This window comes from Kitasatospora sp. NPDC041988 (genome assembly GCF_055588525.1).
Window position 1 is genome coordinate 1 of record NZ_JBVJCO010000026.1, and the last position, 51031, is coordinate 51031.

At 74.1% G+C, this 51031-nt stretch carries 45 protein-coding genes; 17 read left to right on the forward strand and 28 right to left on the reverse strand.

Annotated features, from left to right (window positions below):
• Nucleotides 1–130: 130 nt before the first annotated feature.
• The 3 genes from ACZ6NC_RS24540 to ACZ6NC_RS24550 form a co-directional block, all read right to left on the reverse strand.
• Nucleotides 131–862: an ABC transporter permease gene (locus ACZ6NC_RS24540; RefSeq protein WP_465735903.1), complete on the reverse strand. Its 732-nt coding sequence runs from the start codon at nt 860–862 to the stop codon at nt 131–133.
• Nucleotides 859–1791, reverse strand: a complete 933-nt coding sequence (locus ACZ6NC_RS24545) for an ATP-binding cassette domain-containing protein (protein ID WP_465735904.1) — start codon at nt 1789–1791, stop codon at nt 859–861. Before ACZ6NC_RS24545 ends, ACZ6NC_RS24540 begins: the two co-directional genes overlap by 4 nt.
• An 82-nt stretch (nt 1792–1873) precedes the next feature.
• Nucleotides 1874–2809 carry an aldo/keto reductase gene (locus ACZ6NC_RS24550; protein ID WP_465735905.1) on the reverse strand — a complete coding sequence of 312 codons (936 nt, stop codon included), beginning with the start codon at nt 2807–2809 and terminating at the stop codon, nt 1874–1876.
• Between the two features lie 242 nt (nt 2810–3051).
• On the opposite strand from ACZ6NC_RS24550, the gene ACZ6NC_RS24555 reads away from it, so the two are divergent.
• The 11 genes from ACZ6NC_RS24555 to ACZ6NC_RS24605 all read left to right on the forward strand — a co-directional run bounded on the left by ACZ6NC_RS24555 (nt 3052) and on the right by ACZ6NC_RS24605 (nt 13817).
• Nucleotides 3052–4005: an aromatase/cyclase gene (locus ACZ6NC_RS24555; RefSeq protein ID WP_465735906.1), complete on the forward strand. Its 954-nt coding sequence runs from the start codon at nt 3052–3054 to the stop codon at nt 4003–4005.
• Entirely contained in the window at nt 3998–5578 is a 1581-nt protein-coding gene (locus ACZ6NC_RS24560) for a class I adenylate-forming enzyme family protein (protein WP_465735907.1), read from the forward strand. The genes ACZ6NC_RS24555 and ACZ6NC_RS24560 overlap by 8 nt, the downstream gene beginning before the upstream one ends.
• A 31-nt stretch (nt 5579–5609) precedes the next feature.
• Nucleotides 5610–5903 (forward strand): antibiotic biosynthesis monooxygenase family protein, encoded by a 294-nt coding sequence (locus ACZ6NC_RS24565; RefSeq protein WP_465735908.1) that lies wholly within the window; start codon nt 5610–5612, stop codon nt 5901–5903.
• Between the two features lie 28 nt (nt 5904–5931).
• Complete coding sequence (locus ACZ6NC_RS24570; protein ID WP_465735909.1) at nt 5932–7611, forward strand: FAD-dependent oxidoreductase; 1680 nt, start codon at nt 5932–5934, stop codon at nt 7609–7611.
• On the forward strand, nt 7608–8876 hold the full coding sequence (locus ACZ6NC_RS24575) for a beta-ketoacyl-[acyl-carrier-protein] synthase family protein (RefSeq protein WP_465735910.1): 1269 nt from the start codon (nt 7608–7610) through the stop codon (nt 8874–8876). The genes ACZ6NC_RS24570 and ACZ6NC_RS24575 overlap by 4 nt, the downstream gene beginning before the upstream one ends.
• Entirely contained in the window at nt 8873–10093 is a 1221-nt protein-coding gene (locus tag ACZ6NC_RS24580) for a ketosynthase chain-length factor (protein WP_465735911.1), read from the forward strand. Before ACZ6NC_RS24575 ends, ACZ6NC_RS24580 begins: the two co-directional genes overlap by 4 nt.
• Before the next feature lie 54 nt (nt 10094–10147).
• Nucleotides 10148–10405, forward strand: coding sequence for an acyl carrier protein (locus ACZ6NC_RS24585; protein WP_465735912.1), 258 nt, complete (start codon nt 10148–10150; stop codon nt 10403–10405).
• 104 nt (nt 10406–10509) lie between these two features.
• Nucleotides 10510–11271: an SDR family oxidoreductase gene (locus tag ACZ6NC_RS24590; RefSeq protein WP_465735913.1), complete on the forward strand. Its 762-nt coding sequence runs from the start codon at nt 10510–10512 to the stop codon at nt 11269–11271.
• A 41-nt stretch (nt 11272–11312) separates the two neighbouring features.
• A complete protein-coding gene (locus ACZ6NC_RS24595; RefSeq protein WP_465735914.1) occupies nt 11313–12539 on the forward strand; it encodes an FAD-dependent monooxygenase in 1227 nt (408 codons plus the stop codon).
• 41 nt (nt 12540–12580) lie between these two features.
• Nucleotides 12581–13363 (forward strand): cyclase family protein, encoded by a 783-nt coding sequence (locus ACZ6NC_RS24600; RefSeq protein WP_465735915.1) that lies wholly within the window; start codon nt 12581–12583, stop codon nt 13361–13363.
• Between the two features lie 4 nt (nt 13364–13367).
• Nucleotides 13368–13817: a nuclear transport factor 2 family protein gene (locus tag ACZ6NC_RS24605; RefSeq protein WP_465735916.1), complete on the forward strand. Its 450-nt coding sequence runs from the start codon at nt 13368–13370 to the stop codon at nt 13815–13817.
• 61 nt (nt 13818–13878) lie between these two features.
• Here the strand turns inward: ACZ6NC_RS24605 and ACZ6NC_RS24610 are convergent, their stop codons facing one another.
• From ACZ6NC_RS24610 to ACZ6NC_RS24625, 4 genes are read right to left on the reverse strand one after another with little or no spacing between them, the layout of a single operon-like run.
• Complete coding sequence (locus ACZ6NC_RS24610; RefSeq protein ID WP_465735917.1) at nt 13879–15120, reverse strand: nucleotide disphospho-sugar-binding domain-containing protein; 1242 nt, start codon at nt 15118–15120, stop codon at nt 13879–13881.
• Nucleotides 15121–15142: 22 nt separating this feature from the next.
• Nucleotides 15143–16408 (reverse strand): nucleotide disphospho-sugar-binding domain-containing protein, encoded by a 1266-nt coding sequence (locus ACZ6NC_RS24615; protein ID WP_465735918.1) that lies wholly within the window; start codon nt 16406–16408, stop codon nt 15143–15145.
• Entirely contained in the window at nt 16405–17643 is a 1239-nt protein-coding gene (locus ACZ6NC_RS24620) for a nucleotide disphospho-sugar-binding domain-containing protein (protein WP_465735919.1), read from the reverse strand. The genes ACZ6NC_RS24615 and ACZ6NC_RS24620 overlap by 4 nt, the downstream gene beginning before the upstream one ends.
• A gap of 60 nt (nt 17644–17703) precedes the next feature.
• On the reverse strand, nt 17704–18945 hold the full coding sequence (locus tag ACZ6NC_RS24625; RefSeq protein WP_465735920.1) for a nucleotide disphospho-sugar-binding domain-containing protein: 1242 nt from the start codon (nt 18943–18945) through the stop codon (nt 17704–17706).
• Between the two features lie 202 nt (nt 18946–19147).
• Between ACZ6NC_RS24625 and ACZ6NC_RS24630 the strand changes: the two genes are divergently transcribed.
• Nucleotides 19148–19906: an NAD-dependent epimerase/dehydratase family protein gene (locus ACZ6NC_RS24630; protein ID WP_465735921.1), complete on the forward strand. Its 759-nt coding sequence runs from the start codon at nt 19148–19150 to the stop codon at nt 19904–19906.
• A 66-nt stretch (nt 19907–19972) separates the two neighbouring features.
• Here the strand turns inward: ACZ6NC_RS24630 and ACZ6NC_RS24635 are convergent, their stop codons facing one another.
• The 4 genes from ACZ6NC_RS24635 to ACZ6NC_RS24650 form a co-directional block, all read right to left on the reverse strand.
• Nucleotides 19973–21127 carry a nucleotide disphospho-sugar-binding domain-containing protein gene (locus ACZ6NC_RS24635; RefSeq protein ID WP_465735922.1) on the reverse strand — a complete coding sequence of 385 codons (1155 nt, stop codon included), beginning with the start codon at nt 21125–21127 and terminating at the stop codon, nt 19973–19975.
• A 30-nt stretch (nt 21128–21157) separates the two neighbouring features.
• Nucleotides 21158–22171, reverse strand: coding sequence for a Gfo/Idh/MocA family protein (locus ACZ6NC_RS24640; RefSeq protein ID WP_465735923.1), 1014 nt, complete (start codon nt 22169–22171; stop codon nt 21158–21160).
• On the reverse strand, nt 22168–23586 hold the full coding sequence (locus ACZ6NC_RS24645) for an NDP-hexose 2,3-dehydratase family protein (RefSeq protein ID WP_465735924.1): 1419 nt from the start codon (nt 23584–23586) through the stop codon (nt 22168–22170). The genes ACZ6NC_RS24640 and ACZ6NC_RS24645 overlap by 4 nt, the downstream gene beginning before the upstream one ends.
• Nucleotides 23587–23713: 127 nt before the next feature.
• Entirely contained in the window at nt 23714–24865 is a 1152-nt protein-coding gene (locus ACZ6NC_RS24650) for a nucleotide disphospho-sugar-binding domain-containing protein (protein ID WP_465735925.1), read from the reverse strand.
• Nucleotides 24866–25102: 237 nt separating this feature from the next.
• On the opposite strand from ACZ6NC_RS24650, the gene ACZ6NC_RS24655 reads away from it, so the two are divergent.
• From ACZ6NC_RS24655 to ACZ6NC_RS24665, 3 genes are read left to right on the forward strand one after another with little or no spacing between them, the layout of a single operon-like run.
• Nucleotides 25103–25852, forward strand: a complete 750-nt coding sequence (locus ACZ6NC_RS24655) for a glucose 1-dehydrogenase (RefSeq protein ID WP_465735926.1) — start codon at nt 25103–25105, stop codon at nt 25850–25852.
• Nucleotides 25853–25884: 32 nt separating this feature from the next.
• Nucleotides 25885–27117, forward strand: a complete 1233-nt coding sequence (locus ACZ6NC_RS24660) for a cytochrome P450 (protein ID WP_465735927.1) — start codon at nt 25885–25887, stop codon at nt 27115–27117.
• Nucleotides 27114–27350, forward strand: a complete 237-nt coding sequence (locus tag ACZ6NC_RS24665; RefSeq protein WP_465735928.1) for a ferredoxin — start codon at nt 27114–27116, stop codon at nt 27348–27350. The genes ACZ6NC_RS24660 and ACZ6NC_RS24665 overlap by 4 nt, the downstream gene beginning before the upstream one ends.
• A gap of 66 nt (nt 27351–27416) precedes the next feature.
• Here the strand turns inward: ACZ6NC_RS24665 and ACZ6NC_RS24670 are convergent, their stop codons facing one another.
• The 10 genes from ACZ6NC_RS24670 to ACZ6NC_RS24715 form a co-directional block, all read right to left on the reverse strand.
• On the reverse strand, nt 27417–28145 hold the full coding sequence (locus ACZ6NC_RS24670) for an ABC transporter permease (protein ID WP_465735929.1): 729 nt from the start codon (nt 28143–28145) through the stop codon (nt 27417–27419).
• Nucleotides 28146–28147: 2 nt separating this feature from the next.
• Nucleotides 28148–29065 (reverse strand): ABC transporter ATP-binding protein, encoded by a 918-nt coding sequence (locus ACZ6NC_RS24675; protein WP_465735930.1) that lies wholly within the window; start codon nt 29063–29065, stop codon nt 28148–28150.
• Between the two features lie 43 nt (nt 29066–29108).
• On the reverse strand, nt 29109–29837 hold the full coding sequence (locus tag ACZ6NC_RS24680) for a class I SAM-dependent methyltransferase (protein WP_465735931.1): 729 nt from the start codon (nt 29835–29837) through the stop codon (nt 29109–29111).
• Nucleotides 29838–29853: 16 nt separating this feature from the next.
• A complete protein-coding gene (locus ACZ6NC_RS24685; RefSeq protein WP_465735932.1) occupies nt 29854–31101 on the reverse strand; it encodes a hypothetical protein in 1248 nt (415 codons plus the stop codon).
• A 97-nt stretch (nt 31102–31198) separates the two neighbouring features.
• Nucleotides 31199–34861, reverse strand: a complete 3663-nt coding sequence (locus ACZ6NC_RS24690) for a non-ribosomal peptide synthetase (protein ID WP_465735933.1) — start codon at nt 34859–34861, stop codon at nt 31199–31201.
• A 138-nt stretch (nt 34862–34999) separates the two neighbouring features.
• Nucleotides 35000–36574 carry a PH domain-containing protein gene (locus ACZ6NC_RS24695; protein ID WP_465735934.1) on the reverse strand — a complete coding sequence of 525 codons (1575 nt, stop codon included), beginning with the start codon at nt 36572–36574 and terminating at the stop codon, nt 35000–35002.
• Nucleotides 36571–37059: a PH domain-containing protein gene (locus ACZ6NC_RS24700; protein ID WP_465735935.1), complete on the reverse strand. Its 489-nt coding sequence runs from the start codon at nt 37057–37059 to the stop codon at nt 36571–36573. Before ACZ6NC_RS24700 ends, ACZ6NC_RS24695 begins: the two co-directional genes overlap by 4 nt.
• 53 nt (nt 37060–37112) lie before the next feature.
• On the reverse strand, nt 37113–38420 hold the full coding sequence (gene rfbH, locus ACZ6NC_RS24705) for a lipopolysaccharide biosynthesis protein RfbH (protein ID WP_465735936.1): 1308 nt from the start codon (nt 38418–38420) through the stop codon (nt 37113–37115).
• A 69-nt stretch (nt 38421–38489) separates the two neighbouring features.
• Nucleotides 38490–39461, reverse strand: a complete 972-nt coding sequence (locus ACZ6NC_RS24710) for an NAD-dependent epimerase/dehydratase family protein (protein ID WP_465735937.1) — start codon at nt 39459–39461, stop codon at nt 38490–38492.
• Nucleotides 39458–40696: a nucleotide disphospho-sugar-binding domain-containing protein gene (locus ACZ6NC_RS24715; RefSeq protein WP_465735938.1), complete on the reverse strand. Its 1239-nt coding sequence runs from the start codon at nt 40694–40696 to the stop codon at nt 39458–39460. Before ACZ6NC_RS24715 ends, ACZ6NC_RS24710 begins: the two co-directional genes overlap by 4 nt.
• Nucleotides 40697–40876: 180 nt before the next feature.
• Here ACZ6NC_RS24715 and ACZ6NC_RS24720 point away from each other — a divergent pair, with 180 nt between their 5' ends.
• The gene (locus ACZ6NC_RS24720; RefSeq protein ID WP_465735939.1) at nt 40877–41926 is read left to right on the forward strand and encodes an SAM-dependent methyltransferase; all 1050 of its coding nucleotides are present in this window, start codon (nt 40877–40879) and stop codon (nt 41924–41926) included.
• Between the two features lie 120 nt (nt 41927–42046).
• Here the strand turns inward: ACZ6NC_RS24720 and ACZ6NC_RS24725 are convergent, their stop codons facing one another.
• Complete coding sequence (locus ACZ6NC_RS24725) at nt 42047–42652, reverse strand: response regulator (RefSeq protein ID WP_465735940.1); 606 nt, start codon at nt 42650–42652, stop codon at nt 42047–42049.
• The gene (locus ACZ6NC_RS24730) at nt 42649–43863 is read right to left on the reverse strand and encodes a sensor histidine kinase (protein WP_465735941.1); all 1215 of its coding nucleotides are present in this window, start codon (nt 43861–43863) and stop codon (nt 42649–42651) included. The genes ACZ6NC_RS24725 and ACZ6NC_RS24730 overlap by 4 nt, the downstream gene beginning before the upstream one ends.
• Nucleotides 43864–44048: 185 nt before the next feature.
• Between ACZ6NC_RS24730 and ACZ6NC_RS24735 the strand changes: the two genes are divergently transcribed.
• Complete coding sequence (locus tag ACZ6NC_RS24735; RefSeq protein ID WP_465735942.1) at nt 44049–44798, forward strand: NAD-dependent epimerase/dehydratase family protein; 750 nt, start codon at nt 44049–44051, stop codon at nt 44796–44798.
• 73 nt (nt 44799–44871) lie between these two features.
• On the opposite strand, the gene ACZ6NC_RS24740 is transcribed toward ACZ6NC_RS24735, so the two are convergent.
• The 5 genes from ACZ6NC_RS24740 to ACZ6NC_RS24760 all read right to left on the reverse strand — a co-directional run bounded on the left by ACZ6NC_RS24740 (nt 44872) and on the right by ACZ6NC_RS24760 (nt 50802).
• Entirely contained in the window at nt 44872–45684 is an 813-nt protein-coding gene (locus ACZ6NC_RS24740; RefSeq protein ID WP_465735943.1) for an AfsR/SARP family transcriptional regulator, read from the reverse strand.
• A gap of 1117 nt (nt 45685–46801) precedes the next feature.
• Complete coding sequence (locus tag ACZ6NC_RS24745; RefSeq protein WP_465735944.1) at nt 46802–47929, reverse strand: nucleotide disphospho-sugar-binding domain-containing protein; 1128 nt, start codon at nt 47927–47929, stop codon at nt 46802–46804.
• Nucleotides 47930–48172: 243 nt separating this feature from the next.
• The gene (gene sigJ / locus ACZ6NC_RS24750; RefSeq protein WP_465735945.1) at nt 48173–49051 is read right to left on the reverse strand and encodes an RNA polymerase sigma factor SigJ; all 879 of its coding nucleotides are present in this window, start codon (nt 49049–49051) and stop codon (nt 48173–48175) included.
• 97 nt (nt 49052–49148) lie between these two features.
• Nucleotides 49149–49841, reverse strand: coding sequence for an NAD(P)-dependent oxidoreductase (locus ACZ6NC_RS24755; protein ID WP_465735946.1), 693 nt, complete (start codon nt 49839–49841; stop codon nt 49149–49151).
• 181 nt (nt 49842–50022) lie between these two features.
• Complete coding sequence (locus ACZ6NC_RS24760) at nt 50023–50802, reverse strand: alpha/beta fold hydrolase (RefSeq protein ID WP_465735947.1); 780 nt, start codon at nt 50800–50802, stop codon at nt 50023–50025.
• Between the last annotated feature and the right edge of the window lie 229 nt (nt 50803–51031).

Here is a 51031-nt window from a genome sequence, read left to right on the forward strand (position 1 = left end):
GCGGTGGATGAGGGCGGTGCGGTCGGGGTGGTGGCGCACGCTCCACGCGAACAGTCCGTGGATGGTGTCGGCGCGCTGGTACGGCTCGAACACGACTGGGTCTCCTTGGGCGGGTGAGGTCGGTGGACGGTCAGATCCGGGCGCGCGCACGCTGGTGGGCGAGGCCGAGCAGGACCGCGCCGAGCACCAGATAGCCGGAGAGGACGGCGAGTTGGGTGGTGCCGGGGGCGTCGCCGACCTGGGCCTGGTGGGCGATCCGGGCGAGGTGGTAGGTCGGCGTCAGCCGGGCCGGGAACTGGAGCCAGCCCGGGAAGGTGTCGACCGGCCAGAGCAGTCCGCCGAGGATGTCGAGGCCCCAGATCCCGAGGAAGACCGGCAGCACGACCGTCTTCTCGTCCAGGACCAGCCCGCACGCCGAGCCGAGCAGACAGTAGGCGGTCGAGCCCAGCCAGAGCGCCACGATCGTGCCGGCCAGGTGCGGCCCGCTGATGGTGATGCCGTCCAGCCGGCTGCCGATCAGCAGGACCCCGGTCGCCGAACCGAGGCAGAGCAGCGTGGCGGTGAGCAGCCGCATCGTGAGGTAGCCGGCCCCCCGGGAGGGTCCGGCCGCGAGCTGGCGGAACCAGCCGTTGGTGCGGTCCTTGGCGATGACCTGGGCGGTGCTGGAGAGGCCCGCGTAGATCGCGCCCATGGCGGCCATCGAGACCAGGACGTAGGTCTTGGAGGTCAGACCGCCCGGCGGATGCGGGACGAGCTCGTTCGCGACCAGGACGCAGGTGATCACCGGCGAGAACAGGATGGAGATCAGCATGGTGGGGTCGCGGAGCAGCCGCAGGAGTTCGAGGCGGAACAGCAGTGTCATCGGGAGGTCTCCTCGGAGTCGGCGGGCAGCAGCGGGGCCAGGGCCTCGGCCAGGCCCGGTTCGGCGATCTTCAGCCGGGTCGGCTTGAGGCCGGCCGTGTGCACGGCGGCCACGGTGGCGTCGGAGTCCTCGCTGAGGAGCCGGAAGCCGCCGGCCGCGGTGCCGGTGGCCGCGAGGACACCCGGAAGCTCCCGGAGCCGCGGCAGTTCGGCGTCCGGGGCCTCGAAGGCGATGAGCCGGCCGGAGACCTCGCGGGCGAGAGCGGCGGGGGTGTCGTCGACCAGCACGCCGTCCGGGCCGAGCAGCAGGACGCGGTTGGCGGTCCGCTCGGCCTCGGCCGGGTCGTCGGTGGCGAGCAGCACCGTGCGTTCCCCGCTCCGGTAGGCGCGGACGATGTCCCAGAACGCGTCCGCGCCGGACGGGTCGAGGCCGTCGGCAGGGTGGTCGAGCAGCAGCAGGCGGGGCGTGTGGGCCAGGGCGACGGCGAGCCGGACGCGGGCCCGGCCGGCGGCCGACAGCCCTTCGGTGCGCAGGCCCGACAGCTCGCCGAGGCCGCAGAGTTCGGTCAGTTCGGCCTCGTCGAGCGGGTGGGGGGCGAGCCGGCGCGCCACCGCGGTCACGCGGGCGACGGTCAGGCCGGCGGGCAGGCCGCCTCCGGCCGGCAGCCCGCCGACCGCTCCCGTGCGGACGGCCTCGGCGACGGGCCGGCCGAACGTGCGGACCGTGCCGCCGGCCGGGGGGCGGAGTCCGAGCAGCACGTCGAAGAGGGCCGAGACGTCGGAGCGGGCGCCGAAGACCGCCACCGTCTCGCCCGGTTCGACGGTGACCGCCCAGGGCGGGCCGGAGAGCCGCACCGCGGCGGACGCGTCCGGTGTGCCCTCCTCGGACGCGGCGGTCCGCCGGCGGGCGGACGACTGTGACAACGGCATGGTGCTCTCCCAGGGGTCGGGCGGGTCCGGTCCCGTCCGAGCTGGCGTGCACCGGCAGTCCGGGCCGGGCCGGACCCTGGGTTCAGGAAGTGATCTGGCGATTCGTCAACATGTCGGCGAGTTCGGCTAGTTCGGTGGAGTCGAGGGCCAGCCCGGGCGCCGAGGCGTTCTGCCGGAGGTGGGCGTGGCTGCGGCTGCCGGGGATCGGGACGAGGTGCGGCTCCTGGGCGAGCAGCCAGGCCAGGGCGAGGGTGGCGACGGGGACGCCGAGGCGGTCCGCCGTGCGGCGTGCGGGGGCGAGCCGGCCGTGGTCGCGGGCGAGGTTGTCGGTCGAGAAGCGGTCCTGGCGGCGCCGGTAGTCCGCCGGGCCGAGCTGGTCGGGGGAGGAGAGCCCGCCGGCCAGGAAGCCGCGGCCGAGCGGGCTGTGCGCGACGACGCCGATGCCCAGCTCGCGGGCGGTCGGCAGCACGTCGTCCTCGATCCCGCGTTGCCAGAGCGAGTACTCGCTCTCCAGGGCGGTGATCGGGTGGACGGACTGGGCGCGCCGCAGGAGGGCGGAGGGCACCTCGGAGAGGCCGATGTGCCGTACCTTGCCGGATTCGACCAGGGCGGCCAGGGCGCCGACGCTCTCCTCGATCGGTACCCGCGGATCGGGCCGGGCGAGGTAGTAGAGGTCGATGTGGTCGACGCCGAGCCGGCCGAGTGAGGCGTCGCAGGCCTGCCGGAGGAAGTCGGGGCTGCCGTCGAAGGCGGTCGGCCGGGAGCCGTCGGTGAAGACCGCGCCGCCGCGGGTGGCGATCACCGCCTCGTCCCGCCGGCCGGTCACCGCGCGGCCGACCAGGCGCTCGACCTCGCCGCCGCCGTAGAAGTCCGCGGTGTCCAGCAGGGTGATGCCCAGGTCGAGCGCGGCCCGGACGGTGTCGACCGCCTCCTGCGCCGACACCGGCCCGTAGCCGCCGGTCAGGCCGAGTGTGCCGAGCCCGATCGCACCGGTGGCGAGGGGCTGTCGGGTGCCCAAGGTCCGCTTCCGCAACGTCGTCCCCCTCTGTCCGTACAGTCGGCCGAGACGCTAGGAGGGCCGCCTAGAGAGTGGGTTGATCCCGGCAGGAACGCGGCTGGGGCCGCTGGTGACGGCGTGTTCGACCGCGATTCCAGTGTCTGTGTAGATCCGGTGACCAGAGTCGGTCGGGAAGACGGGACGGGGCCGGTCGGCCCGACCGGAAGCCGTGAACCACGCCGGAGACGAGACGGAGGGTCCTCGTGACCGAGAAGAGCGAGCCCCAGGTGGCCGAGTACAGCATTGTGGTGGACGCGCCGGCCCAGCGGGCCTTCGCGCTCATCGAGGACGCGGTCCGCTGGCCGCAGTACTTCACCCCCGTCGTGCACACCGAGCGGGTGGTGGAGAGCGAGGACCGTGACGAGGTGCGGATCTGGGGGCTGCGGGGCGAGAACGCCGTCCGCTCCTGGACGTCCCGCCGGGTCTTCGACCGGGCCGGTCTGAGCATCTCGTTCAGCAACGAGCCGGCGGTCGCCCCGCTGGCCTCCGGCGGCGGCGTGTGGTCGTTCACCGACCTGCCGGACGGGAAGAGCCGGGTCACCATCCGCCACGAGTTCACCCTGCTGCCGGACGCCGAGGTGCCGGCCGAGCGCGTGGCCGAGGAGTTCGGCAAGCACTCGGAGAAGCAGCTGGAGGAGCTTCGGCACTGCGCCGAGCTGGGTGACGAACTCGACCGTCTGGTCGTCGACTTCGAGGACCCGCTGTTCATCGGCGGCGCGGTGGAGGACTCCTGGGAGATCCTCTACGCGGCGGACAAGTGGCCCGAGCGGCTCGCGCACGTGCACAAGCTGGTGCTGACGGAGGACGTCCCGAACATCCAGTTCTTCGACATGGACACCACGACGCCGGACGGGCGGACCCACTTCACCCGCTCGGTCCGGGTCTGCCTGCCGCACGGGCTGATCGTCTACAAGCAGATCACCCCGCCGCCGCTGCTGACCGCGCACACCGGTCACTGGGCCTGGCGGGAGACGCCCGAGGGTCACCTGCTCAGCTCGCGGCACACGGTGACCATCAACCCGGCCCGGCTGGAGCTGCTGGGCGAGGGCACCACGGTCGAGGACACGCGCAAGTACCTGCGCCGGGTGCTCAGCACCAACAGCATGACCAACCTGCGGCTCGCCAAGGCCCACGCCGAGGAGCAGGCCGGTGTCTGAGTCCGCCACCGGCGGACGGACCGTCGGGCGGGCGTTCGGCGTCCGCCCCGAGCCGGTCGTCCTGGACCGGCTCGTCCGGCGGGCCGCGGCCTCCTGGCCGGACCGGACCGCCCTGGTCTGCGGTGAGCGGAGTCTGACGTTCCGTCAGCTCGACGCGGAGGTGGACGCGGCCGCCAGGGCCATCGCCGCGGCGCTGCCCGGGACCGGGGCGGTGGTCGGCGCGACCACCGTGCTGAGCCCGGAGTTCGCCGCGCTGTACTACGGCATCGCCCGCGCCGGCCAGGTGATCGTCAGCGTCAACCCCTACCTGCCGGCGGCCGGCCTGCGGCACGTACTGGCGACCTCCCGCACCCGGCTGCTGTTCGCCCCGTCCGCCCTGGCCGCGCGGCTGGCCGAGGTCCGGGACCAACTGCCGGATCTGGAGCGGGTGGTGCTGCTCGACGGGCCCGGCGGGGCGGCCGGTACGGAGTCGCTGGCGGAGTTCCTGGCCTCGGGCGAGGGCGCGGCCGATCCGGCGCCGCAGACCGGGGTGGAGGACCCCGCCGGTCTGCACTTCACCAGCGGCACCACCGGCGCACCCAAGGCGGTGGTGCTCTCGCACCGCAACCTCACGGTGAACGCCGCCCAGATCGCCCACGCCCACCGGATCGACCACACCTCGGTGGTGGCCAACCACCTGCCGCTGTACCACCTGATGCACCTCAACTCGGCGGTGTACGCGGGCGCCACCCAGGTGCTCTGCCCGGACGAGGACCCGGCCGAGGCGATCGCCGCCGCCAACCGGCACGGCGCCGTCCGGCTGTTCAGCCTCCCGGTGCGGCTGGCACGGCTGGCGGCCGACCCGCGGTTGCCGCAGCTGAGGCTGGACACCGTGGCGGCGATCATGTCCGGTGGCACCGCGCTGCCGGAAGCCGCCGCCGAGGTGCTCGGCGAGCACTTCGGCATCCCGGTGCTGCAGGGCTACGGCCTGGCCGAGACCTCGCCGGTGACCCACACCGGGTCGATCGCCGATCCGCGGCCCGGCTCGGTCGGGCCGGCGGTGGCCGACACCGAGTGCCGGATCGTGGAGGTGGAGAGCCGGACCGTGCTCGGGCCCCGCGAACGCGGCGAGGTGCAGGTCCGCGGCCCGCAGGTGATGTCGGGCTACCTGGACCCGGAGCTGCCGACCGGCATCGACGCCGACGGCTGGTTCTCCACCGGCGACATCGGCTGGCTCGACGAGGACGGCCGGCTGTACCTGGTGGACCGGCTCAAGGACGTCTTCAAGCACGACAACTGGCTGGTCTCGCCGGCCCAGATCGAGCAGGTGCTCGCCCGCCACCCGTCGGTCGCGGACTGCGCGGTGGCCGATCGGCCGGATGCGCTCGGCAACGGCGAGGCGCACGCGTTCGTGGTGCTGCGGCCGGGCGGCGCCCCCGAAGTCCTGGACGAGATCACCGCGTTCGTGAACGACCGGGTCGCGTACTACGAGCGGATCCGGCACATCACCGCGGTCGAATCCGTGCCGCGCTCGCCCAACGGCAAGATCCTGCGCGCCGCGCTGCGCGAGCGCGCGGCCGCCGCGACCGACTGACCCCAGCAGACACCGAGAAGAGGGTTTCATCATGATCACGCTGATCAACCAGCTCACCGTCACCGGCAGCGAGGACGAGTTCCGGGGCATCTCCGCCGAGCTGAACGCCTTCATGTCGCAGCAGCCCGGCTACCGCAGCCACACCCTGCTGCGCTCGGTGCGCGAGACCGGGGCGTACGCGGAGATCGCGCAGTGGGACGACGCCGCGTCGCACCAGGCGGCCGTGCGAACCGAGGAGTTCCAGCAGCTGATCAAGCGGCTGGCCCAGGTCATCGCCAAGCCCGCGCCGGGTCTGTACGAGACCGTCACCGCGCACCACGCCTGAGCGCGGCGGCCCCACGACAGGAGAATCGATGTTGAATCCGACGCAGGTGCTCGTCGTCGGGGCCGGACCGGTCGGCCTGACGGCCGCACATGAACTCGCCCGCCGCGGGCTCGCCGTCCGGCTGGTGGACGCGGCGGCCGGGCCGGCGGACACCAGCCGGGCGATCGCCACCCATCCCCGGACGCTGGAGACCTACCGGCAGATGGGCGTGGTCGAGGAGATGCTCGCCCTCGGCCGGCGGATCGAGGGCTTCACCATGTTCCAGGGCGGGCGGCGACTGGTGCGGCTCGACGCCGACTACAGCCGCAACCCGACCGCCTACCCGTTCACCCTGAGCATCGATCAGGTCCGCACCGAGAAGGTGCTGCGGGCGGCCGTCGAGCGGCTCGGCGTCCGCATCGAGTGGGGCGTCAAGCTGGCGGAGCTGCGCCGGGGCGACGACGGCGTCGAGGCCGTCCTGGCCCGTGCGGACGGCGGGTCGGAGACCGTCGCGGTGCCGTGGCTGGTGGGCTGCGACGGCGGGCACAGCACCGTCCGCAAGTCGCTCGGCCTGAAGCTGGTCGGCGACTCCAACGACACCTGGCTGCTCGCCGACGCGAAGGTGACGGTGGACCTGCCGGCGGACAGCATCTACTGGATGCACGCCGGGGTCGGCACCCTGATGCTCGTCCCGCTGCCGGGTGACCGGTGGCGGATGCTCGACACCGCCGAGACCGCCTACGACGGCGACGGCGGCGAGATCGCGGCCCGGTTCTCCCGCAAGCTGTCGGCCGCGCTGGGCCGGCCGGTCCGGGTGGCGGAGCCGGAGTGGGTCTCGGTCTTCACCGCGCAGCAGCGGATGGTCGAGCGCATGCGGGTGGGCCGGGTGCTGCTCGCCGGCGACGCGGCGCACGTGCACAGCCCGGCCTCCGGTCAGGGCATGAACACCGGCATCCAGGAGGCGTACAACCTGGCCTGGAAGCTGGCGATGGTGGTCCAGGGTCACAGCGAGGAGAGCCTGCTCGACAGCTACGACACCGAGCGGCTGCCGATCGGGGCCGAGCTGTTGAAGTCGACCCGCAACGCCACCCGGCTGGTGGCGCTGCGGGCCGCGATGGCCGGTGTCTTCCTGCCGGTCTTCTTCTCGGTGGTCCGTACCGTCACGCCGCTGCGGAAGAAGATCCAGCACTCGGTGCTCGGCGCGATGTCGGGCCTCGCCCTGGGCTACCCCGACTCGCCGCTGACCACCGCGGCGCCCGAGGGCGCCGGCCCCCGGCCCGGCTTCCGGATCACCTCGGTGCTGGCGGCGCCGGAGGAGGGCGAGGTCTGGGCGGCCGCGGCCGAGGAGCTGCGCGACGTCCGCTGGACCCTGCTGGTCTTCCCGGACGGCCAGGACGGCCAGGACGGCAGGGCAGGGCAGGGCGGGGACGGCGCGGCGGCCGGCCGGGACGCCGACGAGCGGTACGGCCGGTGGCTCTCGGTCCGGACCGTCGGCGGGGCGAAGGGCAGCACGGCCCCGTTGCCGGACCCGGCCGGCCGGCTGCGGCGGGCACTGGCGGCCCGGCCCGGATCCTGGCTGCTGGTCAGGCCGGACGGATATCTGGCGGCCCGGGGCGAGCACTTCGGGCCGGCGGCACTGGACCGGGCGCTCGACGGCGCGCGCCTGGCCGGCCGCGGACGACCAATGGCGCGGCACGGCACGGCCGGCGTCGGGGAGGCAGGGGCATGAGCAGGCAGGTAGTCGTCACCGGCATCGGTGTGGTGGCGCCCGGCGGGACCGGGACCAAGGCGTTCTGGGAGATGATCACGGCGGGCCGAACCGCGACCCGGGCGATCTCGCTCTTCGACGCGGCCCCGTTCCGCTCCCGGATCGCCGCCGAGTGCGACTTCGACCCGGCCGCCTCCGGCCTCGGGCCGCAGGAGATCCGCAGGCTCGACCGCGCGGCCCAGTTCGCCCTGGTGGCGGGCGCCGAGGCGGTGGCCGACAGCGGGCTGGACTTCGAGGGGACGGACCCGAGCCGGGTCGGCGTCCTGCTGGGCAGCGCCGTGGGCTGCAGCACCAGCCTGGAGCGCGAGTACGTGGTGACCAGCAACTCCGGGCAGAACTGGCTGGTGGACCACCGGTACACCGTGCCGCACCTGTACGAGCAGTTCATCCCCAGCTCGATGGCGGCTGAACTGGCCTGGTCGGTCGGCGCGGAGGGGCCGGTGAGCATGGTCTCCACCGGCTGCACCTCGGGCATCGACGCGATCGGACACGCCGCGGAGCTCATCCAGGACGGCGTGGCGGACGTGGTGGTGGCGGGCGCGACCGACGCGCCGATCACCCCGATCACGGTCGCCTGCTTCGACTCGATCCGGGCCACCTCGCCGCGCAACGACGACCCCGCGCACGCCTCCCGGCCGTTCGACAACACCCGCAACGGATTCGTCCTCGGCGAGGGCAGCGCCGTACTGGTGCTGGAGAGCGCGGAGCACGCCCGCCGGCGGGGCGCCCGCCCGTACGCCGAGATCGCCGGCTTCGCCACCCGCAGCAACGCCTACCACATGACCGGACTGCAGCCCGAGGGGCGGGAGATGGCGGCGGCCATCGACGACTCACTGACCCAGGCCAGGCTGGACCCCACCGCGATCGACTACGTCAACGCGCACGGGTCCGGCACCCGGCAGAACGACCGGCACGAGACGGCCGCGTTCAAGCGCAGCCTCGGTGACCACGCCTACCGGACCCCGGTGAGCTCGATCAAGTCGATGGTCGGGCACTCCCTGGGGGCGATCGGCTCGATCGAGATCGCGGCCTGCGCGCTGGCCATCGCGCACGGGGTGGTGCCGCCGACGGCCAACCTGCACGAGCCCGACCCGGAGTGCGACCTGGACTACGTGCCGCTGCACGCCCGGGACCGGCGGCTGGACGCCGTGCTGAGCGTGGGCAGTGGATTCGGCGGCTTCCAGAGCGCCATGGTGCTGCGCCGTCCGAAGGCGGTGGCGGCATGAGCGTGCGTACCGTGGTCACCGGCCTGGGCGTGCTGGCGCCGAACGGTGTCGGCCTGGCGGACTACTGGGCGGCGACCCTGCGCGGCCGCAGCGGCCTGGCCCGGCTGGAGCGCTTCGACCCCGCCGGGTATCCGGCTCAACTGGCCGGAGAGGTCAAGGGGTTCGAGGCCGCGGAGCAGCTGCCGGCCAAGCTGCTGCCGCAGACCGACCGGGTCACCCAGCTGTCGCTGGCCGCCGCCGAGTGGGCGCTCGCCGACTCCGGGGTGGACCTCGACCTCGTCCCCGAGTTCCGGGCCGGAGTGGTGACGGCCAGCAGCTCCGGCGGATTCGAGTTCGGCCAGAAGGAGTTGGCCGCGCTGTGGGCGAAGGGGCCCAAGCACGTCAGCGCCTACCAGTCGTTCGCGTGGTTCTACGCGGTCAACACCGGCCAGATCTCCATCCGGCACGGTCTGCGCGGCCCGAGCGGGGCGGTGGTCTCCGATCAGGCCGGCGGCCTGGACGCGGTGGCCGGGGCCCGCCGGGCGGTGCGCGAGGGCGCCGACCTCATGGTCACCGGGGCCGTGGACAGTTCGCTCTGCCCGTGGAGCTGGATCGCCCATCTGTCCGGCGGCGGGCTCAGCACCCGCCGGGAGCCGGAGCGGGCCTACCTGCCGTTCGACCGGGAGGCCGCCGGCTACGTCCCGGGCGAGGGCGGCGCGATCCTCGTGGTCGAGAACGCCGAGCGGGCCCGGGCCCGTGGTGCGGCCCGGGTCTACGGGGAGGTCGCGGGCTACGCCGCGGGCTTCGACCCCAGGCCGGGCTCGGACCGGCCCCCCGTGCTGCGCCGGGTGATCGAGGACGCGCTGGCCGACGCCGGCCGCTCGGCCCGGGACGTCGACGTGGTCTTCGCGGACGCGGCCGGGATTCCGGAGGCGGACCGGGCGGAGGCGGAGGCGATCACCGAGGTGTTCGGAGCGCACGCCGTCGCGGTGACCGCGCCGAAGACGATGACCGGGCGGCTGTACGCGGGCGGCGGCCCCCTCGACCTGGCGGCGGCCCTGCTGTCGATCCGGGACGGGGTCATCCCGCCCACCGTCCACGTCGAGCGTCCGGTCGAGGAGTACGGGCTCGACCTCGTCCTGGCCGGTCCCCGGCCGGCCGAGGTCCGCACCGCCCTGGTGCTCTCCCGGGGCCGGGGCGGCCACACCTCGGCGATCTGCCTCACCGCGGCGGCCTGACGCCGTGCCCTTCCCCCCAAAAACCCGCCGACTGAGCAGGAAGCAAGGATCATCATGAGCCAATTCACCGTCGACGACCTGCGCCGGATCATGCGCGAGGGTGTCGGGGAGCGCGAGGAGCTCCTCGCCGACGACATCCTGGACCTCGGCTTCGCCGAGCTGGACATCGACTCGCTGGGCGTCCTGGAGACCGCGACCCGGATCGAGCGCGAGTTCGATGTCAGCCTGCCGGACGGCGTGGCCGTCGAGGCCGGGACGATCCGGGCGCTGATCGACATGGTCAACCGGGCGCTGGCCGCCCGAGTCGGCTGACCGGTCGCAGGCCACGCATTTTCGAGCCGCTCTCAAGGCCGCACTGACAGCCTCCTGCCAGGCCGGGAACCCACCCGTCCGGGCAGTGACAGGAGAGGCGCACAGTGCAGAGCGAACAGGGCGCGGGCAGGCTCGACGGCCGGGTGGCGCTGGTGACCGGTGCCACCCGGGGCCTCGGCCTCGCCATCGCGCGCAGACTGGCGGAGGCCGGGGCCACCGTCCACCTCAACTACGCGCACAGCGACGAGGACGCCGGCAAGGCCGCGGCCGAGCTGGCCGGACTGCCCGGTGCCGTCCGCCCGGCGAAGGCGGACGTCACGGACCCGGCCGGCCTGGCCGGGCTGCTGGACCGGATCGGCGAGGAGCACGGCAGGCTGGACATCCTCGTCCACAACGTCTCCTCGCTGCACCCGATGGACCCGCGGTCGCCCGACCCGGCGGGGGTGCACGCGGACCTCGCGACCACGCTGGACCCGCTGCTCCACTCGGCCGGCCGGCTGGAAGGGCTGATGCCGCCCGGGACGGGGCGGATCATCGCGGTCTCCAGCATCGGGGCCCGCGCGGTCGTCCCGCGCTACCTCGGCCTCGGCGTCGCCAAGGCGGCGCTGGAGAGCCTGGTGCGGTACCTGGCGGCCGGGTTCGCCGCCCGGGACGTCGCGGTCAACGCGGTGTCCACCGCCAAAATCGCCAAGGGTGGCGAACCCACCCCGCAGGAACAGCAGTTGGCGCTCCGCTCGCCGTCCGGCCGGCTCACCTCGCCGGACGACGTGGCCGGCGTCGTGGCGCTGCTGTGCACCCCGGAGGCCGGCTGGATCCGGGGCCAGACGATCACCGTGGACGGCGGGCTCGGTCTGCTCGCGCCATGACCGCCGCGGTGACCAGGACCAGTGACGAAGGGGAGTGACCCGTGAACGAGATCGGGACGGACGTCTGCGTGGTGGGCGGGGGGCCGGCCGGCCTTGCCCTGGCGCTGCTCCTGCTGCGCTCGGGCGCACAGGTGGCCCTCGTGGAGCGCAGCAACTCCCTGGAGCGCGAGTACCGCGGTGAGATCCTCCAGCCCGGCGGGCTGGCGGTGCTGGCCGGACTGGGCGTGCTGGACGGTGTCCGGCAGCGCGGCGGCCAGGACCTCACCGGGTTCCAACTGTGCGATGGCAACAGGGTGTTGATGAACATCGACTACACCCGGCTGCCCGCCCCGCACAACCGGCTGCTCAGCCTGCCGCAACACCATCTGCTGGCCGAGCTGCTCGCCGCCTGCGAGGGCTTCCCCGGCTTCCGTCACCTGGCCGGCCACCCGGTGCGCGAACTGGTGAGGGACCGCGCCGGGGCGGTGACGGGCGTCGTGGCCGCCGGGGAGGACGAACCGCTGCGGGTGGCCGCGAAGGTGGTGGTCGCGGCCGACGGGCGCTACTCGAAGGTGCGCCGGCTGGCCGGGATCGACGCGGGCCGGCTGGACGTCTTCGACCAGGACGTGCTCTGGTTCAAGCTGGACGCCCCGGGCCGGATGACGGAGAAGGTGCGGATCTTCCGGACCGGCGGCAGCGCGGTCATCATCCACGACTCGTACCCCGACCGGCTGCAGATCGGCTGGAGCCTTCCGCACCGCTCCTACGGCGAACTGGCCCAGGAGGGGCTGGAGTCGGTGAAGGCGCGGCTCTGCGCGGCGCTGCCCGGCCAGGCCGATCTGATCACCGATCAGATCACTTCGGTCAGGCAGCTGGCCCTGCTGGACGTCTTCGCCGGCTCGGCCGAACGCTGGGCCGCCGACGGGCTGTTGCTCATCGGCGACGCGGCCCACACCCTGGGGCCGCTCGGCGCCCAGGGCATCAACCTGGCCCTGCAGGATGCCGTCCTCGCGCACCCGGTGCTGCTGCGCGCCCTGGAGACCGGCGACGCCGGCGCCGAGGCGCTCTCCGCCTTCGAACACACCCGGCGGCCGGACATCGACCGGGTGCTGAAGATGCAGCGCATGCAGGCCAAGGGCATGTTCGAACGAAATCCGGTCGCCGACCTGATCCGTCCGGCGGTGGCCGGGCTGATCGGGCGCACACCGATCGGCCCGAAGATCACCCGACGGATCGCCTTCGGAAATCCGGCCATCAGGGTCCGCCGTGACCTTTTCACGGCGGCATGACCTGCCCGCCGGCCCATCCAACCCGCTCAGGAGAGACCAGTATGAAGCTCATTGACATCTCGGTGGCCGTGGACGCGAAGGCGTGGGAGCCGGACCCGGTCGTGCACGAGATCATGACCCCGGCCCAGGGCGCCCAGCACATGTCGGATGAGATGAAGGAGTTCGGCCTGGAGATCTCGCCGTCCGACCTGCCCGGCGGCGAACTGCTGTCGATCGACACGCTCACCATGACCTCGCACACCGGTACCCACGTGGACGCCCCCTCGCACTACGGCTCCACCGTGGCGTACGGGGACGGCGTCCCGCGCACCATCGACCAGCTCCCGCTGGACTGGTTCCACCGCCCGGCCTTCGTGCTGGACCTCACCCGGGTCGAGGAGCAGGTCGCCGACGCGGACTACGTGAAGGCCGAACTGGACCGGATCGGCTACACCCCGCAGCCGATGGACATCGCCCTGCTGCGCACCCGCGCCTCGGACTGGGTCGGCACCCCGATGTACTTCTCCGAGTTCGTCGGCCTGGACCGCTCGGCCACCGAGCTACTGCTCGACTACGGCGTCAAGGTCATCGGCACGGACGCGTTCAGCGTGGACGCCCCGTTCGGCGACATGATCACCCGGTACCACCAGACCCAGGACCAGGGCGTGCTGTGGCCCGCCCACTTCCTCGGCCGCGAGCGCGAGTACTGCCACATCGAGCGGCTCGCCAACCTGGACACGCTGCCGAAGGCGTTCGGGTTCACCGTCATCTGCTTCCCCTTCAAGGTCGCGGGCGCCGGCGCCGGCTGGACCCGCGCCGTGGCCGTTTTCGAGGACGAGGACTGATCCCGTGAGCCAGCTCATCAGCACACCGGCCGACCGGTCCGCTCTCGCCGAACTGAGGGCCGAGGTCGAGCAGTTCTACGCACGCCACTTCCATCTGCTGGACTCCGGCAGGGCCGCGGAGTGGGCCGAGGACTTCACCGAGGACGGCGCGTTCTTCCCGCCCAACCGGGCCGAGCCGCTGCGCGGTCGCGCGACGCTCGTCGCCGGGGTGGAGAAGGCCCACGGCGAACTGCAGGAGAAGGGCGAGCAGCGCCGCCACTGGCACGGCATGGTCTCGGTGGAGCCGCGTGAGGACGGGACGGTCTTCGTCCGGTGCTACGCACAGATCATCGTCACCCCGCGCGGGGGACAGTCCCGGCTCCACCTCAGCTGTGTCTGCGAGGACGTGTTCGTCGTCGTGGACGGCGCGCTGCTCGTCAGCGAGCGCCGCGTCACCAGGGACGACCTGGCCTGACGGTACGCCGAAAGGCCCCGGACCACCACGGTGGTCCGGGGCCTTCGCCGTGCGGCGGGGCTCAGCCCGCGAGCGCCAGCAGGTCGTGCACCAGCCGGGCGGGGCTCGGCAGGGCGGCCACCTCCGCGCTCAGCGCGGCCGCGGCCTCCCGGTGGCTGGGCTCGCCCAGCAGGGCCTCGACGGCGCCGCGGACGGCCTCCCCGGCGGCCGTCGGGCCGTCGAGGACGAGGGTGGCGCCGCTCTGCGCCATCCGGCGGGCGTTGACGGACTGTTCCACCGTGAAGGGCAGCGCGAGCTGCGGCACTCCGGCGGCCGCCGCGGTCATGGCGCCGCCGGCGCCGCCGTGATGGACCACCACGTCGCAGGTCGGCAGCAGCACGTTCAGCGGCGCGTAGCCGAGGACCCGCACATTGCCGGGCAGGGCGGCCCGGGCGGCCGCGTCGAGCGAGGCGGGGTCGCAGGCGAGCAGGACGTCGGCGTCCAGTCCCCCGAGCGCGGCGGCGATCCGCGGGGCGATGAAGGAGCGCGGGCCGAGGAGCCCGGCCAGCGAGTTGCCCCAGACCACGCAGATCCGCGGCCGGCCGCCCCGGCCCGCCGCGACGGCGGACGAGACGGCGGCCGAGGCGCCCGGGCCGTTGTACGGGACGTACCGGACGGGCAGCCGCTGCGCCCGCAGCGGCGCGGCGATCGACGGCGGGCACGGGTCGATGATCCGCTCGATCTGTTCGGCGCTCATCGGGTCGAGGCCGTAGCGCTCGAAGCTCTTGGTGTGGTCCTGCGGTACCAGGGTGGCGCCGGCCTCGGTCTCGTCCGGGCCGACCGGGCCCCACAGCTGGCAGACCGCGGGCCGCCCGGTGGCCTTGGCGGCCAGGACGCCCTCCAGGCTCATCAGGTCGTGCACCACGAGGTCCGGCCGCCACTGCCGGGCGAAGTCGACGGTGTGGTCGAGGCTGCGGCGGATGGCGGCGAGGTTGCGCTCCTGGTTCTCCCGCTTGTAGCCGTTCCAGTCGAACTCGGACAGGCTGCCGAGCACCCGGCCGGTGACCGGGTGCAGCGGCATGCCGAGCGGGCGGTCGGGCCCCTCGGACAGGGCCGCGAAGTAGTGGAAGATCCGGCCCCGCACCAGCATGTCCGGGCCGTCCAGGACGGGCACCGGCACCAGGCCGGCCCGGCCCACGGCGGCGCTCTCCTTGGGGCTGCACGCCACCCGGACGTCATGCCCGGCGCTCTGCAGGGCCCAGGCGAGCGGGACCATCGGGAAGTAGTGCGCCGGGTAGTCGGACACGGTGAACAGGACGCGCACGGGTCGGTACTCCATTCGGTGGTCAGAGCGAGGAACGGGCAGCGTCCTGCGGCCCGGCGGGGACGGGGGCGGCGGCCAGCGCGGCGAGCACCGGGACCAGCACGCCGGGCGCGGGCCGGGCGGCGTTCGCCGTGGCGAGCCCGCGGGCCGCATCGCGGTGGGACGGGTCGGTGAGCAGCCGCTCGACGGCGGCCACGACGGCGTCGGCGGTCGCGGCGCTGCCCCGGATCGTCAGGCCCGCGCCGGTCGCGGCGAGCCGTCCGGAGATCAGCTCCTGCTCCTGCCCGAACGGCAGCGCCAGCTGGGGGACGCCCGCGGCCAGCGCCGTCATCAGGGAGCCCGCGCCGCCGTGGTGGACCACGGCGGCGGAGCCGGGGAGCAGCCGGCTGAGCCGGTACCCGCGCAGCACCCGGACGTCGTCGGGCACCGGGCCGAGCAGGGCGGCGTCCTCGTCGGAGAGCGCGGCCACCACGTCCAGCCCGCGCCCGGACAGGGCCCGCAGCACCTCGGGGACCACGAAGGACCCTCGGCCGAAGATCCTGGTCAGGGAGTTGCTCCAGACGACGCAGACCCGGGGCCGGCCGTCGGGGGCGGGCGGTGCGGCGTCCGTCCGGGGGCCTTCGTAGGGGACGTAGCGCACCGGCAGCCGTTCGGCCCGGGTGAGGGGGGCGACCTGCGGCGGGCACGGGTCGACCACGTACCGCAGCAGGTCGGCGTCGGGTGCGATGCCGAGGCGTTCGCGGGCCGGGGCGGGCAGGTCCGGGGAGATCAGGTCGAGGCCGTGGGTGGTCTCGTCGGTGCCGGTGGGGCCCCACAGGTGGCAGACCGCGGGCGCCCCGGCCAGGTGGGCGGCCAGCAGGCCCTCCGGCGAGAGCAGGTCGTGCACCACGAGGTCGGGCCGCCACTGCCGGGCGAAGGCGGCCACCGCCTGGGCGCGCTCGCGGCCGCGGACCGCCTCGGCGGCGGCGTGCACGGGCGCGTGGGCGGCCCAGTCGAAGCCGTCGGTGCCGTCGAGTTCGGCCCCGGTGAGCGGGTGGAGCAGCGGCAGCCCCGGGTGGTGGACCCGGCCGGCCAGCGCGTCGAGGTAGACGCCGAGGCGGGCCTGGGCGACGGTGTCGACGTCGGTCCCGCAGCCGACCGCGGCGAGCCCGAGGGACTCCACCACCCGCGCGTGCCGCGCCCCGCAGAGCACCGTGACCTCGTGGCCGGCCCCGTGCAGGGCGCGGGCCAGCGGGATCAGCGGGAAGTAGTGTCCGGCGTAGTCGGAGACGGTGAAGGCGACTCTCATCGGGCGACGGCCTCCCGGCCGGCGGCCAGCTGCTCCAGGGTCTCCACGAAGTCGGCCGGGCTGGGGTGGTCGAGGTTCTGTGCGCGCAGCCGCTCGGCGTTGCGGCGGTGGGCCGGCTCGTCGAGGAGCGCGCGGGCCGCCTGGCGGACGTCCTCGGCACCGGCGCCGGGGCCGTGCAGGGCCAGGCCCGCGCCGGCGGCCTGGATCCGCTGCCCGTTGGCCCGGTACTCGGCGCCGAAGGCCAGCACGAGCTGCGGGACGCCGTGCGCGGTGGCGGTGAGCAGGCCGCCGGCGCCGCCGCTGTGCACCAGCAGGTCCGCGGTCGGCATCAGCAGGTGCAGCGGGCAGTGCTCGACGACGGTGACGTTCGACGGCAGCGGGCCGGTCCTGGCGAGGGCGGCGGCGTTCATGGTGAGGACCACGTCGACGTCCAGCCCGGCGAGCGCGTCGAGGATCACCGGGACGGCGAAGGACCGGGAGCCGTACAGGTGCGGCAGCGTGTTGCTCCACATCACGACCACCCGGGGCCGGTCGGCAGGCCGGCTCATCCAGGGCTCCATGCCGCCGGGGCCGTTGTAGGGCACGTAGCGCAGCGGCAGCCGCTCGGCGGCGGTCGGGGGTGCGAGGTCGGTCGGGCAGATGTCGACGACGCGGTCGATCAGTGCGGTGCCGGTCTCGGTGATCCCGTGCCGTTCGAACTCGCGGCTGTAGTGCTGCGGGATGAAGTCCAGCCCCCAGTCGGTCTCCCGGGTGCCGATCGGGCCGGTCAGGTGGCAGAGGGCGGGGACGCCCTGGACGCGTGCGGGCACCACGCCGTCCAGGTGCAGCAGATCGTGCAGGACGAGGTCGGGCCGCCACTCGCGGGCGAAGTCGACCATGGTGTTGATCCGGCGGCCGGCCTTGGCGGCCTCCGGGCCACGGATCGAGCGGACGAACGCGTCCAGGTCGAACTCGTCGGCGTGGGCCAGCTCCTCGCCGGTCTCCGGGTTGATCAGCGGGAGTTCGAGGTCGGCCGGCGCGGCGCCCGCCCGGACCCCCTGGTGCAGGCCGAGCCGGGCCCACATCAGCATGTCGACGTCCTCCAGGACCGGGACGGGGGTCAGGCCCGCCCCTTCGACGTGTTGCTGCTGCCCGGTGCCGCAGACCACCCGGACGTCGTGACCGGCGGCCTGGAGCGCCCAGCCGAGCGGGACCATCGGAAAGTAGTGCGGCAGGTAGTCGGATACTGCGAACATCACGCGCATGGTGGGGTACTCCTGTCGTAACGGGACGTCGGCGCGGCCGGGGGCCGGTGGTCAGGGGATGCCGGCGGCGAGCGCCTCCAGGCGGGGCACCAAGGCGGCGGGGGCCGGACGGGCGTCGTTCTCCCGGCCGAGCCGCGCCGCGGTCCGGGCCAGTCCGGGGTCGGTGATCAGCCGCTGGACGGCCTCGCGCAGGCTCCGCGGACCGGCGGCCGGGCCGTCCAGCACCAGGCCCGCGCCGGCCGCGGCGATCCGGGCCCCGTTGCCGTACTGCTCGTCCGAGACCGCGACCGCGAGCTGCGGGACTCCGGCGGCCAGCGCCGTCATCGCCGACCCGGCCGCGCCGTTGTGGATCACCGCATGGCAGGCGGGCAGCAGCAGGTGCAGTGGGGTCTGCTCCAACAGCCGGACGTTCCCCGGGAGTTCGCCCAGGCGGGCGGCGTCCGCGGCGGTCACGGCGAGCAGGACCTCGACGTCCGGGAGGTCACGGACGGCCTCGACCAGCCGGGGCACCAGGAACGAGTCGGGGCCGTAGACCTTGGTCACCGAGGTGCCCCAGACCACGCAGATCCTGGCCCGGTCGGCCGGCGGCAGCGGGTTGCGGCGCAGCCAGTCCGGCAGCCGGCCGGGCCCGTTGTAGGGGACGTAGCGCACCGCCAGCCGGGCCGCCCTGGTCGGCGGGGCGAGGGTGTCCGGGGTCGGGTCGATGAGGTGGCGCACCTCGGCGCCGGTGCCGCGCAGTTCGAACGAGGCGAAGTCGGCGTCGATCCGCTCGGGGCGGTAGTCCATCCGGTCGTCGGACTCGGCGTCGGCGACCAGCCCCCAGAGGTGGGCCACCGCCGGGATGCCGGCGTGGTCGGCGACGATCCGCCCGTCCAGGCTGGCCAGGTCGTGCACCACCAGATCGGGCCGCCACTCGGTGGCAAGGTCCGCGAGCAGTCGCCTCCGGCGGTTCAGCCAGCGGGAGTTGAGCGCCCCGGCGGACCGCATGAAGCCGTCCCAGTCGAAGTCGTCCAGGCTCGCCATCGGCTGCCCGGTGAGCGGGTGGACCGGCGGGAGGCCGGTGGCGCGGCTGCGGCCCTCACGGGCGCGCAGGTGGTTGCCCATCCGGGCCTGTACGACACCGGTGTTCTCCAGCAGCGGCAGCGGGACGAGCCCGGCCTGCTCGGCGGCCGTGGCGACCTGGGCCGAGCAGAGCACCCGCACCTGGTGGCCGGCGGCCTGGAGCGCCCAGCCCAGCGGCACCATCGGATAGAGGTGGCCGGTCCAGTCCACCGCGGTGAACAGCACCCGCATGGTCCGTCTCCTTCTGTCGCGACCGGGCCGCACCGGCCCCGCTGTCAGCCTCGGGTCGCCGCCTTGAGCCCCGCTGGAGGGGTAACTGTGGGCACCTCCAACCGGATTGCAGCAGCCTTCGAGGAGCGGTTCCTAGCTTGGGGCCCGGTCCGGCGTCCCACGCGTGGACCGGACCGGACCCCGGAGCGTGAGGAGCTGTCACATGGAGATCATCGGGCGGGGGTTCATCGCACAGCACGTGGCCGCGATCGCCGACCGGCACCCCGACACCCGCCTGCTCGCCGCCGGTGTCTCGCGGACCACCACGGCGGGCGAGGCCGACTTCCGGCGTGAGCGGGAGCTGCTGGAGCACGCGGTCGAGGCCAGCCGCCGGGACGGGCGCCGCGTGGTCTTCCTGTCGACCGCGTCCTCCGGCGTCTACGCGGCGGAGGGCTGCGACGGCCGGGAGGACGCCGCGACCCTCCCGACCACGCGCTACGCACGGCACAAGCTGAGCCTGGAATGGCTGCTCGAGGACGCCGCGGTGGACCACCTCATCCTGCGGCTCTCGCACCTGGTGGGGGCGCACCAGCAGTCCTGGCAGCTGATCCCCTCGCTGATCGCGCAGCTGCACACGGGGCGGGTCAAGGTGTGGAGCGGGGCCCAGCGGGATCTGCTGGACGTCCGGCACATGGTGTGGATCACCGACGCGCTGCTCACCGCCGGGGTCCGGGGCGAGGTGGTCAACGTGGCCTCGGGCCACTCGGTGCCGGTGGAGTCGATCATCACGCACCTGGAGGAGCGGCTGGGCCTGTCGGCCGAGCACGAGGTGCTGGACCTCGCCGACCCGGGCGTGATCAGCATCGCCAAGCTGCGCCGGCTGGTCCCCGAGGTGGCCGCGCTGGGCTTCGGCCCGGACTACTTCCGCCTCGTCCTGGACGCCAGACTTGCCGAGGAGCACCAGAGCCTGACGGCACGTTAGACAGGTAAAGGAGGGGGCGGCGCCCGGGAGATCCAGGTCTCCGGGCGCCGCCCCCTCGTGCGGGCCTCAGTGCCGGCCCGCGGCGGCCTGTTCGATGGTCGGCAGCAGCGCGGCCGGGGTGGGCGCGTTGAGCATCTCCCGGCGCAGCCCGGCCGCGGCCTCCCGGGCGGCCGGGGTCAGCAGGGCGTCCAGGTGCTCGCCGAGCGTGGCCGCCGTGGCCCGGGCCGCATCGTCCCGGCGGACCGACCGGTAGCCGGCGAACTGCTCGCTGGAGAAGCGCTGTTCGGGCGAGCCCGGCAGGATCAGCTGCGGGACGCCGGCGAACGAGGCGGTCATCAGGGTGCCGTTGCCGCCGTGGTGGACCACCGCCGACGCGTCCTTCAGCACAGCCGACAGCGGTGCGCCGGCCACCAGCCGTACGGTCGGCGGAAGCCCGGCGAACAGCGGCTCCTCGCCGGGCCGGATGACCAGGACGACTTCGGCGTCCAGCCCCAGGACCGCCCTCATCAGCGGCGAATCGGCGAGCTCCGAGCCGCCCGCGAAGTGGTCCGAGGCCGTGGTGGTCCCGAAGGTCACACAGACCCGGGGGCGTTCGGGTGCCCGGTGCAGCCACTCGGGCACCCGCCCGAACGGGCTGTGCGGCACGTACCGCACGGCGGTGCGCAGGCGCCCCCGGACCGGCCAGGTGGCCGGCGGGCTCGGGTCGAACGTCCACCAGTCGGGGTCGGCCGGGCGGTCGAGCCCGTACCGGGCGTAGAGCGTGCCGAACGCCTCGGGGAGCCGCTCGGTGAGGGTGGCGCCGCGGCCGACGATGTCGACGCCCCACAGGTAGCGGACCGGGACGGCGTCCACCACGGCGGCGGCGACCGGCGCGGCGAAGCAGGCAGGGTCCCAGACCACCGCGTCCGGGCGCCAGTGGCGGGCGAGCCCCACCAGGTCGTCGAGCATCAGCCCGGCGATGTCGCAGTAGGCCGATTTGGGGTCGTAGCGCACCGCGCCGCCGCTCGCCCGGGCGCGGTCCAGCAGTTCCTGGTTGCGGCGCTCGAAGTCGCCGGCCGGGCCGACCGGCACGACCGGCAGGCCGGAGCGGGCGGCCGTGCCGGCGAGCTCGGGCGAGGCGGCGACGCACACCTCGTGGCCCGCGGCCAGGGCGGCCCAGGCGAACGGCAGCATGGTGAAGTGGTGCGTGGCCACCGCCGAGGTGGCGAACAGCAGACGCATGATGTCAGGCTTCCTTTCGGCCGGGCGGGGTCAGGCCTGCTCCGGCGGCCGCGGGCCGCCGTCCGGTGCGGCCGCGGTGCGGACGGCGTCGACCAGGGCCGCCTGGCGCAGCAGGTCCTCGTCCGAGGCCGCCCAGGCGGACGGCCGCCCGGGGCCGCCGGCGGCGGCGACGTCGCGGGCGAAGGCGGCGGCGATGTTGCGGAACTGGTGGTCCGGGGCGAGCTTCACCGTCTCCACGCCGTCCGGGCGCTCGATCCGGATGACCGACTCGTGCTCCGGCGGCGGGGTGAACGCCCAGTCCACCACCATCCGGCCGGCACTGCCCCAGAGCTCGTAGGCGTTGCGGTAGTGGTGCTCGAAGCCGAACGCCAGCTGGGCGGTGACCCCGTCGGGGCGGTCGAGCAGCACGGCGCCGGACAGGTCGACGCCGCCCGTGGGGCCGGTCCGCAGCCGCGCGCCGGCGACGTCCAGGCCGTCGCCGAGGAAGAGCCGCGCGGCCCGGACGGGGTAGACCCCGACGTCGAGCAATGCGCCGCCGCCCAGGTCGGGTTGGTAGCGGACATCGTCCGCCGGCAGCGGAGGGATGCCGAACACCGCGGTGAACGACCGGAGTTCACCGATGGCGCCGGCCGCGAGCAGCCGGGCCACCTCGGCGTGCCGGTGGTGGTGGGTGAACATGAGGTTCTCCCGCAGCAGCAGTCCGCGCTCGCGGGCCAGCGCGACCAGCTCCGCGGTCTGCGCGAGCGAGCCGGTCAGCGGCTTCTCCGCCAGTACGTGCTTGCCGGCCTGCAGCGCCCGGGCGACCCACTCGTGGTGCAGGCCGGTCGGCAGCGGTACGTACACCGCGTCCACGTCCGGGAGGTCCAGTAGCCGCTTGTAACCCTCGACCGGGGTGCCGCCGAAGCGGTCGGTGAACCGCTCCGCGCGGCCCTGCTCCCGGCTCGCCACCGCGACCAGGTCGAGCCCCGGCACCTCGGCGAACGCGGGCAGGGTGCGTCGCCAGGCGATGGAGGCGGTGCCGAGAACGCCGATCCGCACCGTCATCGCCCGACCGCCCAGAGGCTGTGCAGCGAGGCGACCAGGCTGCGCGCCTGGATGTTCACGTAGTGGCTGTGCCGGAGCAGTTCGGTGAGCAGCCCGACCGGCACCCAGCGGAAGTCCGTCGAGGCCGGCGGCTCGAACGACTCGTCCACCTCGATCACCCGGTAGCGGTTCTGGGCGTGGTGGAACCGCCCGCCCTCCTCCGAGAGCACGGTGTCGTAGCGGATCGCGGACGGGTCGGCGTCGACCGCCTGCGACAGCAGCGGCGGCCAGCTCTCCGGCGGCAGGTCCGCGTAGTTGCCCACCGTGGCCTGCACGGTCGGAGCCAGCTCGATGGTGTCGCGGTAGCCGGGCTCGACCCTGATGTGCAGCAGCGCCTGGAACTCCCCGGCGACGCGTCGGACGAACATCGCGACCAGGCCGTCCTCGCACGGGGCGATGAGCGGCTGCGTCCAGCGGGCGACCTCGCGGTTGGTGGCGGCCACCGAGACGGCGATCACCCGGAAGTACTTGGCGTCGTCGTGGGCGATCTCGGTGGACGTCCGGTGCCAGTCCCGGATGTCGTTCAGCGGTACCCGGTGCGCCTCCAGGAAGTACCGGGTGCGCGCCTCGGTGAACCAGCTCAGCAGCTCGGCGTGGTCGTGCGGATCGGGCTCGACGGTGCCCAGCGGCCCGTCGCCGGGCGGCGCGAAGGGGATGCACGCCAGCACCGTCCGGGCGTCCATGTTGACCAGATTGTCGTGGCCGAGCAGCTCGAAGAGCTGATGGATCGTCATCCAGCAGTGGTCGGGACCGATCTCGATGTCGTGCTCGATCTCCACGACCATGTTCCGGTTCCGCTTGCCGTGGAACCAGGAGCCCTGCTCGGACTGCAGGACGTCGACCAGCACCCGGGCACCGGAAGCGCGGTCGAGGAAGTACTCCAGGTAGGCGGTGGCCGAACCGCGGTGCGCCCGCATGTAGTTCGACCTGGTGGCCTGCACGGTCGGCGACACCTGGAGCAGGTTGACGTTGCCCGGCTCCATCTTGGCCGACATCAGGCAGTGCAGGACACCGTCGAACTCCTTGACCACGATGCCCAGGATGCCGATCTCCGGCTGGTTGACGATGGGTTGCGACCACTCCCCGACCGGGCCGTAGTCGGTCTTCACCCGGATGCCCTCGACGCTGAAGAACCGGCCGCTGGCATGCACCAGGTTCCCGGTCTCCGGCTGCGCCGTCCACTGGTCGAGGTCGGCGAAGGGTATCGGGGTGACGGCGAAGCGGTGCACCGCCATCCGGTCGGCCAGCCAGGCGTGCACCTCCTCGGTCCGGTGCAGGCCGCGCCCGGCGGCCAGGGCCGAGGCGGTGAATCGGGTGGTCGGGCTGCCCGGTCCGGCCTCGGCGGGCGCCGCGGCCATGTCGGCGATGGATGTCACGGGACGTCCTCCCTGGTGCACGGCAGTGCACGCCAACGATGTTGAGTCGATGCTGAATCCACGGGGTCGAGGACGGGTCGAGCCGGAGCCCGGGTACCGCTCGGCCGCCGGGCACGTCCCCGGTCACTCACCGGCGCTGCGCGAACCGCTCCAGCTCGCCGGCCAGTTCGGCGGGGGTGGGCTGGGTGGCGTTGCCCGCGGCGATGGCCCGGGCGTTCGCCGCGAACGAGTCCTCGGCCAGCAGCCGGGCGCACCGGTCCAGCACCGCCTCGGTGCTCAACTCGTCCGGCTGGAGCGAGAGTCCGGCACCGGCGGCGACGATCCGGCGGGCGTTCTCGAACTGGTCGACCAGTTGCGGGGTGATCAGCTGCGGACGCCCGGCCAGGGCGGAGGTGAGGGTGGAGCCGACCCCGCCGTGGTGCACCACGAGATCGCAGGCGGGCAGGACCAGGCCGAGCGGGAGCCAGCCGGCCGCCCGTACCCCGTCCGGCAGCGGCTGCCACTGCGCGCTGAGGTCGTCGGCGACGCCGACCACCACCTCGACACCCAGGGACGGCAGCGCCTCCGTCCACTCCCGGAGCATCCCGCGGAAGTCCCGCCGGCCGTGCCGGGGCAGCACCCCGCCCAGGGTGACGAAGACCCGCGGCTGCTTGCGCTCGGCGAACAGCCACTCCGGGGCGGTGCCGGTGCCGTTGTACGGCACGTAGCGCATCGGCAGCCCGTCGGGCACCGGGCCGGTCCGCAGGCCGGGCGGGCAGCTGTCGATCCGCAGATCGGGCTCGGGCAGCGCGGACAGCCCCAGCCGGGCCAGCTCGGGCGCCAGCTCCGCCTCGGCGAACGGGCGGAACTCGGGCATGCCCATGATGCCCCAGCCGTGCTCCACCCACGGCACCCCGTACCGGGCGGCGGCGAGCGGGCCGGCGAAGTCGTTCGGCTCCGCGATCACCAGATCCGGCCGGAACGCCTCGACCAGGTCGAGCGTCCGGTCCAGCAGCAGCGCCGCCAGGCGGCCCCAGGCGCGGCCGCCGTGCTCCTTGCGGTCCCGCGGGTCGCGCGGCGGGCTGAGCGGCCGGCCCTCGCGGTCGTGCAGCATGAACCGGTCGAACTCCACCGCCGGGGCGAAGCCCGCCGCGGGCAGCCCCGTCCCGGCGATCGCCTCGGAGAACCCCTCGGGGGCGCTGACCAGCACCTCGTGGCCGAACGAGCGCAGGGCCCAGGCCAACGGCACCATCGGGAAGTAGTGCCCCTCCAGGGCTGAAGTGGTCACCAGTACGCGCATCTCACGGCTCCTCAGGACGACGACCCGTCCTGCCTACCAGCGCCCCGGGTGGGCCCTGCCCGAGCGCCGGTGGAGAACGCGTGGAGCCTCGCTCTCGCCGCCCTGGGAGCGCCCCGAACCACCTTCACCGGGCTCCGGCGACTGGATAGATTCGCGTCGAAGGCCCCTGGTCGACCCGGCCGGGGCGCCGCTTCGCCGGCCCCTCCCGGGCCGCTCCACGGAAGGACGGATGCGGCCATGGGTCGTCTCACCGGCAAGGTCGTCCTCATCTCCGGCGCAGCCCGCGGCCAGGGCGCCGCCGAGGCCCGCCTGTTCGTCGCCGAGGGCGCGAAGGTCGTCCTCGGCGACATCCGGCACGACGAGGGCCGGGAGCTGGCCCGCGAGCTCGGCCCGGACGCCTGCTACGACGAACTCGACGTCCGCGACGAGGACGCCTGGACGGCGCTCGTCGCGCTGGCCCGGGAGCGGTACGGGCGCCTGGACGGGTTGGTCAACAACGCCGGCATCGTCCGCCACCAGCAGCTGGAACGGACCTCCGTGGAGGAGTACCGCGAGGTGGTGGAGGTCAACCAGGTGGGCGTCTTCCTCGGGATCCGCTCCGTGGTGCCGGCGATGCGGGCGGCCGGCGGCGGCTCGATCGTCAACATCGCCTCGATCGGCGGCCTGTCCGGGATGCCGGCCATGTCCGCGTACTGCGCCAGCAAGTTCGCCGTGGTCGGGATGGCCCGGTCGGCGGCGATGGAGCTGGGCCCGTCCGGCATCCGGGTCAACTCGATCTGCCCCGGGCACATCGACAGCCCGATGAACGCCGCCATCCCCAAGCTCAACACCCAGTGGCTGACCCGCGGCCTGCCGCTGCGACGGACCGGAACGGTGGACGAGGTCGCGGCGCTCGCCCTGTTCCTCATCGGCGACGAGTCCACGTACTGCACCGGCGCTGAGTTCGTGGCCGACGGCGGCCGGCTGGCCGGCACCCCGCTGGTCTGACCCGATCCGCGCGCGACCCCTGGAGAAGCCTGATGACCGTGCCCGTCCGGGCCGGTGAGCCGACCGCGCCACCGGCCATGCCGACGCTGCCGCTGCGGCGCACCTGCCCCTTCCTGCCGCCGCCCGAGTACGCCGGGCTGAGCGAGCAGCACCCCGTCCACCAGGTCCGCCTGTACGACGGCAGCACCGCCTGGGCGGTGACCAGGCTCGCGGAGGCCAGGGCGCTGCTGACCGATCCGCGGTTGAGCGCCGAGCCGTCCAGGCCGGGCTTCCCGATCGTCGAGCCCGGCCAGGCGGGCCTGCGGACCGAGCCGAACCCGCCGTTCGTCAAGATGGACGCGCCGGAGCACACCCACTACCGGCGGATGCTGATCGGCGAGTTCACGCTGCGGCGGCTGAACGCGCTGCGCCCGCGGATCGAGGCGGTGGTGGACCGCCTGCTGGACCGGATGGAGGCCGGGCCGCGCCCCGCGGACCTGGTCGAGGCCCTGGCGCTGCCGGTGCCCTCCATCGTCACCTGCGAGCTGCTCGGCATCCCGTACGCCGACCACGCGTTCTTCGAGTCACGGGCCAGAACGGCCATCCGGCGCGGCAGTTCGCCGGCCCAGGTGCAGCGGGCCTTCATCGAGCTGCTCACCTATCTGGACCGGCTGCTGGTGCGCAAGGAGCGCGATCCGCAGGACGACCTGCTGAGCCGGCTCGTGGTCGAGCAGGAACGGACGGGGAAGCTGACGCACGACCAACTGGTCAGTGTGGCCATGCTGTTGCTCACCGCCGGGCACGAGACCTCGGCCAACATGATCAGCCTGGGCACGCTCACGCTGCTGCGCCACCCGGAGCAGCTGGCGGCGATCCGGCAGGACCACGGGCTGCTGCCCGGCGCGGTCGAGGAGCTGTTGCGGCACCTGTCCATCGCGGACACCGTGCCCACCCGGGTGGCGGTGGCCGACATCGAGGTGGCGGGCCGGACCATCCGGGCCGGCGAGGGGGTCGTGGTGCTCGCCGCCGCGGCCAACCACGATCCGCTGGCCTTCGAGCGCCCCGCCGAGTTCGACCCGGCCCGCGCGGCCCGCCACCACATCGCCTTCGGCTACGGGATCCACCAGTGCCTGGGCCAGAACCTGGTCCGGATCGAGCTGGAGATCGTCTTCGCCGCCCTCTTCGAGCGGTTCCCCGGGCTGCGGGTGGCCGTCCCGGAGGAGGAACTGCCGTTCCGGCACGACGCCGAGCTCTACGGCGTCTGGCAGCTCCCGGTGACCTGGTGAGCGCCGGCGGGCCGTGGGTGGCGGCTCCGGACGGCGGGGAGCACCCGGTGATCGCCGTGGAGCCCGGGCTCTGCGTCGGCGCGGCCCAGTGCGTCCTGGTGGCACCGGAGCTGTTCGACCAGAGCGAGGAGGGCACGGTGGTCCTGCTGGACGCCGAGCCGGGGACGGACGAGCTGCGCGGGGCGGCCGCCGAGGCGGCGCGGATCTGCCCGGCCCGGGCGATCGCCTACTGAGCCGGTGACGCGTGAGGCCCGCCCCGGACGCCCGGGGCGGGCCTCACGCATGACCGTCGGCCTCCGTCAGTGCGGGGTGCCGCGCCGGTAGCTGAACCGGGCCAGCAGCACGAAGCCGGCGGTCCAGGCGAGCAGGATGACGACGTCGCTCGGGTGGAAGTCCCGCCCCAGCGCGATGTTCTGGCTCAGGTCGGCCCAGCGGTTGGTGGGCAGCGCCTTGGCGATGTGCCGCAGCACGTCCGGGAACAGGTTGACCGGGATCCAGAGCCCGCCCAGCGCGGACAGGCCCAGCACCGTGGACATCACGGTCGGTCCCGCCGACTGCGGCGAGCTGGCGTAGCCGAGGGAGAGCGCCAGGACGGCGAAGGGCAGGCTGCCGACCCAGGTGAGCAGGCCGATGGCCAGCCAGGTACCGACCGAGAAGTGCAGGTGCTGCGTGTAGGAGCCCACCGCGTAGACCAGGACGATCGACGGCAGGCAGAGCACCATTCCGCTGGCCATCTTCGCTAGCACCACGCCGCGGGCGCCGAGCGGGGTGGTGCGCAGCAGGGCCGTCCAGCCGAGGGCCCGGTCGGCGGCGATGTTGCCGCCGTTGGTCACGGTGACCATGAGGGCCGCGTAGCTGGCCATGCCGATCATGGACAGGGTGTGTCCCCGGTCGGCCTCCGGGCCGGGCGGCCCCCCGTTGATCGTGCCGAACAGGAAGTACAGCGCGACCGGCACCAGGACGGTCAGCACGATGAAGCGCGGGTCCCGCTTGAGGCGCTGCAGTTCGAAGAGGAAGTAGTGCCGCACGGTCAGACCTCCTGGTTCTGCGCGGCCGCGCCGGTCAGGGAGAGGAAGGCGTCCTCCAGGCTGCCGCCCGAGAGTTCCAGCTCCCGGGCCGGCCCGCGGGCGCCGAGCAGCGCGTTGACGGTGGCGTCCGAGTCGGTGGTCCGCAGGTGGGCGCGCTCGCCGTGGATCTCGACGCTCAGCACGCCGGGGAGCCGGTCGAGGCCGTCCGAACTGTCCGACCCGAGCAGGAAGCTGACCGTCCTGGTGGTGAAGCGCTGCTTGATCTCCTCGCCGGTGGCGTCGGCGGCGATCTTGCCGCGGGTCATCACCACGATCCGGTCGGCCGCCGCGTCGGCCTCCTCCAGGTAGTGGGTGGAGAAGAGGACGGTGCGGCCCTCGGCGGCGAACTCCCTGACGCCGCGCCAGAAGTGCTGCCGGGCATCGACGTCGAGGCCGACCGTGGGTTCGTCCATGACGAGCAGCCGGGGGTTGCCGGCCAGGGCGAAGGCGAACCTGATGCGCTGCACCTGGCCGCCGGACAGGTTGTTGACCCGGCGGTCGAGCAGGTCCGTCAGGTCGGCGGTCTCGGCGAGGCGGTCCAGCGGCATCGGCGAGGGGTAGAGGTTGCGGGCGAGGTTGAGCACCTCCTTGACCTTGGCGCTGTTCGGGTAGGCGCCCTGCTGGAGCATCGCCCCGACCAGCCCCTTGGCCACCGCCACCGAGGGCTCGTGGCCGTACACCCGGACCGAGCCCGAGTCGGCGGCCAGGAGCCCGAGCAGGGTGTTCACCGTGGTGGACTTCCCGGACCCGTTCGGGCCGAGCAGCGCCACGGTGGAGCCGTGGGCGAGTTCGAGGTCCAGCCCGTCCACCGCCCGGACCTTGCCGTAGCTCTTGTGCAGTCCGGTGATCGTCACCGCTGCCTCGGTCTGTTGTGTCGGCATGTCAATCACCGTAGATTTCCGGGCACGCCGGGTAGTAGGGGTATCAGCCATCGATCGGGCGGGACAAATGTCCCTGCGCGGGGTCGGGTCCGGGGTCCGCGGTCGCGGCGAACCAGGCGCCGTCCTCGGTGAGCGGGCCGTCGTGGCGTAGCCCGGCGGCCGCGAGGTGCGCCGGGTCGAAGCGGCGGCACAGCAGGGTCTGCGTCCAGCGTTCCCGGCCGAGGCGGTACTCCAGCGTCATGCCGACCAGGTCGGGGCCGGGGCGGCGGATGTTGCGGAAGGCCACCGTGACCTCCCCCTGGCGGACCTCGGACGGGACGAGCCCGTCGAAGAACGCGTCCACCGCCTGTTCGACCAGCACCCGGCCGCCGGGGGCGAGATGGCGGCGGCAGGTGCGCAGGAACTCGGCCAGCTGCCCGGTGTCGGGGGTGTTGACGAGCTGTGAGGCGAGCACCACCGCGTCGAACCGGCGGTTGAGGTCCAGGCCCTCGATGGTGGACCGGACGGTCTCCGCGCCCGGGCCGATGCGGGCCAGCATCTCGGCGGACTCGTCCACCGCCACCACGGGGTGGCCGAGCGCCAGCAGCGGCCTGGTCATCCGGCCGGCCCCGGCGCCGAGCTCCAGGATCGAGCCGCCGGGCGGGACGGCGGCGTGGATCACGTCCGGCTCGCGGCCGGCCGGCAGCACGGCGTAGAGGTCGACCGCGCAGCCGTCCTTGGTGATCTCCCCGCTGCCGGTGCCGATCGTGTCGTAGTCGCTGATTCTGTTCATCCGGTGCTCCACGGGATCAGGAGTCCTGGCTCGGGTAGAAGTAGCTGAGCGGGGTCCGCTTCACCCAGGCCGGGACGGTCCCCTCGGCGTTGACGCCCTTCTGGACGAAGGCCAGGTTGTGGTAGCAGTGCAGGCCGACCACGTGCTGGTCGGTGTAGGACGGCACGTGGCCGCGGGGGTGGTTGGCCTCCTGGTGCTCCAGCCCGTCCAGCAGTTCCTTGAGCAGCCCGATGCTGGTCCCGGTGCCGGCCTGGGCGCCGCTGGTGCCGCCGTACTGCGGCCAGTACGAGGTCTGGATGTCCTCGATCGCGTACCAGCCGCCGGGGCGGACGTACGGGAACAGCACCCGGAACGAGGTCAGGATGTGCGCGTTGACGTGGCTGCCGTCGTCGATCACGATGTCGAACGGGCCGTGCTCCTCGGCGAACCGGCGCAGGAAGTCCTCGTCGTCCTGGCTGCCGACGAAGGTGCGGATCCGCGGCTCGTCCGAACCGGACTTGTCGTAGATGTCCAGGCCGTGGACGATCGCGCGGGGGAAGTAGCCGCGCCACATCCGCAGGGAGCCACCGCCGGCCGCCGGGTCGGAGTAGCCGCCGATCCCGATCTCCAGGATCCGCAGCGGCTCGTGCCGCAGCGGGCCGAAGTGCCGGTCGTAGTGCTGCGTGTACCAGTGCCAGACGCCCCACTTGTCGCTGCCGTACCGCAGGGCGAGGTCGCCGAGGTCCTGGTCGCGGCCCGCCATCGCGGCCGACACCGCCTGGGCGGCCAGCGCGACCGGGTTGGGGCGGTCCGCCCGGCGCAGGGCGGAGGAGCCGATCCCGAACTCGCGCGGCTGTTCGGCGGGCGTCGCGCCGGCGGCGGCCCCGGTGGTCTCGGCGGCCTCGGCGGCCTCGGGCCGGACGATCACCTTGCGGGTGGACGTGCCGTCGAAGGACTGCGGCCCGTAGACGCTGCGGGCGAGCGGCAGCGCGTCGGTGACGATCAGCGCCGGCGCCTTTTCGGCCTCGCCGGGCCGGTGGCAGGCGCCCGCCGGCGAGACGGTGAGCAGGTACTCCGCGACCTGCTCGCGGTGGCCGATCCGCAGGCCGACCTCGATCTCCCGCTCCAGCGGCAACGGCGCGCAGCGCTCGGCCACCTCCGCCGCCAGCACCTCGGCGAAGGCGGGCAGGCCGTGTTCGGCGATCAGGCGTTGCAGGTCCTCCTCCCGCGCCGCCGCGGCGAGGATCAGCGACTCCACGGGGAATTCGGTCGGTTCGGTCGTCATGCTCGCCTCTCCAGGTGTGGGCTCGGGGTGGTGCCAGCGTTCCGGTCGGCCGTCGGTTCCGGGTTGAGGCCCGCTGGAGATCGGGGTGCGGCCGGGCTCAGCCGCCGAGGGCGGCGGGGGAGCCGGCCAGGACGTCGAGGTAGGCCGCGCCGATGGCCTCGGCCAGCTCGACCGGGACGCGGTCGGTGCGGACGGTCACCCGGAGCACCGACTCGTGCTCCAGCGGGAGGAGTTCGACGGTCAGGGCGGCCGGCACCTCCTTGGCGAGCCGGTCCAGCACGGGCTCGGTCGGGCAGCCGGGGAGGTCCAGCGGGGGGCGCGGGTTGTCCTGGTAGACGACCAGCGGCAGCCCGAAGAAGATGTGGAGGTCCGGGCGCAGCGCGGCCAGCTGCCCGAGCACCTCGGCGAACGGGACGTCCTGGGCCCGCAGCGCCGCGTCGACCTGCTCGGCCGTCGCGGCCAGGGCGCCGGCCGGGTGCGGGCGGCCGTCGATGCGCAGGCAGACCAGCCCGATCCGGTTGTTGACCGAACGGTCGAGCAGCGGCCCGCCGCGCCGGGCGACCGGGACCATCATGCCCACGTCGCGCTGCCCGGACAGCCGGCGCCAGACCTCCGCCATCACCGCCGCGTGGGCGGTGAACGGGGTCGCGCCGAGCCGCCGGGCCGCGGCCCGCCACTCGGCGAGCCGGTCGGCCGGCAGGGGGAACAGCCGCCCGTCCTTCGGCCCCCACTCGGTCAGTGGCGTCCGGTCGACGCCCGGCAGGACGAGCCGTGGCAGGTTGCGCAGCCGGCCGGCCCACCAGGCCCGCTGCCGGTCCAGATCGGCCGGCGGCACCGTCCGGGCGTGCTCCCGGGCCAACTCGGCCAGGGTCGGCGCGGGCTCGGACCACCGGGGCTCACGGCCGCCCTGGCGGGCCGCGTAGGCGGTGGACAGGTCCGCCGTCAGCGTCGCCTCCGCCGCGCCGTCGAAGACCGCGTGGTGCAGGCCGAGGTTGAGCAGCAGGCGGCCGCCGGCCGTCTCGCGGACCAGTGCGGCCCGCCAGACCCGGCCGGCCGGCAGATCGAAGGCCTGCTGGACGACGTGCTCGGCCGCCGCCAGGGCGGACGGGCCGTCCGGCGCGTCCGGCAGCACCCGGACCTCCGGCGTGCCCGCCGTCCGGGGCAGGCGGGCGGTCGGCGGCGGGCCGGGGTGGTAGGAGGCGTGCAGGGACTGGTGGCGCCGGTGCAGGTCGCCCAACGCGGCGACCAGCGCGTCCTGGTCCACCTCGCCCGCGATCCACCAGCCGAGCGAGCAGACGACCAGGCCGCTGACCGCGACCAGGTCCGCCTGGCCCGGCGTCAGCGGGACTGCGCCCTGCGGCAGTGCGGCGGGGGTGTCCGGCGTCTGCGCCGGTTCGTCCAGCGCGTCGAGCCAGGCGGCGAGCGCGGCGGGTGTCGGGGTGCGGTGGATCTGCGAGACCGGGACGGCGCGGCCGATCCGGCCGCCGACGACGGCGCAGAGCCGGGCCGCGTCCAGGGAGGTCCCGCCCAGGTGGAACAGGTCGTCGTCGGCCCCGACGCCCTCGACACCGAGCAGCGCACCGACCTCCTCGGCGAGCGCGCGCTCGGTCTCCGTGACGGGCGGCCGGTACGGCACCGCCAGTTCGGGCCGGGCGGTCCCGGGAGCGGGCAGCGCGCGCCGGTCGATCTTCCCGGTGGCCCCCAGCGGGAAGCGGTCGAGCACCACCGTGGCGGCCGGCACCAGATGGGCCGGCAGGCTCCGGGCCGTGTGGTCCCGCAGGCCGGCCGGCGAGGGCCGGGGCCGGCCGGCCCGGCCGGTGACGTAGGCGACCAGCCGGGGGTGTCCGCCGTCGGCGCGCAGGACGACGGCCGCGGCGGAGACGTCGGGGTGGGCCGCGAGGACGGCCTCGATCTCGCCGGGTTCGATCCGCTGGCCGTTCAGCTTCACCTGGTCGTCCGCCCGGCCGAGGAACTCCAGGTCGCCCGACTCCAGCCAGCGGCCCAGGTCGCCCGTGCGGTACCAGGGGCCGCCCGGCGTCTCCAGGTCGAACCGCCCGGCCGTCAGCTCGGGCCGGCGCAGGTAGCCGGCGGCGACGCCGAGGCCGCCGATCAGGATCTCGCCCGGCGCGCCGAGCGGTGCCGGCCGGCCGTGGCGGTCCACCAGCCGGACCGTGCGGTTGGGCATCACCCGGCCGATCGGCACCGACCCGAGGACCGGCCGGACACAGTCGAACCAGGTCACCGACACGGTGGCCTCGGCCGGCCCGTAGAGGTTGAGCACCCGGGCCCCGGCCTCGCGCCAGCGCTCGACCAGCCGGGGCGCGACCACCTCGCCGGCTACCAGGACGCAGCGCAGCGCGGGGCACTGGTCCGGGTCCACCAGGCTGAGCAGCGTCGGCGGGGTGAACGAGTGGGTGACCTCCTCCCGGCCTAGCAGCCGGCCGAGCTCGCCCGGGGTCAGGACCTCGTCCCCGGTGGCGACGACCACGGTGGCGCCGCTGACCAGGGCCGAGAAGATTTCGCCGACCGCCAGGTCGAAGACCGGGGAGCAGGCGTGCAGGACGCGGCTGCCCGGGCCGATCCCGCACTCCGCGGTCATCCAGTCCAGGTAGTTGCCCAGCATGGCGTGCCCGATCGGTACGCCCTTCGGCGTCCCGGTCGAGCCCGAGGTGTACAGCACGTAGGCCGGGCCGGGCGGGTCGGCAGGTGCGGGCGGGGCCTCGGCATCGGCGTGGGTTTCGGGGCCGGCGTGGGTTTCGGCGTCGGCGTCGAGCAGGAGCAGCCGGCCGGCCGCCGAGTCGGGCAGGCCCCGAGCCAGCGCACTGCGGCTGAGCACGGTCCGCGCCCCGGTGTCGCGCAGGATGAAGTCGATCCGGTCCGCCGGGTAGCCCGGGTCCACCGGGGTGTACGCGGCTCCGGACCGCAGGACGCCGAGCATGGCGACCAGCGTGTGCAGGCCGCGGTCCAGCACCACCGCGACGATGTCGCCCGGGCCCACCCCGCGCCGGCGCAGTTCGGCGGCCAGCGCGGCCGACTCCTCGTCGAGCCGGCCGTACGTCAGCTTCTCGCCGGCGCAGACCGCGGCGAGCTCCTCCGGGGTGCGGGCGGCCTGCGCCGCGAAGCGCAGGTGCAGCGCCCGGGGGTCGGCGGCGGTGACCGGGCCCCGGCCGAACTCGTCCAGCCGGTCCAGCTCCGCCCGGTCGAGCAGCGCGAGGTCGGCGAGCGGCGTGCCGGGAGCGTCGCGGACGGCGAGCAGGGCCCGGTCCAGCTGCCCGAGCAGCCGGTGCAGCCGCTCCGGCTCGAACGCGCCCTCGGCACAGCGGATCCGGGGGACGAGCCGGCCGCCCTCCGAGGCCACCCGCAGTTCCAGGCCGGCGGTGAGCTCCGGCGGGTCCAGGTGGGCGGGGGCCGGCTCCGGCAGGCAGCGCACCGCGGGGTGCGTCCCGGCCCGGTCGCCGGCGGGGGCGGCCGCCGGCACCCGGCGGGCGTCGTCGAGCAGTGCGCCGAGCGACGGGTTCCCGTCGGTGTCCGCCGTCCAGCGGCCGCCGGCGGCACCGACGGCGAGCTCGACCCGGGGCCCGGCGCCGTGCCGGGCGAGCACCGCGGCGAGCGCGGTGCAGAGCTGCGCCGGGTCGGCCGGCGGTTCGGCGAAGGCCGGCCCGGTGACGACCGTGGGCCGCCCGGGGGCGCCGTCCCGGGAGGGCCGGTCGGGGTGCAGAGGGGCGTGGTCGGCCCCGTCGGACTCGTACGGCCGGGACACCGGCTGCTCCTTCACGTGGACGTCGGAACGGGTCAGGGCGGCCCGGCGGCGCCCGGGACGGTCGGTCGGGGGTGGGTCGGGCGACGGTCAGCCGCTTGCCGGGCTCGCGAGGACCGGCCGGGCCTGCCGGACGGGAGGTCAGCCGGACGGGCGCCGGTCGAGCAGGAACGGTGCCAGCAGGTCCGGGTCGAGCTCGCCCACCACCGCCAGCGCCTCCCCGGCCGTCAGGTCCTGGGCGGCGAACCGCTGGCGGCCCGCCGCGGTCGTCGCGGTGAGGGTGACCAGCCCGGCCCGGCGCTGGAAGTACGAGCGCCGCAGGTTCCAGCCGACGACACCCGCACCGGAGAGCGCGTACCGCCGCCGCACCAGCGAGCCCCGCCGCAGCACCAGCGTCCGGCCCACCACGGCGTGGCCGAGGCTCCGGGCGCGGTCGGCCGCGAGCCCGGCCGCGAGGGGCAGCAGGACCAGCGGGATCCACCACGGCGCGGCGGGGGCCAACCAGAGCCAGCCGCCCGACAGGACGGCCCAGCCGCCCAGCGCCCGGGTGTACCGGCGACGCCGGGCGGCGGGAGCCGCGCCGTGCAACGGCGCGCAGACGGCGGACGGCTCGGCCAGCAGTGCCCGGGCGGCGGCGTGCACCTCGGCCCGCGGGGCCGGCGGCACCAGCAGCGAACCGCCCCGCTCGGCCCCCCGGCCCACGTGCAGGCCGGTGGTGATGCCGATGCACCGGGCCCCGCCGGCCAGCCGGAGCGGCAGCGGCTCGCTGATCTCCACGCCGCGCAGCCGGGCCTCGTCGATGGCGGTCACCCGCCGGCTGACCAGTCCCCGCGAGACCTGCAGGATCCCGGTGGGCGTCCGGACCAGGCGGAACCGCCAGAACACCGTGAGGTGGCCCAGGGTGGACGCGGCCGCGACCACCAGCAGGCAGGCCGGGACGAGTACGACGACCCGGGCCGGGAGCGGGAGCCCGTCGAGGCCCGAGACGACGGCGGAGACCACGCCCAGGTGGCTCGGGTCGATCCGTGAGTCCGCCAGCGTCTGCAGCGCCACGGTCAGCACGACGCCGGCCGTCAGCAGCCCCGACAGGCCGAACGGGCCCATCCGCAGCCAGGCCGGACGCCAGTCGGCCAGCACCTCGCCCTCGGGCCCGGCCGCCTCGGCCGCCATGCCCGCCCCCGCGGCTCCGACGGCCGCGGACGGCCGGGCGGACGACGACGGGGCCGTGCGGCCCAGCAGTTCGTCGCGGAGCGCGGCGGCCTCGGCGTCGGCGAGGGCGTCCAGGCGCAGACCCTCCCCCTTGCGGTCGGACAGGCCGGTGCCGATGGTGATCCTGGCCAGCCCGAGCAGCCGGTGCACCGGCGGGGAGCTGAGGTCCACCGACCGCACCCGGTCGCGCGGCACGGACAGCAGGCTGCGCCGCAGCACGCCGCGCCGGACCAGCACCTGCCGGTCGGTCACCGCGTAGCGGGTGGTGGCCCAGCGGAGCACACCGAACAGCAGGACGAGGGCCGTCGCCCCGACCGCCCAGAGCGGCCGGTGGTCGCCGTCGCCGCCGAGGAACAGCACCGCGAACAGCCCTGGCAGGGCCCGGACCAGCTCCTGCACCGGGTGGATCACCAGCATTCGGCGGTGGAGGCGCCGCCAGCGCGCCGGCTCGGCGTCGCCGTCCGGGCCCGCCTGCGCACCGGCCGGGCGGAGGGTGCCGTCGGTCATGTCGCGTCGTTCCCACCGCGCTGCGCCGCCTCGGTGAGCTCGTCGGCCAGGCGCCGCGCGTCGGCCTCGTCCAGGCCGTGAATGCGCAGCGGACCGGCCGCCGACGCCGTGGTCACGGTGACGTTCGTGAGGCCGAAGAGCCACTCGAACGGGCCGCGGTGGGTGTCCACCGTCTGGATCCGGGACAGCGGCGCGATCCGCTGTTCCTGGCTGAACCACCCGTACTGCAGGTACATCGCCTCCGACGTGGCCTCCCACCGGTGCACCCGGTACCGCCAGCGCGGCATCACCAGCAGGTGGGCCGCCGCCACCGCGGCGGTGGCCGCCGGCGCCCACCCGGGCAGCGGCCCGGCCAGCAGGGCGGCCGTCTCCGCGGCGAGCAGCAGCAGCCAGCCGGCCGCCGCCCGGGCCGTCCAGTAGCGGACGGCCCGGGGACTGACCGGATGGCGCGGCGGCCGCAGGACCGCCTGGTGGGATGGGGGCATGACGTCTCCTCGGTCCGCCCGTGACGCGGCGCCTTCGGGCGCGCGGGCGTCGCTCAGGCGTGCTTCAGGGCGAACTCACGGACGGAGTCCGCGACGTAGTCGAGCATCTCCGCGGTGAGACCGGGGTACACGCCGACCCAGAAGGTCTGCTCGGTGATGAGATCGCTGTTCGCGAGGTCGCCGACCACGCGGAACTCCCGGTCCTGGTAGGCGGGGTGGCGCGTCAGGTTGCCGCCGAACAGCTGCCGGGTGCCGATGTTGCGGGAGACCAGGAAGTCGACCAGCGCCGCCCGGGTGAACGGCGCGTCCGGCTTCACGGTGATGACGAAGCCGAACCAGCTCGGGTCCGAGCCGGGCGTGGGCTCCGGCAGGAGTAGGCCCGGGACGCCGTCCAGGGCGGTGCGCAGGTGCTGCCAGTTGCGCCGGCGGGCCTCCCCGAACTCGTCCAGCTTGCGCAGCTGGCTCAGGCCCAGCGCCGACTGCAGGTCGGTCGACTTCAGGTTGTAACCGACGTGCGAGAACGTGTACTTGTGGTCGTACCCGCGCGGCAGGGTGCCCAGCTGGTACTCGAAGCGCTTCAGGCAGCGGTTGTCCTCGCCCGGTTCGCACCAGCAGTCCCGGCCCCAGTCGCGGACCGACTCGATGATCCGGGCGAGCGCCAGGTTGTTGGTCAGCACGCAGCCGCCCTCGCCCATGGTGAGGTGGTGCGCGGGGTAGAAGCTGACCGTCGACAGGTCGCCGAAGCTGCCGCAGTACTTGCCCTGGTAGAGCGAGCCGACCGCGTCGCAGTTGTCCTCGATCAGGAACAGGTCGTGCTGCTTGGCCAGTTCGGCGACCTCGGCCACCGGGAACGGGTTGCCCAGCGAGTGCGCGATCATGATCGCCCGGGTCCTCGGGCCGATGGCGGCCTCGATCTGTGCCACCGAGGCGTTGTAGGTGCCCAGTTCGACGTCCACGAAGACCGGGACCAGCTGGTTCTGCAGGATCGGGTTGACGGTGGTCGGGAAGCCTGCGGCGACGGTGATCACCTCGTCGCCGGGCCGCAGCCGCATGTCCTCCAGCTGGGGCGAGGTCAGCGCGGTCAGTGCGAGCAGGTTCGCGGAGGAGCCGGAGTTGGTGAGGTGCGCCTTGCGCATCCCCAGCTTCCGGGCGAAGGTCGACTCGAACTTGCGGGACAGCACCCCGGCGGCGATCCGCATCTCCAGGGCGGCCTCGACGAGGGCGACCCGGTCGTCCTCGTCGAGGACGGCGCCCGAGGACAGGATCGGCGTCACCCCCGGGACGAAGGCGCTCTCCTGCGAGCGCTCCTGGTGGAACTTGCGGACCTCCTCCAGCAGGAGGTCCTTCTGTCGGTCGGTCATGGCTGCCTCCAGCGAGCTGATACGGGAAGTCCTCGGGCGGGGCGGGTGGCGACGCGGGCTCCGCACAGCTCAGAGCGTGCGGTCCGGACCTTGAGAAACCGTCGAGTGTGAGCCGAAGGCGACCGACAGCCAGAGGTCGGTGAGCGATTCGGCCAGTGGCCGGCGGGGGCGCCAGCCGAGCAGGTGGGCGGCGAGCGAGGTGTCCAGCTGCTGCCAGTCCATCGACCGGCTGCGGGTCTCCTCCTGCTCGCCCCGCTCCAGCACCCGGGCCGGCACCCCGCTGATCCGCACCAGCTCGGCGACCAGTTCGCGGACGCCGGTGCACGCGCCGCTGCCGATGTTGACCACCCGGCCGGCCGCCTCCGGTGTCCCGGCCGCGCACAGCACCGCCCCGGCGACGTCCCGGGCGTCGACGAAGTCACGCAGGGCGACCAGCGGACTGAGCTCCAGCCGGGCCTCGGCACCCGCCCGGCGGGCCTCGGCCAAGCGGGCCGCGACCAGCCCGGGCAGGCTGCCGGGCGGGGCACCCGGGCCGATCACGTTGGAGACCCGCAGGACCACCGCCGCAACGCCGCTCGCGCCGAGCACCGCCTCGGTGCCGTCGAGCTTGGTCCGCCCGTACGGGGTCACCGGACGGGCCGGCTGGTCCTCCGGGATCGGCCGGCCGGGCGGGGTCGCGCCGTACTCGTGCACCGAGCCGAGCTGCACCAGCCGGGGCGGATCCGGCCGGCCCGCGGCCGCCGCGACGAGGGAGACCACCAGCTCGGCGTTGTTCCGCGCCATCCGGTCCGGGTCGGGCTGCCAGACCGTGCCGGCGGCGTTGACCACCAGGTCCGGGCGCTCGGTGGCCAGCAGCGCGTCCAGGGCCGCGGGGGTGGGCTCCGCCAGGACGCGGTACCCGGCGCCCGCGGGTGCCGGCACCGTGCCGGCCGGGCGGCGGCCCACCGCGACGGTGCGGTGCCCGGCCCCGGCCAGCGCGGCGCAGACGTGCCGCCCCACGAAGCCCGTGCCGCCCAGCACGAGCGCCGTCCGGGCGGTCACCGGGCACCGGCCAGGTCGAGCAGCCGCGGCACCAGCCGGGCGGGCGTGGGCCGGTCCAGGGCGCTCTCCCGCAGGGCCTGTGCGCGCTCCCGGTGGGCCGGTTCGTGGAGCAGCCGGCCGACCAGCTCGGCGACCGGTCCGGGGCCGGCGGTGAAGCCGTCGGTGTGGAGGCCGGCGCCGGCCGCCGACAGCCGGGCACTGTTCATCCGCTGCTCCGCCGAGAACGGCAGCGCGAGCTGGGGCACCCCGGCGGTCATCGCGGTCATCCCGGTACCGCCGCTTCCGTAGTGGACGACCGCGTCGCAGCTCGGCAGGAGCAGCCGCAGCGGGCACCAGCGGTCCAGGATCCGCACCCGCGGATGGTCGGCGACCAGTCCGCTGCGGTCGGCCTCGGCCGCGGTCAGCACCACCTCGACGTCCAGGGCGGCCAGCGCCCGCAGGAGCATCGGCACCAGGAAGGCGCGGCTGCCGAAGATCCCGCTCACCGAGGTGCCCCAGGCGATCAGCACCCTGGGCCGGCCGTTCTGCGGTCGCGCCACGGCCCAGTCCGGCGCTCCGCCCGGGCCGTTGTAGGGGACGTAGCGGACGGGCAGGGTCGGCCGCAGGGTGCGGGTCGCGGCGGCCGGCGGACAGGGGTCGAGGACCAGGTCGATCAGCTCGGTGCCCATCGCCGGCAGGCCGTGCCGGACGAAGGAGTCGCTGTGGTCCTCCAGCACGATGTCGAGCCCCGGCTCGGTCTCGTCGGTGCCCACCAGACCGAACAGGTTGCAGAGCACCGGCACGCCGAGCAGACGGCCGACCAGCACACCCTCGACGTTCTGCGGTTCGGTGACGACCAGGTCGGGCCGCCAGTCCCGGCCGAACGCCGCCATCCGGTCGCAACTGTCGCGCATCGTCCGCAGGTTGGTCTCGCGGTGGGCGGCCCGGTACGCCGCGAAGTCGAAGTCCGCCAGGCTCGCCATCGGTTCGGCGGTGACCGGGTGGAGCAGCTCGCCCGGTTCGACCGCCCGGCCGGCGGCGGCGAACTCCCAGTACCGGGCCAGCCGGGTCTTGAACGCCGGGTCGGGCCCGCCCAGCAGCGGCACCGGGACCAGCCCCGCACCGCGCACCACCGGTGCGAGGGAGGGCGCGCACGCCACCCTGACCTCGTGGCCGGCCGACTGCAGGGCCCAGCCCAGCGGGACCATCGGGAAGAAGTGCGTCGGCCACTCCGACGTCGTGAACAGTACGCGCATGTCGGCCGACCCTCCCGGCGGGCGCTGGAATCCCGGTCCAGCCCGGCTCAAGGTCGTCCGTCGACCCGGGCCCGAGCCAGCCTCAAGCGAGCCTGCACGGCCCACGGTGAGGGTGTGACAGGTATCGGAGCGGAGCTGTGCCGACGGGCGGAGCGTCCTCGGCAGAAGGCGGGTAGCGGCATGGGCGAGAGCCGGGCGACGGACGGGCGCGGCGGCGAGGGCCTGAGCCGGGAGCGGCTCTTCGGCATGATGGCCGGGTTCAAGGCCACCGCCGCCCTGCGGGCCGCCGTCAAGCTGCGGATCTTCGACGAGCTCGCCGGGAAGGAGCTGGACCCGGGCAGCCTGGCCGCCCGGCTCGGCGCCGACCCGCGCGGCACCCTCCTGCTGCTGCGGGCCCTGACCGGCCTCGGCCTGCTCACCGCACAGGACGACGGGCGCTTCGGGCTCGCGCCCGGGACGGCCGAGCTGCTGGTGACCACCGCCCCCGGGTACTGCGGGGGCATCGTCGACGTGGCCGCCGGGGACGTCGAGTGGCGGGCGCTCGGCGATCTCGCCGGCACGGTCCGGGACGGCGGGCCCGTGCCCGGCGCCGACGCGCTGGCGCCCGGATTCCCGTTCTGGGTGGACTTCGCCACCCACACCACCTTCGTCACCGACCGGGTCGCCGGACTGGTCGCCGAGGAGATCGACGAGTTCGCGGCCGGCCGGCCCGGGCTGCGCGTCCTGGAGGTGGGCTGCGGGCACGGCGTCACCGGCTTCGAGCTGGCGGCCAGGCACCCCGGGGCGCGGGTCTGGGCGCAGGACTGGCCGGAGGTGCTGGAGGCCACCCGCGGGCACGCCGAGCGGCGCGGCGTCGCCGACCGGGTCTCCTACCTGCCGGGTGACGCCTTCACCGTGCCGCTCGGCGGGCCGTACGACGTGGTGGTGGCGGCCAACGTGCTGTTCCACTTCGACCGGGCGCAGGCCGCACGGCTGCTGGAGCGGATGGCCGGGGTGCTGGCGCCGGGGGGACGGCTGGTGGTGGCGGGATTCGCGCCGCAGGACGGCCGGTACCAGGAGCAGGTCCAGGCGCATCTGCTCGGCCTGCTGCTGCTCTCCACCACGCCGGGCGGTGAGCTCTACTCGCCGGCGGAGTACCACGAACTGCTGGCAGACGCGGGCCTGGTGGACGTCCGGACGCACACCCGGCCCGGGCTGCTCCCGGTCGCCCTGACCGCCGTACGTCCCTGACCGCCGTACAGTCCTGACCGCCGTACGGGCCTGGCTCCGGTCACACCGCCCGTCCGGCCTGCCCGCCCACCCGGTCTGCCTGACCGCCCGGTATCCCCCGAGCCGGGCGGTCAGGTGCGTTCAGAGCCAGCCGTTCGCCATGGCCTTCCGGGCCGCCTCGAACCGGTTGGCCGCTCCCGTCTTCTGGATCGCCGTGGACAGGTAGTTGCGGACGGTCTTCTCCGACAGGTGGACCTGCGCCGAGATCGCCGTCACCGGGGCGCCGTGCGCGGCCGCCAGCAGGACCGAACGCTCGCGCGGGGTCAGCGGGTTGGGGCGGGCCCGCATGGCCGAGGCGGCCAGCTCCGGGTCGATCACGGTCTCACCCGCGTGCACCCGTCGGATGGCCCGGGCGAGTTCGTCCACCGGGCGGTCCTTGCCGACGAACCCGCTCGCCCCGGCCTCCATCGCCCGCTGGAGGTAGCCCGGCCGGCCGTAGATGGTGACGATCACGATCCGGCACTCCGGCCGGACCCGGCTCAGCTCGGCGGCCGCGTCCAGGCCGCTGCGGCCGGGCATCTCGATGTCCAGCAGGGCGACGTCCGCCCGGCTCTCCACGGCGACGGGCACGACCTCGGTGCCGTCGCCGACCTGTCCGACGACCTCGAGGTCGGGTTCGAGGTCCAGCAGCCGCGCGATCGCGCCGCGTACCATCGCCTGGTCCTCCGCCAGCAGGACCCGGATCATGCGGCGTCCTGCTCGACGCCGGCCAGCGGCAGGACGACCCGTAGCCGGAACCCGCCCGCCGGCCCCGGCCCCGCGGTGAGCCGCCCGCCGAGCAGCGCGATCCGCTCCGAGAGCCCCGGCAGGCCGTTTCCGCCCGCGCCGACGGGGGCGCCGGTGGGCCCGGTCCCGTTGTCGCTGACCTCCAACTCGGCCGTTCCGTCCGCCAGTCCGACCGTGATCTCGCACCGGTCCGCGCCGCTGTGCCGCACGATGTTGGTCACTCCCTCTCTGATCACCCAGCTGAACGCGGATTCCGCCGCCGCCGGCAGCGGGGTGGCGACGGAGCGGATCCGCACGGTGACGCCGGCGTCCGCCAGGCAGCTCCGGGCCGAGTCGATGGCCCCGGACAACGCGTGCTCGCGGTAGCCGGTCACCGCCTGCCGGACCTGCTCGATGGCCTCACGCCCGATCCGCTCGATCTCCTCCGCCTCGGCGAGCACCTCGGCATCGTGCCCCGTCCGCGGCCCGGGCGCGGCACTTTCGACCCGCCGGATGTACTCGGCCTTCAGCACGATGTTCAGCAGGGTGTGGCCGAGCAGGTCGTGCAGGTCGCGGGCGATCCGCAGCCGCTCCTCGACCACCGCCTGCCCGGCCAGCTGCTGGCGGGTGGCCCGCAGGTAGGCGATGAGCGTGAGCATCCGCCGGTACGCGGCCACCGCGAGCCCGGCGGCCAGCGTCATCACCATGACCTGGGTGGCCTCCTCCCGCGCCACGATCCGGGCCACCGCCTCGGCGAGCACGACCGGCGCCACCACGGAGGTGAAGAGCAGCCGTTCCGGTACCGAGACGCTCACGGCCGCCGCCAGGTACGGCATCGCCAGGACCCACGTCGGCCCGAGCGCGAACGGCAGGGCCGCGGCGGCCACCGCGAGCAGCCCCGAAAGCCAGCACCGGACCGCTCCGCTCAGCCGGTCGGTGTGGAAGGACCACATCACCACCGTCTGGGCGACCGCGAAGCCGGCCACCCCCGCCACCGCCAGCACGTCCAGGCCCGTCGAGGAGTACGTGGTGACCGGCGGCGCCATGCCGGCCAGCGGCACCAGCCAGGCCACCGAGCCGAGTACCAGGCCCCACCGGCTGCGCGGTCCGCCCGGGTCCGGTCCGAAGACCCCCAGCAGGCCGGCGCCCGGGACGGTCAGGTCCGGACCGTCGCCGGCCGTCCGTGAAGGCATCGGGCCCCTCCTCCGATCCGGTCCGGCACCTCCGGGCCGCGGCCCAGCCTACTGGTCCGCCGGCCGGCTTCGTGATCTTCGAATCAGTCTGGACCCACATTCAAGGCGGCGGCCATAGCTTGCAGTTGCCCGCTGACGGCAGTCCGCCGCCCGGGATACGGGCTGGATGACAAGGAGCTTGTCCGATGGAGATTATCGGCCGGGGATTCATCGCCCGTAACCTCGAACGATTGGCGACCGCCCATCCTGACGCGCTGGTCCTGGCCGCCGGGGTGTCCAGCACCGTCGGCACCTCGGCGGAGGAGTTCCGCCGGGAGGAGGAGGCCGTGGACGCGGCGCTCGGCAAGGCCGTGGCGGACGGCCGACGGCTGGTGTTCTTCTCCACAGCCTCGTCCGGGGTCTACGGCGCTCCCGGGTGCCGCGGCCAGGAGGACGAGCCGGTGACCCCGAGCACGCCGTACGCCGCTCACAAGCTGCGGCTGGAGGAGGTCGTCCGGACCTCGGGCGCGGACCATCTCGTCCTGCGGCTGAGCCACCTGGTCGGCGCCCACCAGCGCGGTCACCAGTTGATTCCCGCACTGGTGGGGCAGATCAGGGCCGGCGCCGTCCAGGTGCGCAGCGGTGCCAGCCGCGACCTGCTGGACGTGGCCGACATGGTCGGGATCCTCGACGTGCTGTTGGCGGCGGGGGTGAACCGCCAGGTGGTGAACGTGGCTTCGGGCTTCCCGGTGCCGATCGAGGCGATCCTCGACCACCTCGAACACACCCTGGGTGTACGGGCGACCCGGGTGGTCACCGAGTCCGTCCCGGGCAACGGTTTCGTCAACACCGACCGGCTGCACGGGCTGGTGCCCGGGCTGACCGCGATGGGGTTCGGTCCCGACTACTACCGGCGGGTGATCGACGCCCGGCTGCTGGCCGGGCCGACGGGCTGACCGGCTCCCCGCCCCTACGCTCCCGCCGGTGGTGAGGCCGCGCTCTCTGTGGCCTCACCACCGGCGGGGTTCATCAGGCCGCGCCCGCGAGCAGTGACTCGGGGGCGTTGCGCCACTCGTCCAGCGCGGGGTCCGACCCGAGGATCGCCTGCTGCAGGCGGTACATCCGGGACGATGGCTCCAGCCCGATCTCCTCCACCATCAGGGCCCGGAACTGCCGGAATGTCTCCAGCGCGTGCGCGCAGCGGCCGGACCGGTACAGCGCGAGCATGAACTGGGCCCGGATGTTCTCGCTGAACCGGTGCTCGACGGTGAGTGCCGCGAGCTCGCTGAGCAGCATCTGGTGGTGACCGAGCCTCAGTTCCGCCTCGATGCAGAGCTCCTGCACGTGCAGCCTGGACTCCTCCAGGCGGACGACGTGCGCCTGCAACGGGCGGCCCTGCTCGACGTCGACCAGGCCGGCGCCCCGCCACATGCCGAGGGCCTGCCGGAACAGCGCCGCCGCCTCGACCCCGTCGTCGACGCGGAGCGCGGCGTGCCCCTGCCGGACGAGCTGCTCATACCGGAACTGGTCGAGAGCGTCGGAGGGGCCGCACAGCATGTAGCCACCCGACATGGTGACCAGGACCTTCTTCGCGCTCTCCGGGTCGGCGGGCTGGGCGCCCGCGATCAGCTTCCGCAGCTGCAGGATGTACGTCTGCATCGTCGTGGAGGCGCTGACGGGCGTCTCCTCGTCCCAGATCTCCCGCATGAGCAGGGAGATCGGGGTGATGCTGTTCATCCTGGCGGCCAGGAGTGCCAGCACCTTGCGCGGTTTCGCGGCAGACGGAACCACCGAAACCCCGGCGATCTCGGCCTCCAGCGGGCCAAGAATGTTGATCTGCATCTACTTTCAATCCCTCCCCGGTCAAATGATTGCAAAGGAAAATGCAGCATCAGGAGGTAATTCCGCACGACCCGGTACGGGAAGTGCGAATGGTCCGATTCCACGGAATCGGCAGGGGGTGTCACGGTCAATGTGGGCCCCGGCCCGGCAACCGTCCTGCCGACTCAGTCGAATGGGTGGCGAGTAGGTGTCACTCGGCTCGCCCCCGCAGTGCCGGATTTGTCGCTCCCGATGTGTCGGATTTGTCGATCCGGACTACTCATCTAAGTGCAATGGTATCAGTCGAGCTAAAGCAGAGTGCATTCGGAGGCGTTATCTGAGCTACATTTGAGGTTCGTCATGGCGTGGGCATGACACTCATGGAACCGGCTGGCGTCGACGTGGGTTTGTTGTTCATCTGACCTGCTACAGAAGGAAGTTGACAGAGCATCAGGCACTAGGGTGGCCGGCTCTGCCCTGCCCGACCCATCCTGTTCGGGGGTCGGCATAAGTCGCTCGCCATTCGGCGTCGGCAGCGCCGCAGGGCTGATTATGGGCAATTCTTGGGATATTCTTTACCCGACCGGCGGGGGTGGGTAAATCAATGTCAAACGAATTCCGGTAGGGTGGAATTCCAGGGCATGCCAAAAGAAACCCTGCAGCGGACCCGATCGTGCCGGCCCGGGCGGGTCGTCGGACTTCTCGTCCTTATTTAAAAGCGGCATGGCAAAGGATTGAGCCACGTCAAACACCCCCGTGTCTGCGTTTGATGACGCGCAAAGGCAATAAGGCCCACGCGACCCCGGGTGTCATCCAAGACCGCAGTGGCAGGGTGTGTCAAGAAGTAAATGCCGACCCGGTTATCCGTGACTTGTCGTCACCGGGCCGGGTTTCTCCGTGACCGATGGACGGCCGGCCGTCCCGGGCCCGGCCGACGGGCCGTGACGACGGGCCGTGCCGGTCGGCGGTGAGCCTGCGGCCCGGCGGCATCAGGCGGATTGCCGGGCGCGTCCGGCAGCGGGTCGGCCGGCGGATCGCCAGCGGGCCGGACACGCCACGGCGTCCCGTCCGGGCAGCGCAAAACGCCAGAGCCGCAGGTCAACGGACCTGCGGCTCTGGCGGCTGGGGAGTGCCCGGGTCAGCGTGCGCCGGCGGCGAGGGCCTCAAGGGCGGGGACGAGAGCGGCGGGGGTCGGGAGGGCGGCGTTCTCGGCCTGGAGGGAGGTGGCGGCCGTGCGGAGATCCGTGTCGGTGAGGAGGCGGTCGAGGAGCGGGGTGTCGACGTCGGCGGAGGCGGAGCGCAGGGCGGCACCGGTGGCGGTGAGGGCGTCGGCGTTGGTGAAGTGGTCGGCGCCCTGGGGGAGCAGGAGCTGGGGCAGGCCGGCCTGGAGGGCGGTGAGCATGGTGCCGGAGCCGCCGTGGTGGATCAGCGCGTCGGAGGCGGTCAGCAGTTCGGCGAGCGGGACCCAGGGGAGCGGGCGGACGTTGTCCGGGAGGGTGCCGAGCGGGGCGAGATCGGCGTCGCCGACGGCGAGCAGGAACTCGGCGTCCACCGAGGCGGCGGCCTCGATGAGGCGGACGATGGCGCGGACGCCGTCCAGTTCGGTGAGGACGGTGCCCAGGGTGACGGCGACGCGCGGGCGGGCGCCGCGACGGAGCAGGCCGGCGGGGACCATACCACCGCCGTTGTAGGGGAGGTAGCGCATCCGCAGGCCGTCCGGGTCGCCGCCGAGCGAGGCGGGGACGACGTTCAGCGCGGTGGCCTCGGCGGGGGCGGCCACGCCGTGCGTCTCGTAGGCCTCGGTGAAGTTGGCGGCGATCCGCACGGCCATGTCGAGGCCCGAGCTCACACCGAAGTTCTGGATCACCGACGGGATCTTGAGCTTGGCGGCGACCAGCGGGGCGGCGGCCTGGAAGGAGTCGTGGACCAGCAGGTCGGGGCCCCAGTCACCGGCCGTGGCCAGCAGGCCGTCGAGGGTGGGGCGGGAGGCGAGGGCGAACCCCCTGGCCGCCCTGGAAAGGATCTGGTCCTGGGTCATGTCCGGCGCGACGTAGCGGATCTCCTCGCCGGTGGACTGCTCGAAGACCTCCCGGATGGTGCGGCCGTCGCCGATCTCGACGATCGGGAAGCCCGCCGCCCGGAGCTGTTCCAGGGGCCTCGATCCGGCGAAGAGGACCTCGTGCCCGGCGGCCCGCAGGGCCTGGGCGGTCGGGATCATCGGGAAGAGGTGGCCGGCCGCGGGCGGGCCGGTGAAGAGTATGCGCACGGGTGTCTCCTGATCATTCGACAGTCTGGTCGGTGACGTCGGTCGGCCGAGTCGGGCCGGTCGGGCGGTCGCCGGTCGGGTGCGGGCCGTGCGGCTACGGCCCGTTACCCCTTCTGCCCGGGAACTGACGAATGGTCACGTCATGTTCCCGGGGGGATCGAGAATCGGACGTTCTGCCGCAGGCCTTGCCGGCCGGGAGGCGGTGTGCTCCGTGGCCGGGCGGGCGGCGGCGGGAGCGGCCGGTCAGAGCGGCGGGAGGGGGAGGGTTCGGAGCCGGTCGGGGTCGGCGAGGAGGTTGATCTCGGTGATCAGGCCGTCGACGACGGTGAGCGACAGGACGGAGAACAGTCGGCCGTCGGGGGCGGTGACCAGGCCGAGGGTGCCGTTGATCAGGACCGGGCGGGCGAGCGGGGCGAGGCCGCGGAAGAGCAGGGCCTGCTGGGCGACGGCGGAGGCGCCGTGGACGAGGCGGGGCAGGGCGCCGAATCGGGAGGCGCCGACGTCGGCGCGGAGGGTGACGTCGGGATCGAGCAGGGTGACCAGGGCCTCGAAGTCGCCGGTGCGGGAGGCGGCGAGGAAGGCGTCCACGACGACGCGCTGGCGGGTGAGGTCGCTCTCCGGGGTGGCCGCGCCCCGGACCCGACGCCGGGCGCGGCTGGCCAGCTGCCGGGTGGCGGTGGGGGTGCGGTCGACGATCGGGGCGAGGTCGTCGAAGGGCACGGCGAACATGTCGTGCAGGACGAACGCGAGCCGTTCGGCCGGCGGCAGGGTGTCGAGGACGACCATCATGGCCAGGCCCAGCGAGTCGGCCAGCAGTGCGGCCTGTTCGGGGTCGGCGGCGTCGACGCGGCCGATGACCGGGTCGGGCACGTGGGTGTCCAGCGGCTCCTCGCGCCGGGCGGCGCGGGAGCGGAGCTGGTCCAGGCAGACCCGGCCGACGACGGTGGTCAGCCAGCCGGCCAGGTTGTCGACCCGGGAGGCGTCGGCGCGGCTGAGCCGGAACCAGGCCTCCTGGACGGCGTCCTCGGCCTCGCTCAGCGAGCCGAGCATCCGGTAGGCCGCCGACCGGAGCCTGGGGCGATGCTTCTCGAACTGCCGTGCCAGGGAGTCGATTTCGTTCATCGTGCGCCGTCGCAATCCGTCGTCGGGCTCCGCCGGTTCGCGACGGGCTGGACTCTGTCTGACATGTGACGATAGGTCTGCCGTGGCGGTGCGGGCGTCAGTTGGCGACGCCGACGGTCCGGTGGACCGACTCCGGCCGGTCCAGCAGGGCGAGCATGCAGTGGGCGACGTCGGCGCGGGCGACGGAGAGGCCGCGGCGGACATTGCGCCCGTAGGCCGTCCGGTAGTCGCGGGTGAGCGCCTTGTCGGTGAGGCGGGGTGGGCGGACGATCGTCCAGTCGAGCCCGCTGTCGCGGACCACGTCCTCCATTCGGGCCAGGTCGGCGTAGTGCCGGCGCAGCGCGGCCCGGGTGAGCGGTGCGGCGAGGTGGCGCATGAAGAAGCCGTCGCCCGGGTCGTGCCGGGGCGGCCGTGGACGGGCGGGGGAGGGGACGGCGCCGATCGGGGCCGCGCTGACCACGATCAGGCGCCGGGCGCCGACCTCGCGCATCGCGGCGGCCACCGACCGGGTGCCGCGCCAGGCGACCCCGGCCTCGGCGCCGGAGCGGGGGCCGAGCGCGGAGAGGACGGCGTCCGCGCCGGCGATCGCGGTGTGCAGGGCGGCCGGTTCGGCGGAGGCCAGGTCGGCCCGGACGATCCGGACGGTCTGCGGGGCCGGGGTGCGGCCTGCGGTGTCGGACAGCCCGGCCGGGTTGCGGACCACGGCGGTGACGTCGTGGCCGGCGGCGAGGGCCTGGTCGAGGAGCTGCCGTCCGATACCGCCGGTGGCGGCGAGGATGGTGAGTTTCATCAGCTGCCTCCTGTCTGCGAGGGGTGGCGTGCGGCGGCGACACCCTATGAGCGGATCGGACGGCGGAAGTGTGACAACAGCGGTGCCGAATGTGGCACAGGTCACATCGCATCCCGATCGGCACGGCACCCCGGGCCGTGCGGCGCCCCGGACCGTATGGCACTCCGGGCCGCACGGCGGCTCAGGCGGCGGCGAGGAAGTCGCGGACGGTCTTGGTGAAGGCCTCCGGCTGCTCGGCGATCACGACGTGGCCGGTGTCGAACTCGGCGTACTCGCTGCCGGCGATGGCCGCGTGCAGGCGGCGCGCGTTCTCCACCGGGATGGTGGCGTCCTGGGCGCAGCCGATCACCAGGGTCGGGGCCTGGACGCGGGGTAGCAGGGCGGTGGTGTCGAGGTCGAGATCGAGCGCGATGTGCCGCAGCGTCCCGGGGGTCGGCTGCATGAAGCCGGCGCTGGCCTCGACGCCCTCGCGGCCGATCCGGTTGAGGAAGCCGCGGCTGAAGGCGGTCAGGGTGGCGTAGCGGCCGAAGGCGGCCGCGTCGCCGGCGAGGGCCAGCCAGACGGTCATCATGTTGCGCAGGTACTCGTCGTCCGCGTTGATCCAGCCCGCGGCGGCGACCAGCCGGCGCACCTGCTCGGGGCGGCGGGCCGCGGCGGCGGTGGCGACGACGGCGCCGAGCGAGAAGCCGACCATGTGGACGGGGCCGCGGCCGGCGTCCTCGATGACGGCGTTGACCTGGGCGGCGAGGGTGTCGATGGTCAGCTCGGCGCCGTCGTCCTCGGCGGCCTCGCTGCCGGACAGGTCGGGGAGGAGCAGGGTGTAGCGGTCGGTGAAGGCGTCCAGCAGGTGGTCCCACATGGCGGAGCCGGGGCCGGTGCCGTGGACGAGGATCAGGGTTTCGGGGCCGTCGCCCACGATGCGGTAGGGGATGCGGGCGGTGTCGACGGTGACGGTGGGCATGGCGGGGAGTCCCTTCGGCGGGGTGGGGTGCTGCGCTGACAAGAAAGTAAACTACACGGTGTAGGTGATGGATTCAACTACACCGTGCAGTGCAATGTTGGGCCCGAAGAGTGGGAGTGGGGGGGGGGGGGGGGGGGCCCCCCCCCCGGGGCACCGCCGGCCCCGGAGAGGTCGGCTTCCCCCCCGGGAGTGAGGGAATGCCCCCACGCTATCGTTGTTGCGGACATTT

What these genes read in the sequence shown, in the direction of transcription:
- ACZ6NC_RS24540 (WP_465735903.1), bottom strand. Translation starts at nt 862, where the DNA reads ATGACACTGCTGTTCCGCCTCGAACTCCTGCGGCTGCTCCGCGACCCC.
- ACZ6NC_RS24545 (WP_465735904.1), bottom strand. Translation starts at nt 1,791, where the DNA reads ATGCCGTTGTCACAGTCGTCCGCCCGCCGGCGGACCGCCGCGTCCGAG.
- ACZ6NC_RS24565 (WP_465735908.1), top strand. Translation starts at nt 5,610, where the DNA reads ATGATCACGCTGATCAACCAGCTCACCGTCACCGGCAGCGAGGACGAG.
- ACZ6NC_RS24570 (WP_465735909.1), top strand. Translation starts at nt 5,932, where the DNA reads ATGTTGAATCCGACGCAGGTGCTCGTCGTCGGGGCCGGACCGGTCGGC.
- ACZ6NC_RS24575 (WP_465735910.1), top strand. Translation starts at nt 7,608, where the DNA reads ATGAGCAGGCAGGTAGTCGTCACCGGCATCGGTGTGGTGGCGCCCGGC.
- ACZ6NC_RS24580 (WP_465735911.1), top strand. Translation starts at nt 8,873, where the DNA reads ATGAGCGTGCGTACCGTGGTCACCGGCCTGGGCGTGCTGGCGCCGAAC.
- ACZ6NC_RS24585 (WP_465735912.1), top strand. Translation starts at nt 10,148, where the DNA reads ATGAGCCAATTCACCGTCGACGACCTGCGCCGGATCATGCGCGAGGGT.
- ACZ6NC_RS24600 (WP_465735915.1), top strand. Translation starts at nt 12,581, where the DNA reads ATGAAGCTCATTGACATCTCGGTGGCCGTGGACGCGAAGGCGTGGGAG.
- ACZ6NC_RS24615 (WP_465735918.1), bottom strand. Translation starts at nt 16,408, where the DNA reads ATGAGAGTCGCCTTCACCGTCTCCGACTACGCCGGACACTACTTCCCG.
- ACZ6NC_RS24620 (WP_465735919.1), bottom strand. Translation starts at nt 17,643, where the DNA reads ATGTTCGCAGTATCCGACTACCTGCCGCACTACTTTCCGATGGTCCCG.
- ACZ6NC_RS24625 (WP_465735920.1), bottom strand. Translation starts at nt 18,945, where the DNA reads ATGCGGGTGCTGTTCACCGCGGTGGACTGGACCGGCCACCTCTATCCG.
- ACZ6NC_RS24630 (WP_465735921.1), top strand. Translation starts at nt 19,148, where the DNA reads ATGGAGATCATCGGGCGGGGGTTCATCGCACAGCACGTGGCCGCGATC.
- ACZ6NC_RS24635 (WP_465735922.1), bottom strand. Translation starts at nt 21,127, where the DNA reads ATGCGTCTGCTGTTCGCCACCTCGGCGGTGGCCACGCACCACTTCACC.
- ACZ6NC_RS24640 (WP_465735923.1), bottom strand. Translation starts at nt 22,171, where the DNA reads ATGACGGTGCGGATCGGCGTTCTCGGCACCGCCTCCATCGCCTGGCGA.
- ACZ6NC_RS24650 (WP_465735925.1), bottom strand. Translation starts at nt 24,865, where the DNA reads ATGCGCGTACTGGTGACCACTTCAGCCCTGGAGGGGCACTACTTCCCG.
- ACZ6NC_RS24655 (WP_465735926.1), top strand. Translation starts at nt 25,103, where the DNA reads ATGGGTCGTCTCACCGGCAAGGTCGTCCTCATCTCCGGCGCAGCCCGC.
- ACZ6NC_RS24660 (WP_465735927.1), top strand. Translation starts at nt 25,885, where the DNA reads ATGACCGTGCCCGTCCGGGCCGGTGAGCCGACCGCGCCACCGGCCATG.
- ACZ6NC_RS24675 (WP_465735930.1), bottom strand. Translation starts at nt 29,065, where the DNA reads ATGCCGACACAACAGACCGAGGCAGCGGTGACGATCACCGGACTGCAC.
- ACZ6NC_RS24680 (WP_465735931.1), bottom strand. Translation starts at nt 29,837, where the DNA reads ATGAACAGAATCAGCGACTACGACACGATCGGCACCGGCAGCGGGGAG.
- ACZ6NC_RS24685 (WP_465735932.1), bottom strand. Translation starts at nt 31,101, where the DNA reads ATGACGACCGAACCGACCGAATTCCCCGTGGAGTCGCTGATCCTCGCC.
- ACZ6NC_RS24695 (WP_465735934.1), bottom strand. Translation starts at nt 36,574, where the DNA reads ATGACCGACGGCACCCTCCGCCCGGCCGGTGCGCAGGCGGGCCCGGAC.
- ACZ6NC_RS24700 (WP_465735935.1), bottom strand. Translation starts at nt 37,059, where the DNA reads ATGCCCCCATCCCACCAGGCGGTCCTGCGGCCGCCGCGCCATCCGGTC.
- rfbH (WP_465735936.1), bottom strand. Translation starts at nt 38,420, where the DNA reads ATGACCGACCGACAGAAGGACCTCCTGCTGGAGGAGGTCCGCAAGTTC.
- ACZ6NC_RS24715 (WP_465735938.1), bottom strand. Translation starts at nt 40,696, where the DNA reads ATGCGCGTACTGTTCACGACGTCGGAGTGGCCGACGCACTTCTTCCCG.
- ACZ6NC_RS24720 (WP_465735939.1), top strand. Translation starts at nt 40,877, where the DNA reads ATGGGCGAGAGCCGGGCGACGGACGGGCGCGGCGGCGAGGGCCTGAGC.
- ACZ6NC_RS24725 (WP_465735940.1), bottom strand. Translation starts at nt 42,652, where the DNA reads ATGATCCGGGTCCTGCTGGCGGAGGACCAGGCGATGGTACGCGGCGCG.
- ACZ6NC_RS24730 (WP_465735941.1), bottom strand. Translation starts at nt 43,863, where the DNA reads ATGCCTTCACGGACGGCCGGCGACGGTCCGGACCTGACCGTCCCGGGC.
- ACZ6NC_RS24735 (WP_465735942.1), top strand. Translation starts at nt 44,049, where the DNA reads ATGGAGATTATCGGCCGGGGATTCATCGCCCGTAACCTCGAACGATTG.
- ACZ6NC_RS24740 (WP_465735943.1), bottom strand. Translation starts at nt 45,684, where the DNA reads ATGCAGATCAACATTCTTGGCCCGCTGGAGGCCGAGATCGCCGGGGTT.
- sigJ (WP_465735945.1), bottom strand. Translation starts at nt 49,051, where the DNA reads ATGAACGAAATCGACTCCCTGGCACGGCAGTTCGAGAAGCATCGCCCC.
- ACZ6NC_RS24755 (WP_465735946.1), bottom strand. Translation starts at nt 49,841, where the DNA reads ATGAAACTCACCATCCTCGCCGCCACCGGCGGTATCGGACGGCAGCTC.
- ACZ6NC_RS24760 (WP_465735947.1), bottom strand. Translation starts at nt 50,802, where the DNA reads ATGCCCACCGTCACCGTCGACACCGCCCGCATCCCCTACCGCATCGTG.